The following is a 54,803-nucleotide window of genomic DNA, read 5'->3' as shown; positions in this document are numbered from 1 at the left end:
CCGCGCATTAATAACGTTTTTTTTGCAAATCGCAACCATCAACATGCAAAACGTGCACTACTGCTCGTTTCACGCGTCCCCTGACGGTGACTGAAATGCTCTCCCCGGGAACAACCCCAGCCGTTCCCTTGCGTAATCTATACTCTGCGGCCACGAAATTCGCAATCGGAATCTGTCACTGATGACTCGCCTTCGCCGCTGGCTGCGCTGGTTGCTGGTCGCCTTCCTGGTCCTGGCACTGATCGGCGCCGCGGTCGCCGGGGGCCTTTACTACGCCGTTTCCTCCCGTCTCCCGGACGTGCAGACCCTGCGCGACATCGAGATGCAGGAGCCCATGTACGTCTACGCCAGCGATGGCCGGCTCATGGCGGTCTTCGGCGAGTCCCGGCGCACCCCGATCACCATGAAGGAGGTTCCGGAGCGCCTCAAGCAGGCCTTCCTGGCCACCGAGGACGCCCGCTTCTACGAGCACGGGGGGGTCGACTACAAGGGCATCGCGCGCGCGGTCTGGCTGCTGGCCACCACCAATGACAAGCGGGTGCCGGGTGGCTCCACCATCACCCAGCAGGTCGCCCGCCAGTTCTTCCTGAGCTCGGAATACAGCTACACCCGCAAGCTGGCCGAGATCCTGCTGGCGCGCAAGATCGAGCAGGAACTGAGCAAGGACGAGATCTTCGAGCTGTACCTGAACAAGAGCTTCTTCGGCAACCGCGCCTACGGCGTGGCCGCGGCGGCCGAGTTCTACTACGGCAAGAAGCTGGGCGAACTGAACCTGGACGAGATGGCCTCGCTGGCCGGCGTCCCCAAGTTCCCCTCCAGTGGCAACCCCATCAGCAACCCCGAGCGCGCCCAGGAGCGCCGCGACTACTACGTGCTGCAGCGCATGGCCAACCTGGGCTTCATCAGCCAGGCCGAGGCCGACGCGGCCAAGGCCGTGCCGATGCACGCCAGCGCGCATGAGCCGCCGGTCCAGGTCGAGGCCCCGTACGTGGCCGAGCTGGTCCGCCAGGAGATGATCGCCCGCTTCGGCGGCGACGTGCTCAACAAGGGCTACCACGTCACCACCACGATCAACGCCGACATGCAGACCGCGGCCAACCTGGCCGTGCGTGACGGCCTGCTCGCCTACGACCACCGCCACGGCTGGCACGGGGTGGAGCAGCAGGTGGCTCTGGGCGCGGGCGACGATGCCGCGGCCCTGGCCACCCACCTGCGCGGCATCAGCGGCCAGACCGGGCTGCTGCCGGCCATCGTGGCCGGCACCGGTGCGGACGGCAGCGCCACGGTGGTGCTGGCCAACCGCAGCGAGATCGTGCTGCCGGCATCGGCAGCCAAGTGGACCGGCAAGAGCCCGGCCAAACTGGTGCAGCGCGGCGATATCGTGCGCGTGCGCGCCGGGGAGAAGGAAGGCGAATGGCTGCTGGACCAGATCCCGCGCGGCCAGTCCGCGCTGGTCTCGCTGGACGCCGAAAGCGGCGCGCTCAAGGCGCTGGTCGGCGGTTTCAGCTTCTCCGGCAACAAGTTCAACCGTGCCACCCAGGCACGCCGCCAGCCGGGCTCCAGCTTCAAGCCCTTCATCTACGCGGCTGCGTTCGACAAGGGCTTCAATCCCGCCTCGATCGTGCTGGACGCCCCGGTGGTGTTCCGCGACCGCCGCGGCAAGACCTGGCAGCCGCAGAACGACGGCGGCGGCTTCCGCGGCCCGATGCGCCTGCGCGAGGCGCTGGTGCAGTCGCGCAACCTGGTGTCGGTGCGCCTGCTCGATGGCATGGGCGTGGACTACGCGCGCAAGTACATCAGCGAATTCGGCTTCGCCGAGGCCGAGCTGCCGCCGAACCTGTCGATGTCGCTGGGCACCGCCTCGCTGACCCCGCTGTCGGTCGCCCGCGGCTATGCCGTGTTCGCCAACGGCGGCTCGCGTGTGGACACCTGGCTGATCGACCAGGTCACCGACCGTGATGGCAACCTGGTGTTCAAGGAAAACCCGGCGCTGGCCTGCCGCGATTGCGCCGGCACCAGCGGCGGCGCACCGGTGAGCCAGGTGGTGGACGGCTTCAACTTCGGCGCGGCTGCGGCGCCGGCGACTGCACCGGCCGCGGCCGTTGCGGCCAAGCCGGAACAGCCTGCGGAGCCCGCCCGCCCGGCCAACCCGGACGCCCGCGTGGCGCCGCGTGCGATCGATGCACGCACCGCCTACCAGCTGGTCTCGATGATGCGCGACGTGGTCCAGCGCGGCACCGGCACCGCCGCGAAAGTGCTGGGGCGCGAGGACGTCGGCGGCAAGACCGGCTCCACCAACGACCATCGCGATGCCTGGTTCTCCGGCTTCGGTGGCCCGTACGCCACCACCGTGTGGGTGGGCCGCGACGACTTCCGTTCGCTGGGCTACCGCGAATACGGTGGGCGCGCGGCACTGCCGATCTGGATCGACTACATGCGCGTGGCGTTGAAGGACACGCCGGTGGCGCAGAACGAACCGCCGTCGGGCATGGTCCAGGCCACCCTCAATGGCGCCACCGAATGGGTCAAGGTCGAGGATATGGAGAAGCTCGCCGAGTACGACTTCAACACGCAGACACCACAGGCGGATGACGCGGCGTTTGATATTTTTTGATGTAGAGTCGGGTCAGGTCGATTGGGGAGATTGCTCATGCATCGGGCCCGACAGCATGCGGACAGCCAGACCCGCGAGCGCCGCCACCGGCTCGCCCATGAAGCCGCCCGGCTGATGGCCGAGGGCGGCATCCGCGATTACCACCAGGCCAAGTTGAAGGCCGCCGGGCGGCTGGGCATCCATGACGATGCCTCGCTGCCGCGCAATACCGAAATCGAGGACGCGCTGCGCGAGTACCAGCGCCTGTTCGCCGGGGCGGGGCACGAGGTGCACCTGCGCCAGCGGCGTGAGGCCGCCCTGCGTGCCTTGGAATTCCTGCAGGGCTTCTCCCCGCGCCTGTGCGGGCCGGTGCTGGACGGCACCGCCGATGCCAACAGCCCCGTGCAGTTGCAGGTGCACTGCGACGACGAAGACGACGTGCAGCGCTTCCTGGAAGAACACCGCATCCCGGCCGAATCCCGCACGCGGCGGGTGCGGCTGGACCGTGAGCGCACGCTGGATGTGCCGGTGTGGGTGTTCAGCGCCGAGGAACTGACGTTCGACGTGGCGGTGCTTCCCTACGATGTGCTGCGCCAGCCGCCGCTGTCGGCCATCGACGAGAAACCCATGCGGCGCGCCTCGGCCGCACAGGTGCGCGCGTTGCTGGCCGGGTAGTTACCAGCCGATGCCCATGCCCAGGGCGACGGTGTGCTCGCCGCCCTGGCTGAAGGCGCCGCTGAGGCTGACGCTGGTGGTCGCGCGCCGGTCCAGTACGCGCTGGTAGCCCACCGCCAACGCCGCCTCGCCATCGGCATGGCCGATGCCGGCCCCCAGGCGGTTCCAGGTCGGCAGCCCGGCCGTGTTCATGGCCATCGCCGCCTGCGCGCTGCCCATCGCGACCAGGCGGTTCATGCGCCGATCGAGGCGATCCATGCGCCGATCCACGCCCGCCAACGCCTGGTCGGTATAGGCATTGGCACGCTGCACGGCGTCGTCCACCGCGCGCGCATCCACCGGTGGAAGGGGGGCTTCCACCCGAGGCGTGGCGCCCCGCGCCGATTCATCGCCGCGGGATGCTCCCTCCCCCGCAGGGTCACCACCTGCCGCGGCGAGCGGCGCATCTGCCGGTGTGCTGGCGCCGGCGGCTACCGGGTCGACGACGACCGCGCCCTGCCCGTTTTTCCCCTGCTGTGCTGCCAGCGCATCCACCCGCTCGCCCATGCTGCCCACCGCGTCGTGCGCGGCGCTCACCGCGTCATCGAGCGCATCCAGCGCGCCGGCCACCGTCCCATGCCATTTCCCCTGTACGGCAAAGCTGAGGCCGCGCACCGCTCCCTGCGCGTCGATGCCGGTGCCGAGCACGTCGGCAAGCGTGGACAACTGCCGCACCGAGACAACGTCATCGGCGGCAATGCCCGGCATGACGTTGGTGATCCGCCGGCGAATGCCCTGCCCGCCTACCGATACCTCGAACGGGTTCTGGACGATCGAGCCGAAGCCCAGCGCGACACTGTCATGGGCACCTTCCCACACCTGCGTGGAGGCGCCGATGGCCATCCCGTTTTCGGCCAGCACCCGCGAGCGCGAGCCCAGCGAGAAGCCGTCGTGCGCATCTTCCAGGACGATCGCCGCGCGCCCCAATGCCACCGAATTCCTGCCCAGCGCAGTGGCGAAACTGCCGATGGCAGTCGATCCCGCACCCTGGGCGCGGGCATCGCTGCCCATCGCCGTGCCCAGGTGGCCTGCTTCGGCCGGCAGGCTGAGCGCATCGGCCCCCACCCGCGCATAGCGCTGGGTGTACTCCAGTGCGGCGACCCGGGCGGTGGCGGCAAACAACTGCGCACCGTTGACCGCATGGCGGCTGTCCGCACTGACCTCCCCCGCCCCCAACGCCACCAACCGGGCGCCGCGCAGGTGCACGGTGGCGTCCTTGTCGAAGCGCACCACGTCGCCCAGGTCGGCGCTGACCCCCAGCACGCTGTCGCGCAGCAGCTCGATGTCGGTGCGGTTACGCGCGATCAGCTCGCCGTTGGTGTTGACCTGCCAGAGCGCGTCCGACCAGTCCGGCGGCGGCGGGGCCTGCGCTTCGCAACGTCCGGCGCGGTCGCGCGCGGTGTTGCGGCCGAATACCCCGGCCACGCCCACCCCGACGGCCAGGCCACCTGCGAAGGTCGAGCTGCGCTCACGCGCGGGGGCGGCCGCGTCCTGCGCAGAGCTGGCGCCCGGGACGTCGGCCGGCGCCGACGATGGCGCCGCGTCAGCCGACGTGACCAGCGCCAGCAGCAGCGCGACGGGCCCGGGAATCGCCGCCAGGCGCAGGCGGGAGTGAGCGTTGATCGGATGGCGAAGGCGGTACATGGTGGTCTCCTTTCAGGGCAGCAGGGTCTGCTGGTGTTCGCGGTAGCCGTCACGGCTGAGGCGGTAGTGCACGCGCAGCCGCGCACCGGCCACCGGTTGGAACGGCAACGCCAGCGCGGCGCCGGGATAGACGCTGCGTTCGATGTCATGGGTGCTGCAGACCGCAGCCACGCACTGCTCGATCCGGCGGATACCCAGCCGAAGCGTGCCGCGGTTGTGCAGGCGTCCCTGGGCAAGCTGCATTGCCACCTGTCCGTCGGCAGGCAACACATTGACCAGCACGCCCCAGACGAGGCTGACACCGATGGTGGCACTGGCCGTTTCGTTGGTTTCGGTGTGCGCGTCGGCGTCGGCAGCCCGCACCCCTTCGAAGTACACACGGAAGGCGGTTTCCTCGGTTACCGGTTCAAGTGCGATCAACCGCACCAACCGGCTGCCGCCGCCGGCCAGCGCGAACATACCCGGGGTCACCGCGATGGCGGAGGCGTCGCCGGGCGGCGCGTCCACTTCGTGTTCGTCCTCGGTGGCCGGCGCGACCACCTGCCTGACCGTGGCCCGGATGTACTGCGTGCGCGAGGATTGCGCGTGCACACGGATGCTGCTGGTGCGGCCGGCATCGACGTGGACGCGCATCGGATGCACGTCCAGGTTGGCCAGCACCGGCGAGGCAGGAAGCAGCAACAGCAGCAGGAAGGTGACGCGATGCGCGTGCATTGGAGTCTCCGGGGTCAGGGGCGGCGGGTGGGCAGGCGCATTTCGAGCGTGAGATCGCCCTGGTAGCGTCCATCGCGCTTGTCCGCTGCCGGCACGCGGGGCGTGATGAGGGTCAGCGGGGTCGGGACGCAGTGCACGGGCTGGTCCATGCCCGGCAGCAGCACAGGGCGCACCTCGGCGCTGTCGATGTCGGCGAGCACGGTGTGTGCATCGGGGTGCAGCGGGATGGTTCTGCCCGCATGCAGCAGCTGCAGGCGGTAATCGATGCGCTCGTACGCAGCGCGTCCACCGCCGTGGTGCCAGACGGAGAACAGGCCCGGCGGCCGCCCGGGAGCATCGGGCATGCCGTCGCGCGCGATCAGCACCAGTTGGCTGCTGTGCGACCCCAGGCCGTCGTACAGGCACATGTCCAGCACCGCCTCACCGCCCACGCTGGCCGGTGGCGGCTGGTTGCGCAGCTGCAGCTGCAGGTCCACGGCGGCGGCCGAGCCGCCGTATTCGGGCAGGTGGATGGCGGCGCGGCCCGGGTCGGTCACGGCGACGTCCAGCACGAACACATGCCGGCCAAGTACGGCGCCCCCTACACCACTGCGCACATCCAGGTGCAGCTCGGCCTGCCAGCGGCCGGCGACCAGCCCGGCGATGTCCATGGCCGTCACCTGCAGCGTCGCGGCGGTACCGGCCGGTGCGACATGGCACTCGCGGGTCGCCGAGGTCCACAGGGGGTACTCCGATTTGTCCCAGTAGTCGTCACTGCAGTTGCGCTCCCACTCGACCCGCTCCATCCAGCCGGTGATGCCGATCTCCCTGCGCTGACCACTGCGCTGTTCGTGGAACTCCAGCAGGATCGGCCGGCGCCCGGTCGGCCCTTCGCCGGTGTCGCTGCGCGGACAGCGGCCGCGTGCCGCCACCTCCGTGCAGGTCACATGCAGGCGGCCATGGCCCTGCGCCACTTCGTCGAAGCCCAGCACCGTGCGCGGTGCCCACAGCTGCAGGGACAGCGGCGCGGAACGGTCGAAGGCATGCGTCAGCGCGGTCACGGTGGTACCACCGACGGGAGGGGTTACCGGAGGCCGCTGCGCGGCGGCGGGCAATGCGACCAGCGGCGCCAGCAGCAGCACGACCACGCGGGCGCGAGCGATGGCCCGCGTCATGGCAGGCGCACGCTGAGCGGTGCGGCGGCGTCCAGCAGCCGCTGTACCCGCGCCTGCTGCGCGATGGTGGCCGGCAAGGCCGCGCGTGCCAGCGGTGCGCAGGCGACCTGCCCCACCAGCAGCACCACGCTGCGTTGTTCACGCACCTGCAGCGGACAGTGCAGCAGGCGTGCCTCCTGCAGCAGATACAGCACGGGTGCGCGGGACGGCAGCTCGGCAATGAAGGCGCCGTCGGACCCGAGCTGCGGCACGGCGGCGTTGAGAATGCGCGCACCGGCCAGCGCAACACCGGTGTCATCGCGTGCGCTGCCGATGTAGGTGAAGGTGGCCTCCACCCCCACCGGCAGCGCGATCACCCTGCCCGGCAACAGGAACGACTGGTGCGCCGTGCCCGGTTGCGCCACGCGCACGGCGGCGTCGTGGGCCGGCCCGGCAACATCGTGCACCTCTACCCGGTGGCGCTGGTAGCCGCTGAGCGGCAGCAGCCGGCGCTGCCCGAAACGCAGCACCTGGCGGCGCTGTGACCCGGCCTGCACCTCGGCGGCGGCGCCGTCCAGCGCGGCGGCGTCCAGCGCGGCGGCGTCGGCATGCGCCACGCTCACGGCCACGCCCGCGTCGGCGCCGGTGGCAGTGCCCCAGTAAATGCCGCGCGAGGACACCGCCAGCGCCGAACCGTGGCTCAGGCTGTACGCAGTTTCGCTGGCGTGCGCGTGCCGATGGTGGCTCAGCACGGCACCGGTGTGGCCCTGCGGTGTATACGCACGCGCCGCCAGCAGGGCATCGACACCGCCGCCGTCCTGCACGCTCAGCTCGGCAGCGGCGTCGCGCGCGGCGCCGTCCTGCTCCTGGCGCCAGGACTGGGCCAGCAGCAGGCGACGCTCCGCAGCACCGTCGCGCGGCTGGCGCGCCTCGACGCCGATCCGGCGCAGGCCGGTGCTGTCGCCGCCGTGATGCAGCCGTGACAGCGTGAGCGCCACCTGCAGCCCCCGGTCGGTGCCCTGGCCGTCCTGACGCCACGCACCCAGTCGGGTGCCGATGCTGACGCCGCGCCAGTGACGGGTCAGGCTGTAGCCGGCCTGCACGCTACGGGTATCGCGAGCCACAGCCGCGGGCGCCAGCGAACGCCGCAGGGTGTGACCCAGGTAGAGGCTGCCGCCGGCCAGCGGGACACTCAGCGACGCGCTGAGCACGTCGGCGCACCCCAGCCGGTCATCGCCCACCCGCAGGCCGCTGCGGCAGTCGCGGCCGCGCAGGCGTTGCCGGTACAGGTTCCAGGAGGCCGCGTTGCGCACGCTCAGCTGCTGCTGGCTGCCACGGCTGCCCTCGCTGCCCAGGATCGCACCCAGCTCGGCCTGCAGGTCGTGCCCGCCGATGCGGTAGCGCGTGCCGGTGCGCAGTTCGGCGTAGCGGCCGTCGACCACCTGCGACACGCCCAGGCTCATGCCGGACCGGCCTGCCAACGGCAGGCGAACGCCCGCCTGTACGCCACGATCGCCGGATCCGAAGGCGGCGGCATGCGAGCGCTCCCTGCCGCCCTGCACGAACCACTGCAGGCCCGGTTCGCCCCAGTCCTGGCCACGCGCGAACGGCAGCGTCTCGGTGCGCACCAAGCGGCCGTCCTCGTAGATGCGCAGGGTCACCGCGTAGCTGCCGCCCGGAAACTGGCGGGTGTCCAGGTCGCTGACGCCGGCGGGCAGGTAGAACGTCTGCAGGAGCCGCTCGCCGTCGAACGCATCCACCCGCGCCTGGCGGGCCAGCAGCACGGTGAGCGGGGCCGCACCGACGTCTGCGTCGGCGTCCACATAGGCCTGGGTGGTGCCCACGCGCACGCCGTCGAAGCGCTCGAGCGGCAGCAGCCCAAGGCCGAACTGGCCGCCCTGGGTGCTGGCCAGGTTGCGCCGGTCCATGCGCCCGACCTGCAGGTAATGGCGGCGGGCGAGGTCATGCCGGTAATACAGGTCATCGAATTCGAACCGCGCACGTGTGCGCCGGCCCGGCCATGCGCTGCGGGCGTAGTTCCAGCTTCCGCCAACATGGCCGGCGCGCAGGACGCCGAGCGCGGCGCTGCCATTCGCATTGAACGCGTACTCGCGGCCGTTGCCGCTGAGCGCGAGGCTCTGCTGGTGCAGCAGCGCGTTCTCGGCGTGCTCGCTGGGCACATGCAGGCCCGTGCTATCGCGCTCGGCACGCGGCAGCCACTGCGGCGCGGGAAACAGCAGCAGCGCGCCTTCGCCTTCGTCAAAGATGGCATGCACGTGTGCGGGGTCCTCGGACGGGGGGCGCCAGCCGCAACCCGGCTGCGGCTGGCCATGAACGCAGGCCAGGTGGCTGTCGCGCGGCAACGGCGCCCGCAACGCCGGCTGCAGCGCCTGCTGGGCGGTGACGGAGAGTCCCAGCGCGGCGAGTACCTGCGCGGGGTGTTCGAGCTGGACATGGTCCAGGCTCACCCATGCAGGCCACAGGCCGGCCGAACGCCCGAAGGCGCGCACCTCCACCCGCTCACGCTGGCCACTGACAAGATCTTCAAAACCGACCGGCACCGGGCTCGCCTGGGCGGCCACACAGGGCGGCAGGAGGGCGAGCGCCACCGCCAGCCGGACGAGGGCGGGAGCAGGAATGCGCATGGCAGGGCCGCACGGTTGCCGGCCTGCGAAGGCCGACACCGGCGTGGTCGGTCAGAGGCTGCTGGCCTTCTGCACCAGCACGAGGCTGACGGGGCCGTCGTAGAGGCCGGCGGCCGCGATCGGCCCCGGCGTTGCCTGGGCCACCGTCAGCGGCATTTCGATGGACGCGCCGGGGATGGCGCCCTGGAACAGCTGGTCGGACGTAAAGGCGATGGGAGCCAGGCCCAGCTCGCGACCATTGAGGCTGACGGCCAGCGGCACATCGACTGCGCCGGCGGCGGTCACTTTGGGCATCAGCACGGCCGGTTCGGCAAGGCGCACATCCACGTCCAGGCTGGTGTCATTGGAGAACACGCGCACGCGCTCGCTCCAGCTGCTCAATCCCTGCCCGGCGCGGTACGGCAGCTGCACGGCATCGGGAAGCGCACTGCCATCGGCCTTGAGCAGCGACAGGGTCGGGTCGACGTTCGCCCAGACGGTGATATGCGCTTCGGCGGCATGGACGGACAGTGCGGCGGTGCAGATCGCCAGGCCCAACGCGGCCTGCTTCAGAGTGCGGTACATGAGTCTCTCTCCCGTGATTGAAAAGCACCTCGTTCGAGGTGGTCGGCAGCACGGCCATATGCGGTGCCGGCGACACGATCACGTTAGGCAAACGCCGTGCGCGCCCCCACTCAACCATTCTTAAACCGATGGCGCGGTACACGGTTCTGCGACAGCGCGCGCGAACCTGCTGCAACGCAAGCATTCCGAGCGCTGCGGATACGCATGACGACCAACCTTGCCCTATGCTCGCCGCCGCATGGCGGAGTGACGTTCTGTCGCCAAACGCGTCATCGCAAAAAAAAAACGCCTCCTTGCGGAGGCGTTCTTTCATCGCGTTACAGCAGGGCCATCAGCCCTGGTAGTCGCGCACGTCGCTGCCGGTGTAGACCTGGCGCGGACGGCCGATCTTCATTTCCGGATCGACCTGCTGTTCCAGCCAATGTGCGACCCAGCCGGAGGTACGGCCGAGGGCGAACATGACGGTGAACATTTCGGTCGGGATCTGCAGCGCCTTGTAGATGATGCCGCTGTAGAAATCGACGTTCGGGTACAGCTTGCGGGCAACAAAGTACTCGTCCTGCAGCGCGGCCTGTTCCAGCTTCACGGCCACGTCCAGCAGCGGATCCTGCACGCCCAGCTGCTTGAGCACCTTGCCGGTCATCTCGCCGATGACCTTGGCGCGCGGGTCGAAGTTCTTGTACACGCGGTGACCGAAGCCCATCAGGCGGAAGCCCGAGGTCTTGTCCTTGGCCTTGACCACGGCCGACTCGACGTTGTCGGCCGAACCGATTTCTTCGAGCATCTTCAGCACGGCTTCGTTGGCACCGCCGTGGGCCGGACCCCACAGCGCGGTGACGCCAGCGGCGACCGACGCGTACGGGTTGGCACCGGTCGAACCGACCAGGCGCACCGTCGAGGTGGAGGCGTTCTGCTCGTGGTCGGCATGCAGGATGAACAGCAGGTCGAGTGCCTTGACCACGTCCTGGTTCAGCTCGTACTGGCCATCGGCCGACTCGAAGGTCTGCTTCAGGAAGCGGCTGACGTAGTCCAGCGAGGTATCCGGCTTGTTGGCCGGCAGGCCCTTGCCGTGGCGGTAGATCAGGGCCGACAGGGTCGGCACCTTGGCGATCAGGCGCACGGCGGCCTGGCGGCGCTGCTCGGCGTCGGACAGGTCCAGCGAGGCGTGGTAGATGCCCGACAGCTGCGCGATGGCGGCGGTCAGGATCGCCATCGGATGGGCGTCCTTGGCGAAGCTGCCGATCAGGGTGTTGATCGACGCATCGACGTTGGCTTCGGCCGCCAGCTCGTCGGTGAAGGCCTTCAGCTGCTCGGCGCTCGGACGCTCGCCGTTGATGAGCAGGTAGGCCACTTCGACGTAGCTGGACTTCTCCGACAGCTGTTCGATGGGGTAGCCGCGATACAGCAGCACACCCTTGTCACCGTCGATGTAGGTGATGGCGGACTTGCAGCTGGCGGTGGCGGTGAAGCCGGAGTCGTAGGTGAAGAGACCGGTTTCCTTGGTCAGCTTCGCGATATCGACGCAATCGTTGCCGAGCGTGGGTTTGATGACAGGCAGAACAACCGACTTGTCGCCGGCGTTGAGCGTGACCTGATCAAGATCGGACACTGTGTGCGCTCCTCAGGGGAAGGCGCCCACCCAAGCGCATGGGGCGGGCACGTGAATGAAGTCCACAACCTGTGCTGTGGATCACGCCATTATCGCACAGCAACATTTGCCACGCCCTAGGACGGAAGTCGTAGACGGACACGCGCCCAGCCCCACGCACGCAAGGCGCGCGGCGCCTCGGACAGGCTGCTTCGGACACTGCGTTGCACCCTGCCGGGTGAATTTATGAACCGCCGTTCATGCAGCAGCAGGGTTCGCGCCACGCGTGCGGCGCCACCGGATCGCAGACACAAAAAAACAACGGCCGCCTGGGCGACCGTTGTTTTCATGCAGCAGCGTCGACCGCTTATTCGGCAGCAGCAGCAGCCGGAGCCGGCTTGCCGAAACGCTTCTGGAACTTGTCGATACGGCCGCTGGTGTCGATCACCTTGTGCTTGCCCGTGTAGAACGGGTGCGAGGCGGACGAGATTTCGATCTTGATGAGCGGGTACTCATTGCCGTCTTCCCACGTGGTGGTTTCTTTCGAAGCCATGGTGGTACGGGTCAGGATCTTGAAATCGGAGGTGACGTCCTGAAACACGACGTCACGGTAGTTCGGATGGATATCGGCCTTCATGGACACACCGTAGAGAATATGAAAAACGTAAGCGCGGCATTATAGTCCCGGCACCCGTCAAGGGCAAGCCGGGACCCCCGCTACATGAACAGGCCCGCCGTGGCGGCCTTACTGGACCCCGAGCGCGGCCCGGACCTGGGCTTCGAAGCGCCCCTGGTCGTAGGCCATCAGCAGCTGCGTGTTGTCCGGCTGCCCGGTCTGGCGGTTCCAGTCCACAATGGTAGCACCCCGGCTGTGCACGCCGGCCAGCTCCACGTTCAGCGGGCGCGATTCGACCCGCAGCGCACCTTCGGGCTGCAGCGCCCAGGCCATGGCCAGGGCGTCGGCGGCAAACCAGCGGTCGCCGCGGCTGTCTTCCGACCAGAGCCGGGTCTGCCGCGAAATCAGCTCGTAGAAGCGCGCCTTGTCGCTGTCGAAGGCCAGCCACTGCTCGACATCCTTGTGCAGCAGGCCGTGGGCGACCGTGGCCTCCCAGTCGGCCACTTCGATCTGCGGGAAGCCGGTGAACACCACGTGGGCCGCTTCGGGATCGAAGGCGATGTTGAATTCGGCCGCCGGGGTGATGTTGCCGTGGCAGGTCACTGCCCCGCCCATCACCAGGAAGCGCTTCACGCGCTGCGGCAGGGTGGGATCGAGCTTGAGCGCCAGGGCCAGGTTGGTCAGCGGACCCAGTGCGACCAGGAACAGCTCGCCGGCGTACTGGTGCGAGAGGCGCAGGATGGCCAGCGCGGCATGCTCGGCCTCGGCCTGGCGCTTGGCGGCCGGCAGGTTGACGTCGCCAAAGCCATCGGCGCCATGCACGTGGGCGGCATCGACCGAGGGGTGCAGCAGCGGGTCCGGGGTGCCGGCATACACCGGCACGTCTTCACGGCCGGCCACTTCGCACAGCTTCAGTGCATTGCGGACCGTGTGGTCCAGGCCGACATTGCCGGCAGCGATGGTCAGGCCAACAACATCGTGGCGTTCATCGGCAAAGGCCATCAACAGGGCCAGAGCGTCATCGACACCCGGATCGGTGTCGATCAACAGCGGAATCTTCTTGGTCATGCGTGCCGTCTTTATCTAGCGGCAAGGGACTTTCGCACCCGAAGATGACAAATACAAGGGGAAGCGCCGCCGCATGCACGCTGACGCCCCACGCCTTGCTGCGCAACGCGCGGGCCCCTCTTACCATCACCCATACCCCCGCCGCTTCGCGGCCGCCCCCTGACTCAGGGGGCTTCATGCGCCAGCGTATCGGACAGCGCTGCCAATCCATCTATTGACGATTCTGTCCGCTGCTTCCGGCGCATCGGCCAACAGGCGCTCGGCCAGCGCATGCACCCCCGGCAACAGGTCGGCGTCGCGCGCCAGGTCGGCCATGCGGAAGCCGGCCAGGCCGGTCTGGCGGGTGCCCAGCAGTTCACCCGGACCGCGCAGCTCCAGGTCCTTTTCGGCAATCAGGAAGCCATCGTTGGTCTGCCGCATGGTCTCCAGCCGCTCGCGCGCCATGGCCGACAGCGGGGCCTGGTACAGCAGCACGCAACGCGACACCGCCGACCCGCGCCCCACCCGCCCGCGCAACTGGTGCAGCTGCGCCAGCCCGAGGCGCTCGGCATTCTCGATCACCATCAGCGAAGCGTTGGGCACGTCCACGCCCACTTCGATCACCGTGGTGGCCACCAGCAGGTCGATGGTGCCGGCCTTGAACGCGACCATGGTCGCCAGCTTCTCGCTCGCCTTCAGCCGCCCATGCACCAGCCCCACGCGCACGCCGGGCAGCAGCGCCTGCAGCGAGTCGAACGTGGCCTGGGCCGGGGTGGCGTCGAGCTCCTCGCTCTCCTCGATGAGGGTGCACACCCAGTACACCTGGCGGCCCTCGCGGCAGGCCAGCGCGATGCGCTCGATCAGTTCGGGTCGACGGTCGTTGTTGAGCGCCACGGTCTGCACCGGGGTGCGCCCGGGGGGCAGCTCATCGATGGCCGACACGTCCAGGTCGGCGTATTCGGACATCGCCAGCGTGCGCGGAATGGGCGTGGCGGTCATCACCAGCTGGTGCGGCACGCTGCGCCCACCCGCGCCCTTGTCGCGCAGCGCCAGCCGCTGGTGCACGCCGAAGCGGTGCTGCTCGTCCACGATCGCCAGTGCCAGGTCCTGGAACACCACCGCCTCCTGCATCAGCGCGTGGGTACCCACCACCACCTGCGCTTCGCCGTTGGCCACCTGTTCGAGCACCTTGGCGCGCGCCTTGCCGGTGACCTTGCCGGCCAGCCAGGCCACGCGCACGCCCAGCGGCTCCAGCCAGCCCCGCAGGTTGTTGAGGTGCTGCTCGGCCAGCAGTTCGGTCGGCGCGGCCAGCGCCACCTGCTTGCCCTGCTCCACCGCCAGCATCGCCGCCAGCGCGGCGACGACGGTCTTGCCCGAACCGACATCGCCCTGCACCAGCCGCAGCATCGGGCTGGGCCGGACCAGGTCGTCGCGGATCTGCTTGAACACCCGCTGCTGGGCACCGGTCAAGGCGAACGGCAGCTGCTTGAGCAACGCATTGGCCAAGCGCCCCGGGCCGGCCAGCGGCGGCGCGTGGTGCGCCTGCAATGCGATGCGCTGGCGGCGCAGGCTGAGGTGGTGGGCCAGCAGCTCTTCCAGCGCCAGGCGGCGCTGGGCCGGATGGATCCCTGCGGCCAGGGCGGCCAGGTTGGCGTCCGGCGGCGGCCGGTGCACGGTCAGCAGCGCGCTGCGCAACGACGGCAGCGACAGCCCGTCGAGCCAGCCGGCCGGCAACAATTCGAGTGCGTCGTCCTGCGGCAGGCGGTCCAGCGCCTGGCCGATCAGCTTGCGCAGGGTGGCCGGGCCCATGCCTTCCACGGTGGGGTACACCGGGTCCAGGCTGTCGCCCAGCGCCGGCGCCTCGCTGCTGCCGAGGACCTGGTAACTGGGGTGGACGATTTCCAGCCCCAGCTGGCCCGGCTTGGGCGTGCCGAAGCAACGCAGCCGGGTACCGACCGCAAACTGCGCCACCTGCTGCTGGCGGAAGTGGAAGAAGCGCAGCACCAGGGTGCCCTGCCCTTCATCCTCCACCGCCACCTTCAGCGTCGGCCGGTAACGCATGCCGCGTTCGACCTTCACCACCCGCACATCCACCTGGGCGGCCACGCCGTTGCGCAGGTCCTGGATGCGGGTCAGCGCGGTGCGGTCTTCATAGCGCAGCGGCAGGTGCAGCCACAGGTCCTGCAGGGTGACCAGGCCCCGCGCCTGCAGCTTGGCGGCCACGGCCGGGCCGACCCCGGCCAGCATCGCCAGGGTGGCTTCGCCGGCCGGCGCCAGCGCCGGGGTCGCAACCGACTTGCGCGCCACGTGGCGGGTCAGTCGATGACCATCACCGCGTCAACCTCGAAGTTCGCACCCTTCGGCAGACCGGAGACTTCGATGGTGGAACGGGCCGGGAACGGGGCCTGGAAGTAGTCCTGCATGACCGCATTGACCTTGGCGAACTCGGCCAGGTCGGTCAGGTACAGACCAAGACGCACGACCTTGTCCAGCGAACCGCCGGCAGCTTCGGCCACGGCTTTGAGGTTGTCGAACGCGCGGCGGGCCTGCGCCTCGATGTCACCCGCGCCGACGATGTCGCCGGTGGCCGGGTCCAGCGGAATCTGGCCGGAGAAGTACACGGTGTTGCCCGCGCGCACGGCCTGCGAATACGGACCAATCGCGGCGGGTGCCTTTTCGGTGTTGATGATCTGGCGGGACATGGGGCGTCCTTCAAAACGAGAGAGCCGCTATTGTATCGGTTCCGGCTGTTTGGGCGGGTCGGTGGGTGACGGACCGCGAGGACACGCATGGCGTGTCGCTCGCGTAGGGACACGCCATGCGTGTCCGCGCGGTGCCGGAACGCCGGTTATTGGCGGCGGACCGATTGCACGACCGACAGACGCCGCAACCGGCGCATGACCTCGGCCAGGTGGTTGCGGTCGCGGACCTGGATGTTGAACGCCAGCACCGCGGCGTTGAAGTCGCGGTCCAGGTAATCCACCCGTTCGATGTTCGAATGGCTCTGCGCGATCGCCGCCGCCAGCTGGGCCAGCACGCCGGTGCCATTTTCCACTTCGACCACCAGCGCGGTGTCGTAGTCGCCGGACACGGTGGTGTCCCAGCCGATCGGCACCCAGCGCTCCGGCGACTTGCGCAGCTCGGCCAGGTTCGGGCAATCCAGGCGGTGCACCACGATGCCCTTGCCGGCGGTGTGGTAGCCCATGATGTCGTCGCCGGGAATCGGCTGGCAGCAGTTGGCGAAGGTCACCACGCCGCGCTCGCTGCCGTTGATCAGGATCTTTTCCTGCGAATGCTTGGAATGCGCGCCGCCACGCAGTTCGGCGTAGGCCATCAGCGCCTGCGCCGCCTGGTTGGGCATCCAGTTGCCCAGCGCCACTTCGGCCAGCAGCGCCTCCAGGCGCGGGTAGCGGTGTTCGGCCAGGAACGCGTCCAGCCGGCCCTTGGGCAGGCGTTCGAGCGAACTGTCCATCGCCTCCAGCGCGCGGTCGAGCATGCGGTGGCCCAGCTGCACGGCGTCTTCGTGCTCCAGCTGCTTGAGCTGGTGGCGGATCGCGGTGCGGGCCTTGGAACTGACCACGAACTCCAGCCACTGCGGCTTGGGCGTGGCCGAGCGCGCGGTGATCACTTCCACGGTCTGGCCGCTGACCAGCTTGGTGCGCAGCGGCACCAGCTTTTTGTCCACGCGCGAGGCCACCGCCATGTTGCCCACGTCGGTATGCACCGCATAGGCGAAGTCCAGCGCGGTGGAGTTGCGCGGCAGCGCCAGGATCTTGCCCTTCGGGGTGAACAGGTAGACCTCGTCCGGGAACAGGTCGACCTTCACGTTGTCCAGGAATTCCAGCGACGAGCCGGCGGCGCGCTGCGAATCGATCAGCTCCACGATCCAGGCATGCGCGCGGCTCTGCGCGCTGTTGGGGCTGTCGCCGCCGAACTTGTAGGTCCAGTGCGCGGCCACGCCGCGTTCGGCGATGAGGTCCATTTCCTCGGTGCGGATCTGCACCTCGATCGGCGAACCGTACGGCCCGAACAGCACCGTGTGCAACGACTGGTAGCCGTTGGCCTTGGGAATGGCGATGAAATCGCGGAAACGCCCGTCCAGCGGTTTGAACGTGGCATGCACCGCGCCGAGTGCGTGGTAGGCGTTGGGTACGCTGCGCACCACCAGCCGGAAGCCGAACACATCCATGACCTGGTCAAAGGATTTGTTCTCGTCGCACATCTTGTTGTAGATGCTCCACGGCGTCTTGATCCGGCTCACCAGCCGGTGTTCAAGCCCTTCCTTGGCCAAGCGCTGCGAGAGCTGCACTTCCACCTGCGCCATCGCCTCGCGGCGCACCACCGGCTGGCTGCGGATGTGCTTTTCCAGGATCGCGTGGCGCCACGGATACAGCGCCTTGAAGCCCAGGTTCTGCAGCTCGCTCTTGACCAGGCTCATGCCCAGCCGCTGCGCGATGGGGGCGTAGATTTCCAGGGTCTCGCGGGCAATGCGGCCGCGCGCCTCACGGCTCTGCGCGCCCAGCGTGCGCATGTTGTGCAGGCGGTCGGCGAGCTTGATCATGATCACGCGCAGGTCGCGCGACATCGCCAGCAGCATCTTGCGGAAGCTCTCTGCGGCCGCTTCCTGGCGGTCGCGGAACTTCAGCTTGTCCAGCTTGGTGACGCCGTCGACCAGCTCGGCCACCGCCTCGCCGAACTCGGCGGCCAGCGCCTCGCGGGTCAGCGGCGTGTCTTCGATGGTGTCGTGCAGGATCGCCGCGATCAACGCTTCCACGTCCAGCCCAAGCTCGGCCAACACCTGCGCCACCGCAACCGGATGGGTGATATAGGGCTCGCCGGACTTGCGCGTCTGGCCGGCATGCGCCGACGCACCCACTTCCCAGGCACGGCGAAGCAGCGGCAGCTGATCGGGCGGCAGGTAGTGCGCCGCGCGTTCGAGCTGGAGGACGTAGTCGGGTACGGCCGCGCCGGGTGACGCGGCGACCTTGGCAGAGGGGCCTGGGTTCATGGCTGGAAGACTATTCCAGCCACGTGATAACGGCAAACTATTGCGACATGACCGAGCGTCAGATGCGTCACGACCAACGGTCGTGACCTGCCGCGTCATGGACAACGGTGCATTCCGGCCCCCGAAATGCAGACAGCCCGCACATGGCGGGCTGTCTGCAGCAACAACGAACGATCGTGGGCGATCAGTCGTCGTTCTTGGACATGTCTTCGTCGGCAACAACTTCCGCCGCGGCCCACTCCAGCGCTTCACGCTCGGCACGCTCGCGCTCGGCCTTCTCGACTTCGTCGATCAGGGCGTTGTCGATCTTGCGGGCGGCAATTTCGCGCAGCGCCAGCACGGTCGGCTTGTCTTCGGTTTCGCTGTTGTCCAGAGTGGCCTGGACGCCATTGGCCAGCTGACGGGCGCGCTTGGACGCCATCATGACCAGTTCGAAACGGTTGTTCACGACTTCCAGACAATCTTCTACGGTGATGCGGGCCATGCGGGCTCCCGGCAGCCGGTAAGGGCTGCTCAATCGAATGAGGGAAAGGGGACGGATTGTACCGGCGGGGGCTGGACAAAATCAAGCCAACCCGCTACCCGCCCCTTGTGAATCAGTCAGTTGCCACTGAATCCTGGGTCAGCAGGGCCTGGATAAGCCCCGCGTGGCGGACCTTCTGGGCCTCCCGGCGCAGCCGGCTGGCCGTGAAGATGGCGCACAGCTCGTCCACGGCCGTCTCGAACACCTCGTTGACGATGACGTAGTCGAAGTCATTGAAGTGCAGCATTTCCTCGCGCGCGGCCGACAGCCGCTGGGCGATCACCGCCTCGCTGTCCTGCCCGCGCTTGCGCATGCGGTCCTGCAGCGCCTGCTTCGAGGGCGGCAGGATGAACACCGTCACCGTGCCGGGCACCAGCTGGCGCACCTGCTGGGCGCCCTGCCAGTCGATCTCCAGCAGCACGTCCTGGCCGGCCGACAGCTGCGGCTCGACCGACTGGCGGGCGGTGCCCTTCCAGTCGCCATGCACCCAGGCATGTTCGAAGAAGTCGCCTGCGGCGATCATCCGCTCGAACTCGGGGGCGCTGACGAAGTGGTAGTGCTCGCCGTTCACTTCACCCGGGCGCATGGCGCGCGAGGTGAACGAGATCGACAGCGCGATCTGCGAGTCGCGTGCCAGGGTCGCGTTGACGATGCTGCTTTTGCCGGCGCCGGAGGGTGCGGCCACGATGTAGAGGGTGCCGCGGGCCGTTTCCGCGTTCTGGACGGGCTGGCTGCTCATTCGATGTTCTGCACCTGTTCGCGGATCTGGTCGATCAACACCTTCAGCTCGACCGCGGCATTGGAGGTGCGGCTGTCCACCGACTTGGAGCCCAGGGTGTTCGCCTCGCGGTTGAACTCCTGCAGCAGGAAGTCCAGGCGGCGGCCCACCGGCTCGCGCTGGGTGAACACCCGGCGGATCTCGACAATGTGGCTGCGCAGGCGGTCCAGCTCTTCATCCACGTCCAGCTTCTGCAGCCACATCACCAGTTCCTGCTCGGCGCGGCCGGGGTCGACCGGGTGCGGCAGGTCGGCCAGACGGGCGGCCAGCTTGGTGCGCTGCCCTTCGCGGATGAGCGGAATCAGGGTGGTGACCTCGGCGGCGATGCGCTCCACGCCATCAACCCGCTCCTGGATCGCGGCGGCCAGCTTGTCGCCCTCGCGCTCGCGGGCGGCCACGAAGCCGTCCAGGGTGGTTTCCAGCAGCGCCAGCGCCTCGGCGTGCAGTGCGGCGGCATCCACCGCCTCGCCCTGCATCACGCCCGGCACCTGCAGCAGCTCGGTGAAGCTCACCTGCAGGCTGGGGAAGCCTGCCGCCAGGCGCGTGGCCAGCTCACCGAGCTGGCCCAGCAGCGCGTCGTTGACCACCAGCGCGCCGGTGACCTCCGGCGCACGCAGGCGCATGACCAGATCGATCTTGCCGCGGCTGCAGCGGTTCGCGACACGCTCGCGCAGCTGCGGCTCCAGCGCACGCAGTTCCTCGGGCAGGCGCACGCCCACCTCCAGGAACCGGTGGTTGACCGAGCGCAGCTCACAGGCAAGCGTGCCCCAGGGGGTGGCGCGCTCGCCGCCGGCATAGGCGGTCATGCTTCGAATCATGGGGGTTTCCGGTGCTCTCAAAGTGCAAATGGTACCCTAGCGGTCTCTTTGCAGCCTCCTCGCCTGCCGGTCCCCGGTCCGGGCGCGGTTCCGCATCCCCCGTCTTACCGGAAGCCATCCATGTCCGATCCCCGTCCCAGCGGCCGCCAGGCCGACCAGTTGCGCGAAGTGCGCATCGAACGCGCCTTCACCCGTCATGCCGAAGGCTCGGTGCTGGTCAGCTTCGGCGAAACCCGCGTGCTGTGCACCGCCAGCGTGGAGAACCGCGTGCCGGGCTTCCTGCGCAGCAAGGGCGAAGGCTGGGTCACGGCCGAGTACGGCATGCTGCCGCGCTCCACCCACACCCGCAACGACCGCGAGGCGGCCCGTGGCAAGCAGGGCGGCCGCACCCTGGAAATCCAGCGCCTGATCGGCCGCACGCTGCGCGCCTGCGTGGACCGCGGCGCGCTCGGCGAGCGCACCATCACGCTGGACTGCGATGTGCTGCAGGCCGATGGCGGCACCCGTACCGCCGCCATCACCGGCGCCTACGTGGCGCTGGTGGATGCGGTGAACTTCCTGATCAAGCGCGGCGACATCAAGCGCAACCCGATCTTCGGTGCCGTTGCTGCCGTGTCGGTCGGGATCTACCGCGGCACCCCGGTGCTGGACCTGGATTACGCCGAAGACAGCGACTGCGACACCGACATGAACGTGGTGATGAACGACGGCGGCGGCTTCATCGAACTGCAGGGCACCGCGGAAGGCCACGCGTTCCGTCGCGACGAGCTGGACGCGCTACTGGCACTGGCCGAAAAGGGCATCACCGACCTGTTCGCAGCCCAACAGGCTGCACTGGCGCAGCCGTGAACCGGCGCATCGCCCTGACCACCCTGGTGGTGGCCGAGTACGACGAGGCGATTGCCTGGTACACGGGCAAACTCGGCTTCAGCCTGCTCGAAGACATCGACCAGGGCAGCAAGCGCTGGGTGGTGGTCGGCCCGACCGATGGCAGCGCCGCGGCGCTGCTGCTGGCCCGGGCCAGCAACGATGAACAGCGCAGCCGGATCGGCAACCAGACCGGTGGGCGGGTCGGCTTCTTCCTGCACACCGACGACTTCCACCGCGACCATGCCGCGATGACGGCACGCGGCGTGAACTTCCTCGAAACCCCACGCGAGGAAGCGTATGCCACGGTCGCGGTGTTCGCCGACCTCTACGGCAATACGTGGGACCTGCTGGAGCCCAAGCAATGAAACTGGTACTGGCCAGCGGCAACGCCGGCAAGCTGAAGGAACTGCAGGCCATGCTCGGCGGCCTGCCGTTGGAGATCGTGGCGCAGGGCGAGCTGGGCGTCAGCGATGTGCCGGAGACCGGCCTGACCTTCGTCGAGAACGCACTGATCAAGGCACGCCACGCCAGCGCCAGCACCGGCCTGCCCGCGCTGGCCGACGACTCGGGCCTGATCGTGGACGCACTCGATGGCGCACCGGGCCTGTACAGCGCGCGCTACGCCGGCAGCCCGACCAACGATGCCGCCAACAACGCCAAGCTGCTCGAGGCACTGCGCGATGTTCCGCCCGAGCGCCGCAGCGCGCGCTTCTACGCGGTGATCGTGCTGCTGCGCCATGCCGACGACCCGCAGCCGCTGATCTGCGAAGGCAGCTGGGAAGGCGAAATCCTGGACGAGCTGCGCGGCAGCCACGGCTTCGGCTACAACCCGCTGTTCCTGGACCCGGTGCTGCAGCAGACCGCGGCGGAGATGGCGCCGGACCTGAAGAACGCCATGAGCCACCGCGCCAAGGCGTTGCAGCTGCTCAAGCAGAAATTGCCGGCGCTGATCTGAATCGTTTGTTGATACTTCCCTGGGGGCCGGCCAACGGCCGGCGCTACCGATGAGCACCATGTCAGACCACCATTGCCACCCTGGCGAACACTGCGACCACGACCACGGCGTCATCCTGGTGCCGCCGCCGCTGTCGCTGTACGTGCACCTGCCCTGGTGCGTGCGCAAGTGTCCGTACTGCGACTTCAACTCGCATGCGGCCAAGGGCGAGCTGCCGTTCGAGGCCTACATCGACGCGCTGATCCGCGATCTGGACCAGGATCTGCCGCTGGTCTGGGGCCGGGTGGTGAGCAGCGTGTTCTTCGGTGGCGGTACGCCCAGCCTGTTCCCGCCCGAGGCGATCGACCGCTTCCTGCAGGCGGCCTCGGCACGCCTGCGCTTCGCGCCGAACCTGGAAGTGACCCTGGAAACCAACCCGGGCACCGCCGAGCACGGCCGTTTCGACCGCTACCGTGCGGCCGGGGTGAACCGGATCAGCTTCGGCATCCAGACCTTCAACGATGAAGCCCTGCAGCGGCTGGGCCGCATCCATGACAGCGGTGAAGCCGAGCGTGCGGTGAAGCTGGCCCAGGACGCGGGCTACGACAACTTCAACATCGACCTGATGTACGCGTTGCCGCAGCAGACGCTGGCGCAGGCCGAGCACGACCTGGAACGCGCCTTCGCCCTGCAGCCCACCCACCTGTCGCACTACCAGCTGACGCTGGAACCGAACACGGTGTTCTTCGCCCGGCCGCCGCAGGGCATCCCCGACGACGACTCGGCGTGGGACATGCAGGAACACTGCCAGCGGCTGCTCGCCGAGGCGGGGTATGCGCAGTACGAAGTCAGCGCCTACGCACGCCCCGGGCGGCAGAGCCAGCACAACCTCAACTACTGGCGCTTCGGCGACTACCTCGGCATCGGCGCCGGCGCGCACGGCAAGATCAGCTCCGGGGCCGAACAGAACGTGCTGCGCCGCTGGAAGCACAAGCACCCGCAGACGTTCATGGACACCGCCGGCACTGCCGCGGCGATCGGCGGCGATGACGTGATCAGTGCCGACCGCCTGCCGTTCGAGTACATGCTCAACCTGCTGCGCCTGCACGAGGGCTTTGCGCTGAACGACTTCGAGTCGCGCACCGGGCTGGACCGGGCGCAGATCGCCGCACCGCTGCAGGCCGCCATCGCGCGCGGCTGGATGACGCTGGACGGCGAGCATGCGCAGCCGACCGAGCTGGGCCGGCGGTTTACCAATGATGTGGTGGAGTTGTTCCTGCCCTGATGGCGTGGCAGGTTGCCGGGTAGAGTCCCGGCGCTGCTTGCCGGGCAGAGCCCGGCACTACCCGTAATCGCGTGAAAACGGTAGATTCTGTGGTCTCAGGGGAGCCGGAACCTACAACGGATGTCTGCGTCCGCACCTTCATCCCAGCCCGACATGGCCCGGTTTGCCGGGGTCAATGCACCGCCACGCGTGCGCCGCCTGTTGGCCACGCTGCATGCGCTGGCCGCGCAGACCCTCGGCAATCCGCTCAAGCTGACCATCGTCGAGCTCGAACGCGAGCTGTTCCGCGACGCCGAGCGCGCGCCCAACAGCCAGATCCAGGCCGACATCTTCGCCCAGACCCGGCGCCTGCATGAGGTCAACGCGCAGTTTGCCCCGCGCTTCCTCGACGCACTGGGCACCGCGCTGGCCGGGCTGCGCGAACCGCGCGTGCGCCACCTGCCCGCCGCCACCGCGCCGGTGCTGGCCACCACCCTGACCCTGGTCACCGATACCGATATCGACCGCGACATCGTGCTGGCCGACATCACCCGCCGCGAGGCACAGCGCTCGGCCAGCGCGTTGCAACTGCTGGGCCAGCGCTTCGCGGTGCTGGCCGCCGGCCCCGAATTCGACGTCGAGGACCTGCCGTTCGGCCCGTACGTGATGTGCCGCATCACCCGCGACCTCGGTGAGCAGTTCGCGCTCGGCCTGGAAACCCAGCTGGCCCTGTTCCGGGTGTTCGACCGGCAGTTGATCGAACGCCTGGGCGAGCTGCTGGAACGCGCCAACATCCTGCTGGCGCATGAAGGCATCCTGCCCGGCCTGGTTTACACCCCGTACCTGGCACGCTCGGCCACCACCCGCCGGATCGTGACCGGCCCCGGCGCCGACCGCGCCAGCACCACCGCGCCGCCCCGCGAGCCGGGCAGCATCGGTCGCCCGCTGACCGGCTGGAGCGGTTCGGCCAGCGCCAGCAGCTGGGCGCAGATGACCAGCGAGGCCATCGGCGCGCTGCCGGCCGCAGCCGAACCCGCCGGCCCGGTTGCCACTGCGCCGGCCACGGCGCCCGAACCCGCCGCCGCCGCGGACATGAACGCACCGGCGCTCTCGGCACTGCACCACCTGCTGGATGCCGCACGCCATGCCCAGTCCGGCGCGGCCGGGGCAAGCGCAGGTCCGGGTGCAGTTGCAGGTGCCAATGCAGCGCCGGGTGCCGGCCATCCCGGCGGGCCGGGCGGCGTAACACCGGCTCATGCAGGGGCGGCGGGTGCTGTTCCGGCTACAGGCGCGCCGGGCACGGCGCCGGCCGCATCCGGCACCGCACCTGCCACCGCTGCCGCACCCGAGAGCAGCGGGGCCGATCCCGCGCCGTCCAGTTCCCCGACGGCGGGCGAACACGCGGCGCCCGTGGCGGTTTCCAGCAGCACCCTGCACGCCACCCTGGCCAAGCTTCAGGCGCAGACGGCCAGCATCGGCACCATCCGCCGCAGCATGGCCGACCTGCACAACGCCCTGCTTGCGCAGATGCGGGCCGACCACGGCCCGCAGGCGGCACTGACCGTCAAGGACAACGACACCTTCGACCTGCTCAACATGCTGTACGGGCAGATCCAGCGCGAGGTCCGCCCCGATGCGGCGGCGGTCGACCTGCTCACCCGCCTGCAGGTGCCGGTGGCCCGCGCGGCGCTGTCGGACCCGGCATTCTTCGTCCGTGACCAGCACCCGGCGCGCGAGCTGCTCAATGCGGTGGCCGAGGCCGGCGCCAACTGGCTGGGCGAAGACGACGTCGACCCGCAGCTGGTGCAGAAGCTGGACCGGGCCGTGGACAAGGTAGTCGCCGACTACGAGGGCGACGCCGCGGTCTTTGAAGCGGCCAACGAGGATATCCAGCAGCACTTCCGCGCGCTGGCGCACAAGGCCGAACTGGCCGAACGCCGCCACGTGGAAGCCGCGCGCGGCAAGGAGCGCCTGGAGTCGGCCAAGCAGCAGGCCGGTGCCAGCATCGAACAGCTGTGCGTGCAGACCGACCCGCCGCGTTTCGTGCAGTCGCTGTTGAAGCAGGCCTGGTCGGACGTGCTGACCCTGACCCTGCTGCGCAACGGCGAAGGCTCCGAGCAGTGGCAGCTGCGCGAACAGGAAACCGCGCGCATCGCGGAGGTCACCTGCCAGCCGCCCGGCAGCGCGGAGAGCGATGTCGAGCTCGGCCAGCAGGTCGAGGCCGCGCTGCTGCAGGTGGGCTACCACCAGGATGAAGCCGCGGCGATCTCGCGCCGGCTGTCCACCCCGGGGGGCGAGGACGACAGCAGTTCGCGTACCGAGCTGACCGCGCGCATCCGCGCCCGGACCCGGCTGGGCGACCAGAGCGAGGGCGGCGAGACCCGCCGCGCCGCGCCGCTGGCGCGCACGCCGACTGAAGAAGACTGGTACCGGCAGCTACGCACGTTGCCGTTCGGGACCTGGTTCGAGTTCACCACCAACCAGCAGGGCGACCTGCGTCGCCAGCGCCTGTCCTGGTACAGCCTGATCACCGACAACGCGTTGTTCGTCAATCCACGCGGCCAGAAGGTCGGCGAGCATTCGCTGGACGCGCTGGCGCGGCTCATGGCCCACGGGCAGGCGCGCCTGGTCACGGAGGACAAGAGCCGCCTGATCGACCGGGCCTGGCAGGCGACGCTGCGCACGCTGCGCTCGCTGGCCGGCAACAGCACCCCTGCGGAGGCCGCACCGTGAGTACCGATACCCGTCGCGCCCCGCGCCGCCAGGTGGCCGAGCTGGTCCCGGTCACCGACATGATGGCCGAGGCGGTGATCGGCCGGCTGGGCAATGTGTCCGAGACCGGCATGCTGATGCTGGCGTCGGTGCCGATGCACGAGGACGCGCTGTACCAGTTGCGCTTCGCGATCCCCGGCCCGCAGGGGCAGCCGCTGCTGCTGGACGTGGGCGCACACCTGCTGTGGTGCGAGCAGACCCACGCCCCCGGCCAGGCCTGGGTCGGCTTCCGCTTCCTGACGCTGGCGCGCGAACACCGCGAACAGCTGCGGAACTGGATCGCGCAGGAAGCTTCGGCAGTCTGAGTGCCGGTTCCGGCACAGCACGCGCGGGGCGATTGCGGCAGAATCAGGGGCTGCATTCCGCACTGTTGAACGAGCCTCCCGCGATGAACCAGCCAGACCTCGCCGCCCTGTATTCCCACCATGTCCGGGTGCTCTGCCAGCGCGCCGACGAGGCGCTGGCGCGCGGCGGGTTCGACCATCTGGTGATTCCCAGCGGCACGCTGCATTACCAGGCGTTCGACGACCGCGACTATCCCTATGCGGTCAATCCGAATTTCAAGGCGTGGCTGCCGCTGACGAAGGTGCCCAACAGCTGGGTGGTCTACACGCCCGGCCAGCGCCCGAAGGTAATCTTCCACCAGCCGTTCGATTACTGGCACGTGGTGCCCGACGCCCCCAATGGCTGGTGGGTGGAGCACTTCGATATCGAGATCATCCGCACGCCGGAGCAGGCGCTGGCACTTCTGCCGGGCGACGCGGCGCGCTGCGCGATCCTGGGCGAACCGCAGAGCGCGCTGGGCGCGTTCACGCCCAACAACCCCGAGCCGGTGCTGCACTACCTGGACTGGCACCGCGCGTACAAGACGCCGTACGAGATCGCGCTGATGCGCCAGGCCCAGCGCCTGGGCGTACGCGGCCATCGCGCGGCCGAGGCGGCATTCCGCGCCGGTGCCAGCGAGTTCGAGATCCACATGGCGTACTGCAGCGCGGTCGGCCAGGACGCCAACGAGCTGCCGTACGGCAACATCATCGGCCTCAACGAACACGCGGCGGTGCTGCATTACACCGATCTGGGCCGCACGGCGCCGCAGCCGCTGCGCAGTTTCCTGATCGATGCCGGCGCGAGCGCATTCGGCTATGCCAGCGACATCACGCGCACGTATGCGGCCGCCGGGCATGCCGAGTTCCAGGCGATGATCGAGGCGGTGGACGTGGCGCAGCAGCAGATGGGCGCAGGCGTACGCGCCGGCGTGGATTACAAGCAGTTGCACGTGGACGCGCATCTGTCGCTGATGGGCATCCTGAAGGACTTCGGGGTGCTCAAGGTCTCTCCCGAAGCCGCACTGGCCACGGGCGTCAGCGCGGCGTTCTTCCCGCACGGCCTGGGCCATCTGATCGGGCTGCAGGTGCACGATGTGGCCGGCTTCGCGGCCAGCGACCGTGGCGGCCGCGTGGAGCGCCCGCAGGGGCACCCGTACCTGCGCCTGACCCGCACGCTGGAACCGGGCATGGTGGTCACGATCGAACCGGGTCTGTACTTCATCGACATGCTGCTGGACGAGGTGAAGCAGCGCGGCCAGGCCGACAGCATCGACTGGGCCCGCGTGGACTACTTCCGCCCCTACGGCGGCATCCGCATCGAAGATGAGGTGCTGTGCACCGAAGGCGACGCGGACAACCTCACGCGCCCGGAATTCGCGCAGTAAATCCTGTTCTGTGGAGCGGGGCTCTGCCCCGCTGCTTCATGCATTTGGGCGAACAGCCGGTAGCCCTCGCATGGCCTGAGCTGGGCCGGCGGGTGCGGGTTTGCGGGACACGCCGTAAACCCATCCATGGGGGCTTGTAGAAAACATCCATGTTTTCTACAGTCCCGCAAACCCGCCCCCGCCGACCCTCGACGGTGTGTTGTTGGCCTGCAGAAGATCAAAAGCGGCGCCGATCATTTCCATGCGTTAACGGACGCGGTGGTGTTCCGTGCCGTCGTTTGGGAACCGACGCTACCGGCCCAGGCCCGTGCGGCGTAACCGCGGCGTAGGGACACGCCGCGCCCTATGAGCGGCGTGCGCCATTACGATGAACGCGTCGCCACGCGCCCGGGGGTATCCGCATCAACGGGGCATGGTTCTGTTGCGTGTCTGCTCTATCCGTCCGCACGCGCCCATCTATCGGGGGCGGCCGGCGGGTAGCCCCCGGAGGGACGCTAGAAAACATGGATGTTTTCTAGCAGCCCCCATGGATGGGTTCACGGCGTGTCCCGGAGCGGGGCTGCCCGACGGCCGCCCCAGCTCGCGGAAACTGAAACGCTGCTCTCCGCGAACAATCAGCAGTCAGCGAGCCGCGCCCATCTCCGCTTCAATCTCGTCAGCACTTCGCGCCAAACCAGCCGTGAGCACGTGGTGGCCGGTATCGGTGATCACCACGTCGTCCTCGGTGCGGATGCCGATGCCGCGCCAGCGCGCGTCCACGCTGCGGTCGTCTGCGCCGATGTACAGGCCCGGCTCGATGGTGAACGCCATGCCCACTTCGAGCAGGCGCGAGTCGCCCGCCAGGCGGTAGTCGCCTACGTCGTGCACGTCCAGGCCCAGCCAATGGCCGGTCTTGTGCCGGTAGAAGCGCTGGTAATGGCCCTCGGCGATGTTCTCTTCCAGGTTGCCCTTGAGCAGGCCCAGCTGCAGCAGCCCTTCGGTGAGGGTGTGGACCGCCGCCAGGTGGCCGGCCTCGTACGGCACGCCCGGGCGCGCCTGGGCGAGCGCGGCTGCCTGCGCGGCCCCCACCAGGTCGTGCAGGATGCGCTGCTCGGCCGTGAAACGGCCGTTGACCGGGAAGGTGCGGGTGATGTCGCTTGCGTAGCCACGGTATTCGGCGCCGGCGTCGATCAGGACCAGGTCACCGTCGCGGCTGCGCGCATTGTTGTCGCGGTAATGCAGGATGCAGCCATTGGCACCGGCGCCGACAATGCTGCCGTAGGCGGCCCAGGCATCGTTCGCGCGGAATTCGCGTTCCAGGTCGGCCTGCAGTTCGTATTCGTGGATGCCCGGGCGCGCCACGCGCATCGCCACGCGATGGGCCTGCACGGTGATGTCCGCCGCGCGCTGCATGAGCGCGATTTCCGCGGTGGACTTGAACAGCCGCTGCTCGTGCAGCAGGTGGCCCAGTTCGAGGAATTCATGCGGCGGCTGCGCGCCATGGCGGACCTGCGCGCGCACCTGGTTCACCCAGCCGATCAGCTTGAGATCGAAGTCCGCGTCACGGCCGAAGTGGTAGTACACCCGCGAACGCCCCTCCAGCAGGCCGGGCAGGATGTCGTCCAGGTCGTCGATCGGATAGGCATCGTCCATGCCGTAGCGCGCCACCGCGCCCTCCTGGCCCGCGCGCGCACCGTCCCAGGCCTCGCGGTCGGCATCGCGCTCGCGGCAGAACAGGATGACCTCGCCGTGGCGACGGCCCGGAATGAGCACGAGCACCGCGTCGGGCTCCGGGAAGCCGCTCAGGTACCAGAAATCCGAGTCCTGGCGGAACGGATAGTGGGTGTCCAGGCTGCGCACCCGCTCGGAAGCGGCCGGCAACACCAGAATGGCGTCATCGCCGGCCATCTCCATCAACTGCTGGCGACGACGGGTGTACTCGGCGGCGGAGATACCGGTCAGCTGATGGATATCCATCTCAGTTCAGACGCTGCCGGTGGCGCGCGGCCATCACGCAGTCGCCATGCAGGATCAGCACGGCCACGCGGATGAACTCCTCGATCTCGGCCAGCGCATCTTCGTCGTCGTCGTTGCCGCTTTCGAAATCCTCGCTCGACGCCTGCGCCAGCTTGGCCAGGTCATTGAGCGCTTCGTCGCCCTCTTCGGACAGGGTCGGGCGCTGCTGGCCCGCGCCCAGGCCGAAACCGCCCAGGAACGCGCGCGCCCAGGTGAAAAGCGCGTCGGCCTGCGCGGCGGTGTCGCCTGCATCGCTCAGCAGCAGTTCGAAGGCGAAGTCGCGGTCTTCCAGCTGCGCAACGCTGGCGCCCAGCAGGCGGTCCAGGGCATCGCCCTCGACGGGCGTGGGCAGGTTGTCGTCGGCCAGCACCCGTGCCGGCCATTCACGCACGGGCGCGCCGCCGGCGGACAGCCAGCCGCACAGGCCGCCGTGCAGCTCGGCGGCATTGGCGCCAAGGCCCGCCGCCTGGCTGGCCTGGTTTACGTCGTTGACACTGGGAAGTTCGGTCATCTTGGGGCTCGATCAGGTGGGGTGCCGGCGTGGCCGGCAACCACGGGTTGGCAGTATCCCAGTGTATCAATCCGTCCTCCTTCATTATTCGCTTGACCGCCTCTACGTCCCTTGCCTATCGTGCCGGACATGGAACCCGCCGATGCCATCGCCCAATTGCAGGCCTTCGCCTCCCGGGTGGAGGCATTGCTGGAGCGCAACCAGCGCCTGGCCGAGGAAAACCGCAGCCTGCGCCACCAGCAGGAGCAACTGGTCGCCGAACGCTCGCAGCTGTTGGCCAAGAACGAGCAGGCCCGCTCCCGGGTGGAAGCGATGATTACCCGGCTCAAATCCCTGGAGCAGCACACATGAGCCAGACCGAACCGGTCAGCGTCCGCATCCTGGATCGTGAGTACACGGTGGGCGTGGGCGCGGAAGAGCGCGAAAGCCTGACCGCCGCGGCCCGCCTGCTCGACGCCAAGATGCGCGAGATCCGCGGCAGCAACCGCATGGCCGCCGTGGACCGCGTGGCCGTGCTGGCCGCACTGAACCTGGCCCATGAGCTGCAGCAGCTGCGCGACGACCATGCGCGCCAGGCGGTGGCCCTGCAGCAGACCCTGGCAGATCTGAACAGGCGCCTGGACCGGGCGATTGATGGCGCGTGATCCACACGCGCATTTCATTGATCTGAATTGGCACCCAATCCGACCGACGAACGGGGTATCCGAACCGGTGCGGATGGCTATAATGGCCGTGCGTTCTCTGCTGTGAACGACGGCGTGTGCAAACATTCGCCTTGTCCCTTAATTACGACCACGGGTGCGCGACGTCGCCGGGAGTGCAAGTCCGCCTTGTAGCGGGAAGCCCAATGGAGGCCCAGCGTACCCACTTGAACCCCGGGTTCAAGGTCGTTTCGCACGCATCGTCACCGCGGAGAATGCAGTATTCCTGCAAGAGCGACGTTCCATCGGGACGTCGCTCTTGTTTTATCCGCTGACCGGAACCCGGCATGACCGACCCGCGCTCCGCACTGCGCCAGCAGTTGCGCCAACGCCGCCGCGACATCCTCCCCGCGCAGCGCATCGCCGCCGCCGAGCAGCTGGCCGACGCCCTGCTTGCACTGCCGTTCGCACCCACGCACGGACACGTGGCCGGCTACTGGGCGCTGGATGGCGAGATCGCCCTGCACCGCTGGCAGATGCGCCTGCCCGACACCGCCATCTACTGCCTGCCCGTGCTTGCCGGCCAGACGTTGCGCTTCGCGCCGTGGCGTCCGGGCCAGGCGCTGACCGCCAACCGCTTCGGCATTCCCGAACCTGACATCGCGCTGGACGACACCCTCGCCCCCGAGCAGATGACGCTGGTGGTGGCGCCGCTGGTGGGCTTCGACGCGCAGTGCCGGCGGCTGGGCATGGGAGGCGGCTGGTATGATCGCAGCTTCGCATTCCGCCAGCAGCGCCCGGCCCCGCCGTGGCTGGCCGGCGTCGGTTTCGCGGCCCAGCAGGTCGATGACCTGCCGGTGCAGCCGTGGGATGTCGGCGTGGATGCGATCTGTACCGAAGCCTCCACCCTTTTCCCCGCGATAGAACCCGCATGACCGCACGCAAGCGTTACTGGCTGATGAAGTCCGAACCGGACGCCTTTTCCATCGATGACCTGCAGCGCGTGGGCCAGGAACCCTGGAACGGCGTGCGCAACTACCAGGCGCGCAACTTCATGCGCGACGGCATGAAGGTTGGCGACGGCATTCTGTTCTACCACTCCAATACCAAGGTGCCCGGCATCGTGGGCACCGCCACGGTCGCCACCGAGGCGTACCCGGACGAGACCCAGTTCGATCCGAAATCAGACTATTACGATCCCAAGGCCACCCGTGAAACGCCACGCTGGCTGCTGGTGGACGTGGCCTTCGAGCGCAAGCTGCGCGGCACCATTTCGCTGGACGAGATCAAGCTGCATGCCGACGCGCTGGGCGAAGGCTTCCCCTTGATCGCGCGCGGCAACCGGCTGTCGATCCTGCCGGTGACCGCGGCGCAGTGGAAGCTGCTGCTGTCGCTGGAAAAGCACTGACCCCCTTCTTTCCCCATTGCCCTCAAAGAGTGTCCCGCCATGTCCGAAGCCAAGCGCCTGGCCGCAGAAAAAGCCCTCGAATACGTTGAAGACGGCATGATCGTCGGCGTCGGCACCGGTTCCACCGTTGCCTACTTCATCGACGGCCTGGCCCGCATCAAGCACCGCATCAAGGGCGCCGTGTCCAGCTCGGACCAGAGCACCGCGCGGCTGAAGGAGCACGGTATCGAGGTGCTCGAACTGAACCACACCGGCGACCTGTCGCTGTATGTGGACGGGGCCGACGAATGCGACGACAACAAGTGCCTGATCAAGGGCGGTGGCGCCGCACTCACCCGCGAGAAGATCATCGCCGAGGCCAGCAGGCGCTTCATCTGCATCATCGACCCGAGCAAGCAGGTGCCGGTGCTGGGCCGCTTCCCGTTGCCGGTGGAAGTCATTCCGATGGCCCGCAGCCTGGTGGCCCGCAAGATCATGGACATGACCGGCGGCCAGCCGGCCTGGCGCGAGGGCGTGGTGACCGACAACGGCAACCAGATCCTGGACATCCACCACCTGCAGATCACCAACCCGGTCGCGCTGGAGCGCGAGCTCAACCAGCTGCCCGGCGTGGTCGCGGTGGGCCTGTTCGCGCGCCGCCCGGCCGACGTGGTGATCGTGGGCGGCGAACCGCCCAAGGTGTTCTGATTCCCCTGGCCGGCACGCCCGTGCCGGCCCTACTGCGAGGATTGCGTATGCCCTTCATGCGTCTGCTGCTGCCGCTGCTGTTGCTGCTCACCCTGTCCGGCTGCGCCAGCGCCGGCTCCAACCACTGGGTGGAACTGGGCGGGGCCCGCTACCAGGTGGAACTGGCCACCAACGACGAGACCCGCGCGCGCGGGCTGATGTTCCGCGACGAAATGGCCCCAGACCACGGCATGCTGTTCCTGCACGACCGCCAGGAACTGCAGGCGTACTGGATGAAGAACACCAAGATCGCGCTCGACATCCTGTACTTCGACGAGCAGCGCCGGCTGGTCAGCCAGCAGCGCGACGTGCCGCCGTGCTCGGCCGGCGACCGCTGCCCGCCCTACCCCAGCAGTGGCCCGGCCCGGTATGTGCTGGAGCTCAATGCCGGGCAGGCCGAGAAGCTGGGCCTGCAGGACGGCGCGGTCCTCACCTTCGGCCCGGGCATCGCCGACCGGCCCTGAGCCGGCTTCACACGGCGCAGCTTGAATCGCGACGCATTTGTCGCCAGTCTGTGTGCATGCAGGCGCGAATGACATTGCCGGCGTGGGACTCCCTGGCCGAACTGGACGACGAGGCGCTGCCGCTGTTGCCGACCGCGCTGCTGATCGCGCAGGACGAATACCCCGATCTGGACCCGCAGGTATACGACGCGCTGGTCCAGAGCCATGCCGACCACCTCCGCACGGAGGTGGACACGATCGAGCACTGGCCGCTGAAGATTGCCGCCGTCAACCGCCACCTGTTCGACGAACTGGGCTATGGCGGCGACCACGGCGAGTACTACGACCCGCGCAACAGCTACCTCAACCAGGTGTTCGAGCGCCGGCTGGGCAACCCGATCTCACTGGCGATGGTGCAGATGGAAGTCGCCCGGCGGCTGGGCATTCCCCTGGACGGGGTCTCCTTCCCCGGCCATTTCCTGGTGCGGCTGCCGGTCGACGACGGCATGCTGGTGATGGACCCGTTCAATGGCGGGCGCCCGCTGGACGTGGAGGAACTGCGTGAACGCGCGCGCTCGCATCTGGGTGGCGAAGTGCCTGACGACCAGGTGTTGGCGCAGATCCTGGACGCCGCCCCGGCCCGCGCGATCCTGATGCGGATGCTGCGCAACCTGCACGGCGTGTACGTGGAACGCAGCGAATGGGACCGCGCGGCCCGCAGCGCCGACCGCCTGCTCAAGCTTGCCCCCGAACAGGACGACGCCCTGCGCGACCGTGGCCTGGCCTACCTGCAGCTGGACTATCAGGCCGGTGCGCATCGCGATCTGGCGCTGTACCTACAGCGCAACGGGCAGGCCAGCGATGCGCAGTGGGTGCGCGAGAAGCTGGTGGAGATGGGCGGGCGTCGGCCGCGATTGCATTGAACGGGGCGGCCGTTCACATCTCGACCATCTCGAAATCGTCCTTGCTCACGCCGCAATCCGGGCAGGTCCAGGTGTCGGGCACGTCTTCCCAGGCGGTGCCCGGCGCGATGCCCTCTTCGGGCAATCCGTCCACTTCGTGGTAGATGAAGCCGCAGACAACGCACATCCAGGTGCGGAAGGTGGTGGCAGTGGCGTCGGTCATCGGATAATCAGCGGCTGGACAGTACGGTCAATGGCCATTGTCCCACTCCCGCCGCCCTACCGGTAGCCATCGATGAACACCCCTCTTTCCCCCACCGCGCGCCCGCGCGGCCTGTACCTGCTCACCCCCGACGACGCCGACACCGCCCGCCTGCTGGCGCGCGTGGCGCCGCTGCTGGCCGGCACGACCTGGCTGCAGTACCGCAACAAAACCGCCAATGACGCCCTGCGCCGCGAACAGGCCCACGCCCTGCAGGCGCTGTGCGCCGGCCATGGCGTGCCGTTGATCGTCAACGACGACGCGGCACTGGCCAGGGATGTCGGCGCGGCCGGCGTGCACCTGGGCGGCACCGATGGCGACATCGGCGCCGCGCGCGCCCTGCTCGGCCCGGCCGCCATCATCGGCGCGTCCTGCTACGACCAGCTGGCCAATGCCGAGCGCGCCGTCGCCGCCGGGGCCAGCTACGTGGCCTTCGGTGCCTTCTTCCCGACCACCACCAAGATCACCAGCAGCCGCGCCGAGCCGACGCTGCTGCGGCAAAGCGCCGCACTGGGTGTACCGCGGGTGGCGATCGGCGGCCTGACGCCGGACAATGCAGGCCCGCTCATCGCCGCCGGCGCCGATCTGGTGGCCGTGGTCAGCAGCATCTTCGCCGCCGCCGACCCGGTGGCCGCCCAGCGCGCCTATCTCGCTTGTTTCCAGGATCCTTCCGCATGAACCACGACCAGTCCCACGCCCTGTTCACCCGCGCCCAGGCCCTGCTGCCCGGCGGCGTCAATTCGCCGGTGCGCGCGTTCAAGTCGGTCGGCGGCGAGCCCTTCTTCGTCGAGCGCGCCGACGGCGCCTACCTGTACGACGTCGACGGCAACCGCTACATCGACTACGTGGGTTCCTGGGGCCCGATGATCGTTGGCCACAACCACCCCTCGGTGCGCCAGGCAGTGAAGCAGGCGATCGACAAGGGGCTGTCGTTCGGCGCGCCGTGCGCCGCCGAAGTGACCATGGCCGAGACCCTCACCCGGCTGATCCCGTCGTGCGAGATGGTGCGCATGGTCAATTCCGGCACCGAAGCCACCCTGTCGGCGATCCGGCTGGCCCGCGGCGCCACCGGCCGCAATCGCATCGTCAAGTTCGAGGGCTGCTACCACGGCCACGGCGACTCGTTCCTGGTCAAGGCCGGCAGCGGCATGCTGACGCTGGGCGTACCCACCTCGCCGGGCGTGCCGGCGGGGCTGAGCGAGCTCACCCTCACCCTGCCCTACAACGATTTCGAGGCCGCCACCGCGCTGTTCGCCGAACAGGGCGCGGACATCGCCGGCCTGATCATCGAACCGGTGGTGGGCAACGCCAACTGCATTCCGCCGCGCGAGGGCTACCTGCAGCACCTGCGCGCGCTATGCACGCAATACGGCACGCTGCTGATCTTCGACGAGGTGATGACCGGCTTCCGCGTCGCCCTCGGCGGTGCGCAGGCCCACTACGGCATCACTCCGGACCTGACCACCTTCGGCAAGATCATCGGCGGCGGCATGCCGGTGGGCGCCTACGGCGGCCGCCGCGAGCTGATGTCGCAGATCGCGCCCGCCGGGCCGATCTACCAGGCGGGCACGCTCAGCGGCAATCCGGTGGCGATGGCTGCCGGCCTGGCCATGCTGGAACTGGTGCAGGCGCCGGGCTTCCATGAGCGCCTGTCCGCCGCCGCCGCGCGCCTGTGCGCGGGGTTGGAAGCGGCCGCGGCCGAGGCCGGCGTGGCGGTGACCACCAACCAGGTCGGTGCGATGTTCGGCCTGTTCTTCACCGACCAGAAGGTGGACACCTACGCGCAGGCCACCGCCTGCGACACCGCCGCGTTCAACCGTTTCTTCCACGCGATGCTGGAACGCGGCGTGTTCCTGGCGCCGTCGGCGTACGAGGCCGGCTTCATGTCGAGCGCGCACGACGACAGCGTGATCGACGCGACGATCGCCGCCGCGCGCGAGGCGTTCAAGGTGGTCAAGGGATAAGCGGCCGGCAGATTGGTGTTCGGGTTTCACCCGAACACCAATCTGCCTTTCATCATGGCGAAATGGCCGGGGAACGAGCAGAAGAACGTGTAGTCGCCGCCCTTGCGCAGCGCGGCAGTAGAGAACGTCACGCTGGTGCTTTGCCCCCCGCCGATCACCGTCGTATGCGCCAGCACGCGCGGGTCTTTTTTCGGCAGGTAACTGTCGGCCAGGGTCATGCGCATGCCGGCCATCGCCACCGGCTGGTAGTCCGCCGTCTTCGTCAGCACCCAGTTGTGCCCCATCGCGGTGGCCGCCAGCTTGCCGGTGTGGCGCAGCGTCAGCTTCACCTGGCTGCAGTCGGCGGCTACCTTGATTTCTTTCTGGCTGAAGCTCATCTGGTCGGTGCTGTCCAGGCCCACCACACACATGCGGGCCTGTGCGGCCGGGGCCAGTGCCAGACCGGCAAGCATCACGGGAACAAGCAGTTTCACGGGGTTCTCCATCACTCGATGACGAAGATTCTAGAGAGCGACACTGCACGCGTGGTGCGACGGGATGTCGCAGCGCACCCCGGCAGTGCGGTAACGTCAGCCCTCGCCTCGCAGACGAATGGTTCCATGCCGCCCCCTCTGGACTGCCTGTTGCTGGATTTCGATGGCGTGCTGGTCAACTACGCGCGGCATCTGCGCGTGCGCCATCTGGCCGACGCCTGCGGGCGCACGCCGGCGCAGGTACACGCGGCGTTGTTCGACAGCGGCCTGGAGCAGCGGTTCGACAGCGGGCTGGGCAGCACCGCCTACCTGCAGCAACTGGGTGGCGCGCTCGGCGTCCCGATCAGCGTGGCGCAGTGGCAGGCCGCCCGCATCGCCGCGTCACCGCCGCAGGCCGGCGTGGTGGAGCGCGTGCAGAGCATCGCGCGCGCCCTGCCGATTGCGATCCTCACCAACAATGGTGCCCTGATGGCGCAGACCATTCCACGCATCCTGCCGAGCCTGGCCCCGATGTTGAATGGGCGGATTCTGTGCAGCGGTGCGCTGGGTGGACGGAAGCCCGACCCGATGGTGTTCCTGCACGCGGTGGAGCTGCTCGGCGTACGCGCCTCGCGCACCCTGTTTGTCGATGATCTGTTCGTCAACGTACGCGGCGCACGGGAAGCCGGCCTGCATGCCGACACGGCGAGCGACAGCCGCAGCTTCGGCAAGGTGATGCGCCGCTACGGGCTGGCGTGATGCGGGGCTTGTGGGGGGTGCCGGCCGGGGTTGCGACTGCTGGTACCGACGGGGTGTTGCCGACTGGGTCGCGCCGACGGGTCTCACCGACTGGGTAGAGCCGACTGTTAGTCGGCTGTTCGGAATGCAGCGGACTAACAGTCCGCTCTACACAGTCCGCTCTACACAGTCCGCTCTACCCCGTCGGCTTTTCTAGACCTCAGCGCGACGCGATGAACGACTGAACGGCCGCGCGCAAACGCTTCAGCCCTTCCGCAACCTCTTCATCGGTAATATTCAACGCAGGCACGAACCGCAGCACGTCCGGGCCGGCCTGCAGCGTCAGCAACCCGTGTTCCGCAGCGTGATCCAGGATCGCACCGGCCTGGCCGGCAAAATCCTTGTCCAGCACCGCGCCCAGCATCAGCCCGCGGCCACGGACCTGGCTGAACACCTTGAACTCGTCGTTGATCTTCCCCAACCCATCGCGCAGCGCCTGCGACTGACGGCTCACGTTATGCGCGATCTCCGGCGAAGAGAGCTTGCGCAGCGCCACACGCGCCACCGCCGCCGCCAGCGGGTTGCCGCCAAACGTGGTGCCGTGCGCGCCGAACTGCATGGTCTCGGCCACCTTCGGGCCCGCCAGCATCGCGCCGATCGGGAAGCCGCCGCCCAGCGCCTTGGCCAGGGTGACGATGTCCGGCTTGATCCCGTCCTGCCAGTGCGCGAACAGGGTGCCGGTGCGGCCCATGCCCACCTGGATTTCGTCCAGCACCATCAGCGCGCCGTGCTGGTCGCACAGCTCGCGGATGCGCTGCATGAAGCCCGGCTTGGCCGGCATCACCCCGCCCTCGCCCTGGATCGGCTCCAGCATCACCGCCGCCACGTCGCCGGCGGCCATCGCCGTTTCCAGCTGCACCTCGTCATTGAAGTCCACGTAGCGGAAGCCACCGGGCAGCGGCTCGTAGCCTTCCTGGTACTTGGGCTGGGCGGTGGCGGTCACCGCCGCCAGGGTGCGGCCGTGGAAGCTGCCGCGGAAGGTCACGATCACCCGCTGGTGCGCCGGGCGGCCCTGCGAAGAGGCCCACTTGCGCACCAGCTTGATCGCCACTTCATTGGCTTCGGCGCCGGAATTGCACAGGAACACGCGCTCGGCGAAGCGTGAGGCGGTCACCAGCTCCTCGGCCAGGCGCAGCGGCGGCTCGCTGTAGAACACATTGCTGGTGTGCCACAATTTGCCGGCCTGCTCGATCAGTGCGGCCTTCAGGTCCGGATCGTTGTGGCCCAGGCCGCACACGGCGATGCCGGCGGCCAGGTCGATGAACTCGCGGCCCTGGTTGTCCCAGACGCGGGCGCCCTGGCCACGTTCGAGCACCACCTGGCGCGGCTTGTACACCGGCAGGTAGTAATGCGACAGGGACAGAAGCGGGTCGGAGGCAGCGGCGGTCATGGCGGTCAGGGGTCCGGGAAAGGCCCCATTCTCGCGCTTCCACCGGGTGGGGCACAATGCAGGCCATGCGACCGTTCAGTGCCCCCCAGCTCAACCCCGCCACCCAGACCGGCTGGCGCCGGACCTGGTTCGACATCATCTACCGCCACGACACCCGGCCGTCGCGCAACTTCGACCTGCTGCTGGTCTACGCCATCATCGCCAGCGTGCTGGTGGTGATGTTCGACAGCGTGCAGCGCTTCCACATCGAACACGCCCGCTGGCTGTACGTGGTCGAATGGGGCTTCACGCTGCTGTTCACCGCCGAATACCTGCTGCGCCTGGTCGTGGTCAAACGCCCCCTGCGCTACGCGTTCAGCATCTGGGGCATCATCGACGTGGCCTCGATCCTGCCCACTTACCTGTCGCTGTTCATCCCCGGCGCGCAGAGCCTGCTGGTGGTGCGCGCGCTGCGCATCCTGCGCGTGTTCCGCATCCTCAAGCTGACCCGCTACATCGAGGAAAGCGGCGTGTTGATGGAATCGCTGTGGCGCAGCCGGCGCAAGATCCTGCTGTTCCTGTTCACGGTGATCACCATCACGATCATTGCTGGCACCCTCATGTATGTGATCGAGGGACCGAACCATGGCTTCACCAGCATTCCCAGCAGCATGTACTGGGCGGTGGTGACCATGGCCACGGTGGGCTTCGGCGACATCGTGCCGCAGACGGTGCTGGGGCGGTTCGTCACCTCGGTGCTGATCCTGATCGGTTACAGCATCATCGCCGTGCCCACGGGCATCTACACCGCCGAACTGGCCAACACCATGCGTGACGCCGAGCGTGCCGCGAAACGCGATGCACGCGGGTGCCCGCACTGCGGGCTGGAGGGGCATGAGCCGGATGCGAAGCATTGCCGGCGGTGTGGCAGCCCGTTGCCGGAGACGTTCAATACGTAGGGACACGCCGCGCGTGTCCGCTCTCCGTTCCGGGCTCATGAACGCCTAACGGGTGGCTTCGGATGGTCTCAACGTCGGTCGCCAATCCGCGACCGATGTTTTTCCGCTTCGGATGCTTGTGCCGCGCTGCGCGCGGTGGACACGCGCGGCGTGTCTCTACGAATTTTTACGTGCGCAGGACGTTTTCGTTTGGCGCTTACAACAGGTTGCTGCGTTGAACCAGGTCGTTGTATCTGTTCAACAGCCTCAGCGGCGAGCCGCTGGGGGCCAGGGTGGGATGCTCCATCCACTGGGTTTCCAGCTTGCTGTACGGCGTCTTGTCGCGCACGCGTGCCAACCGCTCCTTGCTCTCGCGGCGGAACTGCTCGGCCGACATCTCGAACGTGGACCACTTGGTGTCGTTCTGCGCCGGCTTGACCTTGGCATGCGCTTCGTCGGAAATCGCGTTGAACGCCGCCACCCGCTCGGCACCCGCCGCCACGTCGAAGCCGTCTTCGCCCATCACCTCAACCAGAGTCTTGGCTTCGAGCATCATCGACAGCCGATAGAACTCCATCGTGCGTCCTTCCGCCTTCTCCAGCGCCGCCAGCTGCTCGCGTTGGGCCTGGTCGTTCTGCTTCTCCAGCTCACCGCTGAACGTCTCGCTCGCGGTGACGAACGCCGTCAGCGCGGCCATCAGCGGCGCGTGGATCTGCTTGCCCTTGGCGAAGGCATCATCCTGGAAGTCTTCGCGGTCGTAGTAGTCATGCGCCTCTTTGGCCAGCGGGGCCATCGCATGCAGCTGCGCGAGATAGTCCTTCGCGGCGCCGTCCAATGCGGGCAGCTTCGGCTCGGCGGCCAGCGCGCGGGCGATGCTTTCGTCGCACTTCTTCAAACGGAAGTCGTCCACCACGGTCGGGCCGTAGCCACGCGATTCGCGCCCGGTCGGGCCGGCCTTCACGTCCTTGATCCAGTCCGTGTACAGCCCGATGCCGCGATGCAGGTTGGCGTCCATGCTGTTGTAGCAGTCGATGTAGTCATTGAGCTTGACCGTCAACGACTGCTGGGCATCCAGCTGCTCGGTGGCGGCCTCGGCTGCGGGGTCGGCCTTGGCCGGGGATTTGTCGCCGCAGGCCGACAGGGCCAGCGCGATCGAAACGGCCAGGGCGGCCGCAGATACCACGTGCTTCATCAACATCTCCGTGTTGAAACCGTTTCCAGAGATGGGATTCTACCAGCCCACGGCGATGCAGGTCGCTACATCGCGGTGGCTGCGCTGACGTAGAGACACGCCATGCGTGCCTGCTCTTCGTGCCGGCGCCATGAACGCCTGAGCGGCAACTTCATTGGAGTTGAAGGGACGCGTAGCAGGTCTTCGGAGGATTGAATCGTGGAAGCAACGGTTCGTGGGTCCCCCCAGACTCACGCGTCTCCATCTCAACCATCCAGCCAGAACCAACATCCCATGATTCCAGCCAATGTTTCGCCAGCAAGCCCCTCGTCTACGGTCATGCGCGCGCCGGCCACGCCTGCCCAGATCAATGACAGCCGCGGCCCGAGCGTCGTCAGCAATCCATGCGTCACGTGCGCACTGCCCCACCACGGAGCCTCCAGAATTGCTTCGCAGGCGTACACAGACCACGTCGCGCAGCTCGACCGACAGGGCTTGCAGGACAGCCTGAAAACGATGGCCAACGTCATCAAGCTGGACGCCAACATGGAGGCAGTACGGACGTCGATCGCACAGATGGAGGCTGAGCGCCCGAAAGCCTTTGTCCAAGACCTGTAAGCGGTGCCGGATCAATCCAGGAACAGGTCGGGCAACAACGGTCGCGACGGATCCACCGCGTAACCGCTGAGGTCGGTGATGCCTGCCTGCGCCAGCACCTCGTCATCCAGCAGGAACTGGCCGCTGAAGCCCGCCGCCTCGCGGGTCAACACCGCATGTGCGGCGTCGGCCAGGATCTCCGGCGTACGGCAACCGCCCACGTCCACGCCGGGAATCATGTTGATGGCGTCAGTGGCGATGACCGTACGCGGCCACAGTGCATTGACGGCCACGCCCTGCGGTCCGAATTCGGCGGCCAGGCCGAGCGTGACAAAGCTCATGCCCATCTTGGCCAGCGTGTACCCGGTGTGCGGGCCCCACCACTTCGGGTCCAGGCTCGGCGGCGGCGCCAGGGTGAGGATATGCGGATTGGGCGCCTGCAGCAGGTGCGGCAGGCAGGCCTGCGCGCACAGGAAGCTGCCGCGCGAATTGACCTGCTGCATCAGGTCGAAGCGCTTCATCGGCGTATCCAGCGTGCCGCGCAACCAGATCGCGCTGGCGTTGTTGACCAGGATATCGATGCCGCCGAAGGTATCCACGGCGGCGGCCACGGCGGCGCGCACCTGGTCTTCCTCGCGGATGTCGCACTTCAGCGCCAGTCCCTGGCCGCCAGCGGCGGTGACCGCCTCGGCCGCGCTGTGGATGGTGCCCGGCAGCTTCGGGTTGGGTACGGACGACTTCGCCGCGATCGCCACGTTGGCGCCATCGCGTGCCGCGCGCAGTGCGATGGCCAGGCCGATGCCGCGCGAGGCGCCGGTAATGAACAGGGTCTTGCCTTGCAGACTGGCCATGCGGATTTCTCGGGGTGATCAGATGGACGCCATTATGCCGCGCCCATCAGGCGTTCATGGCTTCGGCCCCTGCCCCTCATTGTCTTCCCAATGCAGGATCCTCCGGGTCACGAACCGGTACACCGGCTTGCCGGTGCGGAACCACAGGTCGCGCACCCACGAATGACGCTTGAGCACGCGCTTCTCGACCGGCGTCAACGACTCGCGGCAGTACATGCGTTTGTGCTTGAGCAGGTGGCGCAGGTCTTCCCGTGCCAGCAGGCGCATCCAGCGCGAGCGCGGGTTGCCGATCACCGCCAGCTGGAAATCGATCAGCGCCGGTGAGCCATCCTCGCGCACCAGCCAGTTGGCCTCCTTGGCCAGGTCGTTGTGCGCGATGCCGTGGCGATGCACCCGCTGCAGCAGGCGGCGCGCGGCGCGGAAGTAGGCCAGGTCGCCGCGCGGCGGGCGCTGGTACATGGCGTCGCCGGCCATGAAGCTGCGGTCCAGCCAGTGCCCGTTCCAGGCCAGCAGCGTCGGGGTGTCGGCCATGCCATTCAGATGCGCCAGCGCGCGCGCTTCGCGCCGCGCCAGCCACCACGCCGGCAGGCGCAGCCACCACGGGGTGGCACCCAGATCGCGGCGAACGAAACGCTGTCCGTCCTGTTCCATCAGCAGGATGCGGCCGAAGCTGTCAGCCTTCAGGGCACGGGAGGCGGGTGGAAGCGGGCGATTCATGGTCGCCATTCTAGGCGGCAGATCACGCTCATTGCCGACAGATGTCGCACATTGACGTCTTCTGGCCGGCAGTCAGTCACTTTGCTCCCCCTATAATCGAGCCATGGACTCGTCATGGATCGATGCCACGCTCGCGTGGATCTCAGCTCACCCGGTGCTCGCCGGTGCCGTCATCTTCCTCATCGCCTTCTGCGATGCAGTGATCGTGCTCGGCGCCATCGTGCCTGCCCTGCCCCTATTGTTTGCGGTGGGCGTATTCATCGGCCTGGGCCAGATCTCCGGGCCGTATGCGGTGGCGTGCGCGGCGCTGGGCGCCTTCGCCGGCGACGGCATCAGTTACTGGATCGGCCGCCGCTGGGGCGACCGCTTGCGCGGGGTATGGCCCTTCAGCCGCTACCCGCAGTTGCTCGACCGTGGCGAAACCATGTTCCGCCGCAATGCCTTCAAGAGCATTCTGGTCGCCCGCTACGTCGGCGCGATCCGCCCGTTCGTGCCCGCCATTGCCGGCATGATGAACATGCCGGCGATGCGGTATGTACAGGCCAGCGGCCTGGCCAGCATTTCCTGGGCGGTGCTGTTCCTGGCCCCGGGCTGGGTGCTGGGCGAGGCCTACGACGCGGTGGCCGCGGTGGCCGGGCGGCTGGTGATGGTGCTGGCGCTGGTCGGCGTGGTGATGGGCGTGGCCTGGGCGATCGTGCTGTATGGCTACCGCTGGTCCGCCGCGCGCATGGATACCTGGCTGGCCAGCCTGCTGCGCTGGTCGCAGCGGCACCCCACCCTCGGCCGCTATTCGGTCTCCGTCTTTGACCCGCAACGCCGCGAATCGGTACCGCTGGCAATGCTGGCACTCATGCTGTTGCTGCTGGGCTGGTGCTGGTTCGCCCTGCTGATGGCGGTGGTCGCCCATGGCGAACCGCTGACCCTGGACCTGGCCGTGCATGACGCCATGCTGGCGCTGCGCAACCCGCTGGCCGACTACCCGATGGCCGCGCTGGCCTCGCTGGGCGCCTGGCAGGTGCTGATGCCCGCAACGGCGGTGACCATGGGCTACCTGATCTGGCGCCGGCGCTGGATGGCAGCGGCGCATTGGCTGGCCGCGCTGGCCTTCGGGCTGGCGCTGACCAAGCTGCTGGGCGCCACGGTGCACGTGGTGCGCCCGCCGGATGCCAGCAGCGGCTTCGGCTTCCCGTCGGTGTCGGTGACCATGGCCACCATCACCTTCGGCTTCTTCGCAGTGCTCATCGCGCGCGAGCTGCCCGGCCGCACGCGGGTATGGCCGTATCTGCTGTCGGGCATCATCGTCAGCCTGATCGGCTTCGCCCGCATCTATCTGGGCGCGCACTGGCTGAGCGACGTGGTGGGCGGCATGTTGTTCGGCATCTTCTGGCTGCTGGTGCTGGGCATCGCCTACCGCCGCCGCTTCAACCGCTCGTTCTGGGTCAAGCCGGTGGCGTGGCTGTTCTACGGCACGTTTGCCGTGGCGGCGCTGTGGTACGCGCCGCGCAACATCGCAGTGAAGCTGCAGCGTTTCGAGCCGGCCCAGCCGGTGCCGGCCAAGGTGGCCGCGAACGCGTGGTGGGACAGCCAGTGGCGCGACCTGCCGTCGCGCCGCAATGAATTCGACGATGACCAGCGCTGGCCGCTGGACGTGCAGGTGGCCGGGCCGTTGGCGCCGCTGCAGCAGCGCCTGGAAAGCCAGGGCTGGCGCGTGCAGCCGCAGGCCGGCTGGGAACAGGCGCTGGTGATGCTGGACAAGTCCGCCACGCCGGACGAAGTGCCTGTGCTGCCGGCCACGCTGGACACCCAGGTCGAGTCGCTGCTGTTGCTGCGTGCGGGCAATGCGCCCAACGAGATCTTCGCGCTGCGCCTGTGGCCGGCCTCTGCGGAGCTGCAGCCGGGCGAACAGCCGCTGTGGCTGGGCAGTGCCCAGACCCTGCACTACCAGCAGCACTTCCACCTGTTCGGCATGTGGCGGCCGATGCGCGGCATCGACCCGTCTCTGAAGGCGGTGCGCGATGCGTTGGAAGGGCTGCCGCAGCAGGTGGAGACGCATCCGGACACCGGCATGCCGGTGTTGCGGGTCCGGACGTATTGATTACCAGTTTTCGTCGATCGGCGTGGAGTTCGCCGGCATCCAGCGCAGCAGGTCGTCCAGGCGTTGGTGCGGGTCGTCGTGCTGCAGCAGCTGCAACCGCTGCGATTCCTCGAGTGGCAGCAGCTCGGCCAACCGCCAGCCCACCCACGCGGCCTCGTCCAGCTGCGCCGGATGGGTCGGCGCGAACGCACTGCCCGCCTGTTCGATGATGTGGCCCAGCACGGTCGCCAGCAGCGCATGCTGCGGGCGAAGTTCGTCGTCATGGTCCGGCGCGGCCCACTCGACCTCGGCCATGATCAGGCCGTTGTCGCGCACCCGCACCTGGCGCACATGGAAACGCCGGTGGCCGCGCAGACGCAGCACCAGCACGCCGTCGTCGCCCATGTCGAAATCATCGATGCGTGCTTCGACGCCGTGCGCCGCCGGGGTGGCCGGCGCACCGACCTCCTCGCCGTCCAGGATCAGGCACACCCCGAACGGGATGTCGTTGCGGCTGCACTCGCGCAGCATGTCCAGGTAGCGGCGCTCGAACACCCGCAGCCCCAGTGCGGCGCCGGGCAGCAGCACCGCGTGCAGCGGGAACAAGGGCAGGGAGGCGGTGGACTCGGTCATGGCCTCAGGCCTGCTGCAGCTGGGCCAGGAAGCGGCGCGGCGCGCCGTCGAAGCCACCGTTGGACATGAACACCACGTGGTCGCCCGGCTGGGCGATCTGCCCCAGCTGCGCCAGCAGCGCGTCGGTGTCGGGCACCGCATGCGCCTGCCCGCGCACCGCGGCGATCACGCCGGCCGCATCCCACGCCAGCTCGGGGCGGTGCAGGAACACCACCGCGTCGGCCAGCGCCAGCGACGGTGCAAGCGCGTCGGCATGCGCGCCGAGCCGCATCGAATTGCTGCGCGGTTCCATCGCCACCACGATGCGGCGCTGCCCCACCTTGGCGCGCAGGCCTTCCAGCGTGGTGCGGATCGCGGTGGGGTGATGCGCGAAGTCGTCGTAGACGGTGATGTCGCCTGCAGTGCCGATCACTTCCAGCCGGCGCTTGACGCTGCGGAAGCTGGCCAGCGCGGGAATGACCGCCGCCGGGTCCACGCCCACCGCGTGCGCGGCGGCCAGGGCGGCCAGGCCGTTGAGCACGTTGTGGCGGCCCAGCAGCGACCAGCGCACTTCGCCCAGCGCCACGCCGCGGTGATGCACGACGAAGGCGCTGCCGTCGGCGTTGACCAGCTCGGCATGCCATTCCAGCGACGGATCGAAGCCGAAGCGCTCCACCGGCGTCCAGCAGCCCATGGCCAGCACCTCGGCCAGGTAGGCGTCTTCGCCGTTGACGATCAGGCGGCCGCGCGCCGGCACGGTACGTACCAGGTGGTGGAACTGGCGCTGGATCGCGGCGACGTCCGGGAAGATGTCGGCGTGGTCGTATTCCAGGTTGTTGAGGATCGCCACCAGCGGGCGGTAGTGCACGAACTTGCTGCGCTTGTCGAAGAAGGCGGTGTCGTACTCGTCGGCCTCGACCACGAATTCGCGGCCCTGCCCCACGCGGGCGGACACGCCGAAGTCTTCGGCCACCCCGCCAATGAGGAAGCCGGGCTCACGGCCGGCGGCCTGCAGCAGCCAGGTCAGGATGGTGGTGGTGGTGGTCTTGCCGTGGGTGCCGGCCACGGCCAGCGTGTCGCGGCCGGGCAACACCTGCTCGGACAACCACTGCGCACCGGAGATGTAGCGCTGGCCGGCGTCCAGCACCGCCTCGACGGCCGGGTTGCCGCGCGACAGCGCATTGCCGACCACCACGTCGTCGCAGTCGGCGCCGACGCTGTCGGCCCGGTAGCCGGGGTCCAGCGCGATGCCCAGCTGTTCGAGCTGGGTGGACATCGGCGGATAGATCGCCTGGTCGCTGCCTCGGACCGTATGGCCCAGTTCCCGCGCCAACGCGGCCACGCCGCCCATGAAGGTGCCGGCAATACCAAGAATGTGGATCGTGCTCATCCCCCGATTGTCGCCCAAAGCCCACTATGAAGGGGAGCGGGTAGAGCCACGCCATGCGTGGCTGCACACAAACGATCGAAAAGGAGGTCGGGGTGTAAGGGAATCCCCGATAGCCATGTACTGTGAAGACGGACACAATTGATGGCGCCCGCCGCAGTACCCCATTGGTCCTACTCCCCAAGAGGCCATCCCCAGGGGGGCTCATATTGTGGGGCTCTGAGCAAGCCCGATCGCTGGCGTCTTACACCGCACGCCCGGCTCCAACAGGACCGGGCGTGCGCGTGTAGGTTGAAGGCGCCGCCAGGCGGCGCCCGCAGGGTTCAGCCCTTGATCGCCGCGTGGATGCGCGCTTCCACTTCTTCCAGCCCGCCCACGCCATCGACGCGCGCCAGGGTGCCGCGACCCGCATAGAAATCCACCACCGGCGCGGTCTGGTCGGTATAGACCTTCAGGCGCTGGCGAACGGATTCGGGGCTGTCATCGGCGCGACCCTGTTCGGCGGCGCGGCCGGCGATGCGCTCGACCAGCAGCTCGCTCGGCACGTCCAGCTGCACCACCGCATCCAGCGGCTGGCCGATCTTGGCCAGCACGCTGTCCAGCGCATTGGCCTGGGCCACGTTGCGCGGGTAGCCGTCGAGGATGAAGCCGTTGGCCACATCGTCCTGGCCCAGGCGCGACTCGAGCATGCCCAGCAGGATGTCGTCGGACACCAGGTTGCCGGCATCCATCACGGCCTTGGCCTGCTTGCCCAGCTCGGTGCCGGCGGCCACTTCGGCTCGCAGCAGGTCACCGGTGGAAATGTGCGCAATGCTGAGGTGTTCCTTCAGGCGCGTCGCCTGTGTCCCCTTGCCCGAACCGGGCGGTCCCAACAGAACCAATCGCATCAACCTGACTCCAACTTGGTAAAAAATGGAAGGGCGCGCGCCCCGGGATTGTCCACAATCACGCTGCACCGCAATACACGCACTTTACCTCATACCGGTAATGTCGCTGCAATGTCCTTCCCCCAGACCAAGGCCACACCATGTCCAAAGGTACCCTGCTCTACGCCCAGTCAGGTGGCGTCACCGCCGTCATCAACGCCACCGCCTCGGCGGTGATCAGTACCGCCAGGGCCAAGGGAATCAAGGTCTTGGCCGCGCGCAACGGCATCCTGGGCGCGCTGCGCGAGGAGCTGATCGATACCTCGAAGGAGGCGGCGGCGGCCATCGCCGCCCTGGCCCACACCCCCGGCGGGGCCTTTGGGTCGTGCCGCTACAAGCTGAAGTCGCTGGAGGCCGACCGCGCCCGTTACGAGCGCCTGCTCGCGGTGCTGCGCGCCCACGACGTGCGCTGGTTCCTCTACAACGGCGGCAACGACTCGGCCGACACGGCGTGGAAGGTGTCGCAGCTGGCCAAGGCCTTCGATTACGACCTGACCTGCATCGGCGTGCCCAAGACCATCGACAACGACCTGGCGGTGACCGACACCTGCCCCGGCTTCGGCTCGGCCGCCAAGTACACGGCGGTGTCGGTGCGCGAGGCGGCGCTGGACGTGGCCGCCATGGCCGAGACCTCCACCAAGGTGTTCGTGTACGAGGCCATGGGCCGCCACGCCGGCTGGCTGGCCGCTGCGGCCGGGCTGGCCGGGAACGGTCCCGACGAAGCACCGCACATCATCCTGCTGCCCGAGCGCGCCTATGACGAGGCCGCGTTCCTGGCCAAGGTGAAGCAGGTGGTGGAACGCGTGGGGCATTGCGTGGTGGTGGCCTCCGAGGGCATCCAGACCGCCGATGGCCGCTTCGTGGCCGATGCCGGCGGCGGCAAGGATTCGTTCGGGCATACCCAGCTCGGCGGCGTGGCTTCGCAGCTGGCCGCGCGGGTGAAGGACGCGCTGGGCTACAAGGTGCACTGGACCCTGCCCGACTACCTGCAGCGCTCGGCACGCCATATCGCGTCGAAGACCGACTGGGAACAGGCCCAGGCCGTCGGCAAGGCCGCGGTGCAGTACGCCCTGAAGGGCCAGAATGCGGTGATGCCGGTGATCGTGCGCACCAGCGACGCGCCGTACCGCTGGAAGATCGAGCCGGCGCCGCTGCACAAGGTGGCCAACCACGAGAAGAAGATGCCGGCCGGCTTCATCCGCCGCGATGGTTTCGGCATCACCGACAAGGCCCGCGCGTACCTGTCGCCGCTGATCAGGGGCGAGGCGCCGTTGCCGTATGGCAGCGACGGGCTGCCGAAATACGTGACCCTGAAGAACGTGGCGGTGAAGAAGAAATTGCCGGCGTTCGAGGCATAAGGGCGACGGAGGGGCCGCGCAGCCACGCATGGCGTGACTCTACGGCGGGGTGCTTTCGCATGCCATTCAACCGCACGCCCTCCCTTCCACCGTCAGCTTCGCCGCGAACATCGGCACCTGCGCGATCTTGCCGGCGGCGGCCTGCTTCTTGGCGTCTTCCAAGTAGATGCGCGACTGGCCCTGGCCGTCCAGCTCGGTCTTCTGCGCCACCGGCATGCGCCATACCCGCACCACCGCCTGCTGCGCGGGGCAGGCGGCACTCGGCACGCGGATCACGTCGTTGAGCTTCCAGCCCTTGGCTTCGCTGGGCTGCGCCTTGTCGTAGTCGACAAACCGCGCGCGCGGCTGGCATTGCTCGCTGGTGCGCACCACGGCGAACTTGTAGGGCTGCGCGGCGTCGCCGGTGAACACGCCCTCCAGGCGTGCGCAGGCCTCGGGGATCTGGCGGAGGGTGTGGGCCGCGTTCACGGCCTGGGCCGCGCCGACCGGGCGCTGCAGCTCGGGGGTTTCGGCGGCGGTGGCGGTGAGGGCGGGCAGCAGCGCAAGCAGGATCAGATGGCGGGGGGACATGGGGAGGGCCTCCTTGGGGATGCAGGGAGGCTGGCATTGGGTGGATGAATGGTGTGGCAAGGCCAGGCTGCGGTGGGCTTTGCGTGTTGCCAGCCATGGGCTGGCACTACCTCGTGCGTCAGGCATTCGGGTTGCCGTGGGTGCCTTGGCGTCCCGGTGTGGTGGTTTCGCCAGGTTTCACTGCATACTCGGGTCACCAGGGATTGCTGAACAAAGCCACACGCTTGATGACCGGGTACGGTCTGAACGGGTTGGTCCATCGTTGCAGCCCGTTGTGCCCCGCGTGGTGAGGTTCGTCCGTCGACTGGATGCCATCCATCACCCGGGAGGGGACATGCTGGAACGTTATGGGCTTTCTCTGGCGCTGTTCTGCGCCATTCTCGCGATTCTCTACGGCATCGTGTCGGCACGCTGGATCCTCCGGCAACCGGCTGGCAATGCCCGCATGCAGGAAATCGCCGCCGCCATCCAGGAAGGCGCGCGCGCCTACCTCAACCGCCAATACCTGACCATCGGCATCGCCGGCGCCGTGCTGTTCGTGCTCGTCGGCGTCTTCCTCAGCTGGTACACCGCGATCGGCTTCGCGATCGGTGCGGTGCTGTCCGGTGCGGCCGGCTACATCGGCATGAACGTGTCGGTCCGCGCCAACGTGCGTACCGCCGAAGCGGCCCGCAACGGCCTCAGTGCCGCCATGGATGTCGCGTTCCGTGGCGGCGCGATCACCGGCATGCTGGTGGTCGGGCTGGGCCTGCTCGGCGTGGCCGGTTATTACGCGCTGCTGCTGCGGATGGGGCTGGACACTGCTGCAGCGCTGCACGCGTTGGTCGGGCTGGCGTTCGGTTCTTCGTTGATCTCGATCTTCGCGCGGTTGGGCGGCGGCATCTTCACCAAGGGCGCCGATGTGGGCGCGGACCTGGTGGGCAAGGTGGAGGCCGGCATTCCCGAGGACGACCCGCGCAACCCGGCGGTGATCGCCGACAACGTGGGCGACAACGTCGGCGACTGCGCCGGCATGGCCGCCGACCTGTTCGAGACCTATGCGGTGACGGTGATCGCCACCATGCTGCTGGGCAGCCTGATGATCGCCGAGGCCGGTCGCAACGCGATCCTCTACCCGCTGGTGCTGGGTGGCGTGTCGATCATTGCCTCGATCATCGGCGCGCTGTTCGTCAAGGTGAAACCGGGCGGCTCGATCATGGGGGCGCTCTACAAGGGCGTCATCGTGTCGGGCGTACTCGCCGCCATCGCGTTCTACCCGATCACCCTGCAGCTGATGCCGGACAACGCGCATGGCGCCTTGAACCTGTACATCTGCGCGCTGATCGGGCTGGTCCTGACCGGGCTGATCGTGTGGATCACCGAGTACTACACCGGCACCCAGTACAAACCAGTGCAGCACGTGGCGCAGGCGTCCACCACCGGCCATGGCACCAACATCATTGCCGGCCTGGGCGTGTCGATGAAGTCGACCGCACTGCCAGTGATCGCGGTCTGCGCGGCGATCTGGCTGGCGCACTTCCACGGCGGGCTGTACGGGATCGCCATCGCGGCGACCGCGATGCTGTCGATGGCCGGCATGATCGTGGCGCTGGACGCCTACGGGCCGATCACCGACAACGCAGGTGGCATCGCCGAGATGGCCGAGTTGCCGCCTGAAATCCGCAACATCACCGACCCGCTGGATGCCGTCGGCAACACCACCAAGGCGGTGACCAAGGGCTACGCGATCGGCTCGGCGGCACTGGCCGCGCTGGTGCTGTTCGCCGATTACACCCACAACCTGCAGGCGGCGCATCCGGGCGAGGTGTTCGCGTTCGATCTGTCCGACCACACGGTGATCATCGGCCTGCTGATCGGCGGCCTGATCCCCTACCTGTTCGGTGCGATGGCGATGGAGGCGGTGGGGCGTGCGGCCGGCGCAGTGGTGGAGGAAGTGCGCCGCCAGTTCCGCGAGATTCCCGGGATCATGGAAGGCACCGGCAAGCCGCAGTACGACCGCGCGGTGGACATGCTGACCCGCTCGGCGATCCGCGAAATGATCGTGCCGTCCCTGTTGCCGGTGGCCGTTCCGGTGGTGGTCGGCCTGCTGCTGGGGCCGCGCGCGCTGGGCGGGCTGCTGATCGGCACCATCGTCACCGGGTTGTTCGTGGCGATCTCGATGACGACCGGCGGCGGTGCCTGGGACAACGCCAAGAAGTACATCGAAGATGGCCACTTCGGCGGCAAGGGCAGCGAGGCGCACAAGGCGGCGGTGACCGGCGATACGGTCGGCGATCCCTACAAGGACACCGCAGGCCCGGCGATCAACCCGTTGATCAAGATCATCAACATCGTGGCGCTGTTGCTGGTGCCGTTGTTGTAGAAGGTATTGGGTCCCCCGACCAACGGTCGGGGGCTACCCCGTCTGCGCCCGGCCAACGATTTGGCGCGATCACGTATGCGCCGGGCCAACGATTTGGCGCGATCACGCATGCGCTTGGCCAACGATGTTGCGCGATCACGTAGAGCCACCCCATGGGTGGCTTCGCGGTGCCAAACGGAGAGCAGCCACCCATGGGGTGGCTCTACGGCAATGGCGAGCAGCCACGATTTACGGCAACGGCGTCGGCCGCGACAACACGTATGCCGCGCTCGCCGCGAAGAACACTCCTACGCCCAGCAGCAACGGCCACGATGGCCGTGCGCCCCAGCAGAACATGGCGAACCCGAACGCCATGCCGCCGGCAGCGAACGCCTTGCCCTTGCGGCTGACGGCGCCCTGCTCGCGCCACGCGCGCAGCGCCGGGCCATAACGCGGGTGCTCCAGCAGCTTGCGCTCGAAGCGCGGCGAACTGCGGGCGAAACACCCCACCGCCAGGATCAGGAAGATGGTGGTGGGCATCACCGGCAACAGCGCGCCGATGACCCCCAGCGCCACCATCAGCCAGCCCAGGCAGAACCAGAGCCACCGCATCAGCGCGTTCCGGTGCCGGCGTCAGTGCTCACGCGAACTCCAGCTCCACGTGGTCGTGCACGCTGCGGAATGCCGCGTCGGCCGCGTCGATCACCTGCTGCTCCTCGGCCTCGCTGAGCACCACACCGTCCAGCGCGGCGGTGAAGGCCCGCCAATGGCGTGCGGCACCGTCGGGGTGCGCGGCCAGGTGGCGTGCGCCGAAATCGGCATCCAGGCCGAGCTGGCCGGCCATCTTGTACAGGATGGTGCCGCCGAGGTTGGAGCCCTCCGCCACGTACAACCAGCCCAGCGCCGCCGCCAGTGGCAGGTCCGGGTGCAGCCGCATGGGCACCGGTGCGGGCAGGGTCTGTTCCAGGTCGCGCAGGTCGCGGGTGACCTGCGGCAGCCGCCGGCGTTCGGCGAGGTCCGGCAGCAGGGCGTCCAGCGCGGCGTTGGCATACAACGCGTCGATATCGCGGTGGAAGCGGTATTGCACCCGCAGGAAACGGGCGAAGCGCGCGCGGTCGGCGAAGATCTCGCCGGCCATGATGCGCTTGTCCAACGCGCCGTGGCTGTCGCGGGTGGCAGCCTTCAGGCGTTGGCTGCGGGTGGCTTCAAGGGTATCGATGGCATTCATGGCGTTATGGCAGGAAGAGATGGCCGCACCACGCAGCGCGCGGTACAGGGATAAGACGCCTGCCACGCAGACTACCCCAACCCGGATTGCCGGGTCGCGTGCCCTCCCCCATTCCGGCGATGCCATCCTCACCCGGGCGTGGCGATAATGCGGGCTTCGTATCGCCCCACAAGGATTGCCATGATGGACACCACCGAAACGCGCATGACCACCCTGTTCCAGCAGTTGGGGCTGGAGGCCAGCAATGAGGCCATTGCAGCGTTCATCCTCCAGCACCAGCTGCCGGCCGAGGTCAAGGTGACCGAGGCGCCGTTCTGGAACGACGGCCAGCGCCAGTTCCTGGGCGAGCAGCTCAAGTCGGACGCGGAGTGGGCCATCGTTGTCGATGAGCTCAATGAAGCGCTGCATGCGGACTCTGTTGCGGGTTGAGATCCGGGGTTCCGTGGGACACCCATGGGGTGTCGCTACGAGGTGAGATCCGGGGTTCCGTGGGACACCCATGGGGTGTCGCTACGGTGAGGGGGGGGGGGGGGGGAGGCCCCCCCCGGGGGGGGGGAAAAAACCCCCGGGGCGCGGGGGGGGGGGGTGGGGGCCCGGGCGGGGGGGCGCCCCCCGCCGCGGGGGGG

The 54,803-nt window shown here is 68.3% G+C and carries 53 protein-coding genes and 1 other RNA gene; 26 read left to right on the top strand and 28 right to left on the bottom strand.

Annotated elements, in window-relative coordinates; genetic code table 11:
* Nucleotides 1–181 precede the first annotated feature (181 nt).
* Nucleotides 182–2,614 carry a penicillin-binding protein 1A gene (locus ACOZHM_RS11510; protein WP_421569381.1) on the top strand — a complete coding sequence of 811 codons (2,433 nt, stop codon included), beginning with the start codon at nt 182–184 and terminating at the stop codon, nt 2,612–2,614.
* Between the two features lie 36 nt (nt 2,615–2,650).
* Nucleotides 2,651–3,268, top strand: coding sequence for a hypothetical protein (locus tag ACOZHM_RS11505; protein WP_421569380.1), 618 nt, complete (start codon nt 2,651–2,653; stop codon nt 3,266–3,268).
* On the opposite strand, the gene ACOZHM_RS11500 is transcribed toward ACOZHM_RS11505, so the two are convergent.
* From ACOZHM_RS11500 to ACOZHM_RS11435, 14 genes are all read right to left on the bottom strand, one after another.
* The gene (locus ACOZHM_RS11500; protein ID WP_421569379.1) at nt 3,269–4,951 is read right to left on the bottom strand and encodes a YadA-like family protein; all 1,683 of its coding nucleotides are present in this window, start codon (nt 4,949–4,951) and stop codon (nt 3,269–3,271) included. It lies immediately after the preceding gene.
* A gap of 12 nt (nt 4,952–4,963) precedes the next feature.
* Nucleotides 4,964–5,665, bottom strand: a complete 702-nt coding sequence (locus tag ACOZHM_RS11495; RefSeq protein WP_421569378.1) for a pilus assembly protein — start codon at nt 5,663–5,665, stop codon at nt 4,964–4,966.
* A gap of 14 nt (nt 5,666–5,679) precedes the next feature.
* Nucleotides 5,680–6,819, bottom strand: coding sequence for a CfaE/CblD family pilus tip adhesin (locus ACOZHM_RS11490; protein WP_421569377.1), 1,140 nt, complete (start codon nt 6,817–6,819; stop codon nt 5,680–5,682).
* Nucleotides 6,816–9,443, bottom strand: a complete 2,628-nt coding sequence (locus ACOZHM_RS11485) for a CS1-pili formation C-terminal domain-containing protein (protein ID WP_421569376.1) — start codon at nt 9,441–9,443, stop codon at nt 6,816–6,818. The genes ACOZHM_RS11490 and ACOZHM_RS11485 overlap by 4 nt, the downstream gene beginning before the upstream one ends.
* 51 nt (nt 9,444–9,494) lie before the next feature.
* Complete coding sequence (locus ACOZHM_RS11480; RefSeq protein ID WP_421569375.1) at nt 9,495–10,007, bottom strand: CS1 type fimbrial major subunit; 513 nt, start codon at nt 10,005–10,007, stop codon at nt 9,495–9,497.
* A gap of 331 nt (nt 10,008–10,338) precedes the next feature.
* Nucleotides 10,339–11,616 carry a citrate synthase gene (locus ACOZHM_RS11475; protein ID WP_421569374.1) on the bottom strand — a complete coding sequence of 426 codons (1,278 nt, stop codon included), beginning with the start codon at nt 11,614–11,616 and terminating at the stop codon, nt 10,339–10,341.
* A 346-nt stretch (nt 11,617–11,962) separates the two neighbouring features.
* Nucleotides 11,963–12,232, bottom strand: coding sequence for a type B 50S ribosomal protein L31 (locus tag ACOZHM_RS11470; protein ID WP_421569373.1), 270 nt, complete (start codon nt 12,230–12,232; stop codon nt 11,963–11,965).
* Between the two features lie 108 nt (nt 12,233–12,340).
* A complete protein-coding gene (locus ACOZHM_RS11465; protein ID WP_421569372.1) occupies nt 12,341–13,279 on the bottom strand; it encodes a nucleoside hydrolase in 939 nt (312 codons plus the stop codon).
* 174 nt (nt 13,280–13,453) lie between these two features.
* Nucleotides 13,454–15,565 carry an ATP-dependent DNA helicase RecG gene (recG, locus tag ACOZHM_RS11460; protein WP_421569371.1) on the bottom strand — a complete coding sequence of 704 codons (2,112 nt, stop codon included), beginning with the start codon at nt 15,563–15,565 and terminating at the stop codon, nt 13,454–13,456.
* Between the two features lie 8 nt (nt 15,566–15,573).
* Nucleotides 15,574–15,960, bottom strand: coding sequence for a RidA family protein (locus ACOZHM_RS11455; protein ID WP_421569370.1), 387 nt, complete (start codon nt 15,958–15,960; stop codon nt 15,574–15,576).
* 146 nt (nt 15,961–16,106) lie between these two features.
* A complete protein-coding gene (locus tag ACOZHM_RS11450) occupies nt 16,107–18,266 on the bottom strand; it encodes a RelA/SpoT family protein (protein WP_421569369.1) in 2,160 nt (719 codons plus the stop codon).
* A gap of 184 nt (nt 18,267–18,450) precedes the next feature.
* On the bottom strand, nt 18,451–18,750 hold the full coding sequence (gene rpoZ / locus ACOZHM_RS11445) for a DNA-directed RNA polymerase subunit omega (RefSeq protein WP_005410877.1): 300 nt from the start codon (nt 18,748–18,750) through the stop codon (nt 18,451–18,453).
* A 112-nt stretch (nt 18,751–18,862) separates the two neighbouring features.
* The gene (gene gmk, locus ACOZHM_RS11440; RefSeq protein ID WP_421569368.1) at nt 18,863–19,528 is read right to left on the bottom strand and encodes a guanylate kinase; all 666 of its coding nucleotides are present in this window, start codon (nt 19,526–19,528) and stop codon (nt 18,863–18,865) included.
* The gene (locus ACOZHM_RS11435; RefSeq protein ID WP_421569367.1) at nt 19,525–20,385 is read right to left on the bottom strand and encodes a YicC/YloC family endoribonuclease; all 861 of its coding nucleotides are present in this window, start codon (nt 20,383–20,385) and stop codon (nt 19,525–19,527) included. The genes gmk and ACOZHM_RS11435 overlap by 4 nt, the downstream gene beginning before the upstream one ends.
* A 120-nt stretch (nt 20,386–20,505) precedes the next feature.
* Here ACOZHM_RS11435 and rph point away from each other — a divergent pair, with 120 nt between their 5' ends.
* From rph to pepQ, 7 genes are all read left to right on the top strand, one after another.
* The gene (gene rph, locus ACOZHM_RS11430) at nt 20,506–21,234 is read left to right on the top strand and encodes a ribonuclease PH (protein WP_421569366.1); all 729 of its coding nucleotides are present in this window, start codon (nt 20,506–20,508) and stop codon (nt 21,232–21,234) included.
* On the top strand, nt 21,231–21,620 hold the full coding sequence (locus ACOZHM_RS11425) for a VOC family protein (protein ID WP_421569365.1): 390 nt from the start codon (nt 21,231–21,233) through the stop codon (nt 21,618–21,620). Before rph ends, ACOZHM_RS11425 begins: the two co-directional genes overlap by 4 nt.
* Entirely contained in the window at nt 21,617–22,210 is a 594-nt protein-coding gene (gene rdgB, locus ACOZHM_RS11420; RefSeq protein ID WP_421569364.1) for an RdgB/HAM1 family non-canonical purine NTP pyrophosphatase, read from the top strand. The genes ACOZHM_RS11425 and rdgB overlap by 4 nt, the downstream gene beginning before the upstream one ends.
* Before the next feature lie 58 nt (nt 22,211–22,268).
* Nucleotides 22,269–23,474 (top strand): radical SAM family heme chaperone HemW, encoded by a 1,206-nt coding sequence (gene hemW, locus ACOZHM_RS11415; RefSeq protein WP_421569403.1) that lies wholly within the window; start codon nt 22,269–22,271, stop codon nt 23,472–23,474.
* A gap of 120 nt (nt 23,475–23,594) precedes the next feature.
* Nucleotides 23,595–26,186, top strand: coding sequence for a DUF1631 domain-containing protein (locus ACOZHM_RS11410; RefSeq protein WP_421569363.1), 2,592 nt, complete (start codon nt 23,595–23,597; stop codon nt 26,184–26,186).
* Nucleotides 26,183–26,530, top strand: a complete 348-nt coding sequence (locus ACOZHM_RS11405; protein WP_421569362.1) for a PilZ domain-containing protein — start codon at nt 26,183–26,185, stop codon at nt 26,528–26,530. Before ACOZHM_RS11410 ends, ACOZHM_RS11405 begins: the two co-directional genes overlap by 4 nt.
* 83 nt (nt 26,531–26,613) lie before the next feature.
* Complete coding sequence (pepQ, locus tag ACOZHM_RS11400; RefSeq protein ID WP_421569361.1) at nt 26,614–27,936, top strand: Xaa-Pro dipeptidase; 1,323 nt, start codon at nt 26,614–26,616, stop codon at nt 27,934–27,936.
* A 621-nt stretch (nt 27,937–28,557) separates the two neighbouring features.
* Here the strand turns inward: pepQ and ACOZHM_RS11395 are convergent.
* Nucleotides 28,558–29,886 (bottom strand): aminopeptidase P N-terminal domain-containing protein, encoded by a 1,329-nt coding sequence (locus tag ACOZHM_RS11395; RefSeq protein WP_421569402.1) that lies wholly within the window; start codon nt 29,884–29,886, stop codon nt 28,558–28,560.
* Nucleotides 29,887–29,893: 7 nt separating this feature from the next.
* Complete coding sequence (locus ACOZHM_RS11390; protein ID WP_421569360.1) at nt 29,894–30,442, bottom strand: UPF0149 family protein; 549 nt, start codon at nt 30,440–30,442, stop codon at nt 29,894–29,896.
* Between the two features lie 129 nt (nt 30,443–30,571).
* Here ACOZHM_RS11390 and ACOZHM_RS11385 point away from each other — a divergent pair, with 129 nt between their 5' ends.
* From ACOZHM_RS11385 to ACOZHM_RS11350, 8 genes are all read left to right on the top strand, one after another.
* Nucleotides 30,572–30,793 (top strand): TIGR02449 family protein, encoded by a 222-nt coding sequence (locus ACOZHM_RS11385; protein WP_421569359.1) that lies wholly within the window; start codon nt 30,572–30,574, stop codon nt 30,791–30,793.
* A complete protein-coding gene (locus ACOZHM_RS11380; protein WP_017355838.1) occupies nt 30,790–31,086 on the top strand; it encodes a cell division protein ZapA in 297 nt (98 codons plus the stop codon). Before ACOZHM_RS11385 ends, ACOZHM_RS11380 begins: the two co-directional genes overlap by 4 nt.
* Before the next feature lie 91 nt (nt 31,087–31,177).
* Nucleotides 31,178–31,362, top strand: a non-coding RNA gene (gene ssrS, locus ACOZHM_RS11375) — 6S RNA.
* A gap of 68 nt (nt 31,363–31,430) precedes the next feature.
* Entirely contained in the window at nt 31,431–32,018 is a 588-nt protein-coding gene (locus ACOZHM_RS11370; protein ID WP_421569358.1) for a 5-formyltetrahydrofolate cyclo-ligase, read from the top strand.
* Nucleotides 32,015–32,491: an EVE domain-containing protein gene (locus tag ACOZHM_RS11365; RefSeq protein WP_421569357.1), complete on the top strand. Its 477-nt coding sequence runs from the start codon at nt 32,015–32,017 to the stop codon at nt 32,489–32,491. The genes ACOZHM_RS11370 and ACOZHM_RS11365 overlap by 4 nt, the downstream gene beginning before the upstream one ends.
* A gap of 39 nt (nt 32,492–32,530) precedes the next feature.
* Nucleotides 32,531–33,178, top strand: a complete 648-nt coding sequence (gene rpiA / locus ACOZHM_RS11360; protein ID WP_421569356.1) for a ribose-5-phosphate isomerase RpiA — start codon at nt 32,531–32,533, stop codon at nt 33,176–33,178.
* Nucleotides 33,179–33,225: 47 nt separating this feature from the next.
* Nucleotides 33,226–33,681: a DUF192 domain-containing protein gene (locus tag ACOZHM_RS11355; RefSeq protein ID WP_421569355.1), complete on the top strand. Its 456-nt coding sequence runs from the start codon at nt 33,226–33,228 to the stop codon at nt 33,679–33,681.
* A 56-nt stretch (nt 33,682–33,737) separates the two neighbouring features.
* On the top strand, nt 33,738–34,583 hold the full coding sequence (locus ACOZHM_RS11350) for a SirB1 family protein (protein WP_421569354.1): 846 nt from the start codon (nt 33,738–33,740) through the stop codon (nt 34,581–34,583).
* Nucleotides 34,584–34,596: 13 nt separating this feature from the next.
* On the opposite strand, the gene ACOZHM_RS11345 is transcribed toward ACOZHM_RS11350, so the two are convergent.
* The gene (locus ACOZHM_RS11345; RefSeq protein WP_421569353.1) at nt 34,597–34,785 is read right to left on the bottom strand and encodes a rubredoxin; all 189 of its coding nucleotides are present in this window, start codon (nt 34,783–34,785) and stop codon (nt 34,597–34,599) included.
* Nucleotides 34,786–34,857: 72 nt separating this feature from the next.
* Between ACOZHM_RS11345 and thiE the strand changes: the two genes are divergently transcribed.
* Nucleotides 34,858–35,502: a thiamine phosphate synthase gene (gene thiE / locus ACOZHM_RS11340; RefSeq protein WP_421569352.1), complete on the top strand. Its 645-nt coding sequence runs from the start codon at nt 34,858–34,860 to the stop codon at nt 35,500–35,502.
* Nucleotides 35,499–36,788: a glutamate-1-semialdehyde 2,1-aminomutase gene (hemL, locus tag ACOZHM_RS11335; protein WP_421569351.1), complete on the top strand. Its 1,290-nt coding sequence runs from the start codon at nt 35,499–35,501 to the stop codon at nt 36,786–36,788. Before thiE ends, hemL begins: the two co-directional genes overlap by 4 nt.
* 26 nt (nt 36,789–36,814) lie before the next feature.
* On the opposite strand, the gene azu is transcribed toward hemL, so the two are convergent.
* A complete protein-coding gene (gene azu, locus ACOZHM_RS11330) occupies nt 36,815–37,273 on the bottom strand; it encodes an azurin (RefSeq protein WP_421569350.1) in 459 nt (152 codons plus the stop codon).
* Between the two features lie 114 nt (nt 37,274–37,387).
* Here azu and ACOZHM_RS11325 point away from each other — a divergent pair, with 114 nt between their 5' ends.
* Nucleotides 37,388–37,999: an HAD-IA family hydrolase gene (locus ACOZHM_RS11325; protein ID WP_421569349.1), complete on the top strand. Its 612-nt coding sequence runs from the start codon at nt 37,388–37,390 to the stop codon at nt 37,997–37,999.
* Nucleotides 38,000–38,198: 199 nt separating this feature from the next.
* On the opposite strand, the gene ACOZHM_RS11320 is transcribed toward ACOZHM_RS11325, so the two are convergent.
* The gene (locus ACOZHM_RS11320; RefSeq protein ID WP_421569348.1) at nt 38,199–39,428 is read right to left on the bottom strand and encodes an acetylornithine transaminase; all 1,230 of its coding nucleotides are present in this window, start codon (nt 39,426–39,428) and stop codon (nt 38,199–38,201) included.
* Between the two features lie 65 nt (nt 39,429–39,493).
* Here ACOZHM_RS11320 and ACOZHM_RS11315 point away from each other — a divergent pair, with 65 nt between their 5' ends.
* Nucleotides 39,494–40,366 carry an ion transporter gene (locus tag ACOZHM_RS11315; RefSeq protein ID WP_421569347.1) on the top strand — a complete coding sequence of 291 codons (873 nt, stop codon included), beginning with the start codon at nt 39,494–39,496 and terminating at the stop codon, nt 40,364–40,366.
* 196 nt (nt 40,367–40,562) lie between these two features.
* On the opposite strand, the gene ACOZHM_RS11310 is transcribed toward ACOZHM_RS11315, so the two are convergent.
* Nucleotides 40,563–41,537, bottom strand: coding sequence for a YiiG family protein (locus tag ACOZHM_RS11310; protein ID WP_421569346.1), 975 nt, complete (start codon nt 41,535–41,537; stop codon nt 40,563–40,565).
* 273 nt (nt 41,538–41,810) lie between these two features.
* Between ACOZHM_RS11310 and ACOZHM_RS11305 the strand changes: the two genes are divergently transcribed.
* Complete coding sequence (locus ACOZHM_RS11305; RefSeq protein ID WP_421569345.1) at nt 41,811–42,134, top strand: hypothetical protein; 324 nt, start codon at nt 41,811–41,813, stop codon at nt 42,132–42,134.
* A gap of 11 nt (nt 42,135–42,145) precedes the next feature.
* Here ACOZHM_RS11305 and ACOZHM_RS11300 read toward each other — a convergent pair whose 3' ends face one another.
* Both ACOZHM_RS11300 and ACOZHM_RS11295 read right to left on the bottom strand, forming a co-directional pair.
* The gene (locus ACOZHM_RS11300) at nt 42,146–42,964 is read right to left on the bottom strand and encodes an SDR family oxidoreductase (protein ID WP_421569344.1); all 819 of its coding nucleotides are present in this window, start codon (nt 42,962–42,964) and stop codon (nt 42,146–42,148) included.
* A 54-nt stretch (nt 42,965–43,018) separates the two neighbouring features.
* Entirely contained in the window at nt 43,019–43,681 is a 663-nt protein-coding gene (locus ACOZHM_RS11295) for a serine/threonine protein kinase (RefSeq protein ID WP_421569343.1), read from the bottom strand.
* A 103-nt stretch (nt 43,682–43,784) separates the two neighbouring features.
* On the opposite strand from ACOZHM_RS11295, the gene ACOZHM_RS11290 reads away from it, so the two are divergent.
* Entirely contained in the window at nt 43,785–45,776 is a 1,992-nt protein-coding gene (locus tag ACOZHM_RS11290) for a VTT domain-containing protein (RefSeq protein ID WP_421569342.1), read from the top strand.
* Here the strand turns inward: ACOZHM_RS11290 and ACOZHM_RS11285 are convergent, their stop codons facing one another.
* The 3 genes from ACOZHM_RS11285 to ACOZHM_RS11275 all read right to left on the bottom strand — a co-directional run bounded on the left by ACOZHM_RS11285 (nt 45,777) and on the right by ACOZHM_RS11275 (nt 48,641).
* The gene (locus ACOZHM_RS11285; RefSeq protein WP_421569341.1) at nt 45,777–46,388 is read right to left on the bottom strand and encodes an LON peptidase substrate-binding domain-containing protein; all 612 of its coding nucleotides are present in this window, start codon (nt 46,386–46,388) and stop codon (nt 45,777–45,779) included.
* Nucleotides 46,389–46,392: 4 nt separating this feature from the next.
* Nucleotides 46,393–47,757: a UDP-N-acetylmuramate:L-alanyl-gamma-D-glutamyl-meso-diaminopimelate ligase gene (gene mpl / locus ACOZHM_RS11280; protein WP_421569340.1), complete on the bottom strand. Its 1,365-nt coding sequence runs from the start codon at nt 47,755–47,757 to the stop codon at nt 46,393–46,395.
* 320 nt (nt 47,758–48,077) lie between these two features.
* Nucleotides 48,078–48,641, bottom strand: a complete 564-nt coding sequence (locus tag ACOZHM_RS11275; protein ID WP_421569339.1) for an adenylate kinase — start codon at nt 48,639–48,641, stop codon at nt 48,078–48,080.
* Nucleotides 48,642–48,781: 140 nt separating this feature from the next.
* Between ACOZHM_RS11275 and ACOZHM_RS11270 the strand changes: the two genes are divergently transcribed.
* Nucleotides 48,782–50,038 (top strand): 6-phosphofructokinase, encoded by a 1,257-nt coding sequence (locus ACOZHM_RS11270; RefSeq protein WP_421569338.1) that lies wholly within the window; start codon nt 48,782–48,784, stop codon nt 50,036–50,038.
* Between the two features lie 66 nt (nt 50,039–50,104).
* Here the strand turns inward: ACOZHM_RS11270 and ACOZHM_RS11265 are convergent, their stop codons facing one another.
* Nucleotides 50,105–50,608: a hypothetical protein gene (locus ACOZHM_RS11265; RefSeq protein ID WP_421569337.1), complete on the bottom strand. Its 504-nt coding sequence runs from the start codon at nt 50,606–50,608 to the stop codon at nt 50,105–50,107.
* A 334-nt stretch (nt 50,609–50,942) separates the two neighbouring features.
* Between ACOZHM_RS11265 and ACOZHM_RS11260 the strand changes: the two genes are divergently transcribed.
* On the top strand, nt 50,943–52,970 hold the full coding sequence (locus tag ACOZHM_RS11260) for a sodium-translocating pyrophosphatase (RefSeq protein WP_421569336.1): 2,028 nt from the start codon (nt 50,943–50,945) through the stop codon (nt 52,968–52,970).
* 228 nt (nt 52,971–53,198) lie between these two features.
* Here ACOZHM_RS11260 and ACOZHM_RS11255 read toward each other — a convergent pair whose 3' ends face one another.
* Complete coding sequence (locus tag ACOZHM_RS11255) at nt 53,199–53,561, bottom strand: YbaN family protein (RefSeq protein WP_421569335.1); 363 nt, start codon at nt 53,559–53,561, stop codon at nt 53,199–53,201.
* A 28-nt stretch (nt 53,562–53,589) separates the two neighbouring features.
* Complete coding sequence (locus tag ACOZHM_RS11250; protein WP_421569334.1) at nt 53,590–54,177, bottom strand: biliverdin-producing heme oxygenase; 588 nt, start codon at nt 54,175–54,177, stop codon at nt 53,590–53,592.
* A gap of 183 nt (nt 54,178–54,360) precedes the next feature.
* Here ACOZHM_RS11250 and ACOZHM_RS11245 point away from each other — a divergent pair, with 183 nt between their 5' ends.
* A complete protein-coding gene (locus tag ACOZHM_RS11245) occupies nt 54,361–54,606 on the top strand; it encodes a DUF2789 domain-containing protein (RefSeq protein WP_421569333.1) in 246 nt (81 codons plus the stop codon).
* Nucleotides 54,607–54,803: the final 197 nt, after the last annotated feature.

The organism is Stenotrophomonas sp. PD6, assembly GCF_049199305.1.
GTDB lineage: Bacteria > Pseudomonadota > Gammaproteobacteria > Xanthomonadales > Xanthomonadaceae > Stenotrophomonas.
Note: the sequence above shows the minus strand (reverse complement) of the source record. Positions and strands in the feature narration are given on the sequence as shown.

What these genes read in the sequence shown, in the direction of transcription:
- ACOZHM_RS11305 (WP_421569345.1), top strand. Translation starts at nt 41,811, where the DNA reads ATGATTCCAGCCAATGTTTCGCCAGCAAGCCCCTCGTCTACGGTCATG.
- mpl (WP_421569340.1), bottom strand. Translation starts at nt 47,757, where the DNA reads ATGAGCACGATCCACATTCTTGGTATTGCCGGCACCTTCATGGGCGGC.
- ACOZHM_RS11250 (WP_421569334.1), bottom strand. Translation starts at nt 54,177, where the DNA reads ATGAATGCCATCGATACCCTTGAAGCCACCCGCAGCCAACGCCTGAAG.
- ACOZHM_RS11485 (WP_421569376.1), bottom strand. Translation starts at nt 9,443, where the DNA reads ATGCGCATTCCTGCTCCCGCCCTCGTCCGGCTGGCGGTGGCGCTCGCC.
- ACOZHM_RS11470 (WP_421569373.1), bottom strand. Translation starts at nt 12,232, where the DNA reads ATGAAGGCCGATATCCATCCGAACTACCGTGACGTCGTGTTTCAGGAC.
- ACOZHM_RS11465 (WP_421569372.1), bottom strand. Translation starts at nt 13,279, where the DNA reads ATGACCAAGAAGATTCCGCTGTTGATCGACACCGATCCGGGTGTCGAT.
- pepQ (WP_421569361.1), top strand. Translation starts at nt 26,614, where the DNA reads ATGAACCAGCCAGACCTCGCCGCCCTGTATTCCCACCATGTCCGGGTG.
- ACOZHM_RS11315 (WP_421569347.1), top strand. Translation starts at nt 39,494, where the DNA reads ATGCGACCGTTCAGTGCCCCCCAGCTCAACCCCGCCACCCAGACCGGC.
- ACOZHM_RS11265 (WP_421569337.1), bottom strand. Translation starts at nt 50,608, where the DNA reads ATGTCCCCCCGCCATCTGATCCTGCTTGCGCTGCTGCCCGCCCTCACC.
- gmk (WP_421569368.1), bottom strand. Translation starts at nt 19,528, where the DNA reads ATGAGCAGCCAGCCCGTCCAGAACGCGGAAACGGCCCGCGGCACCCTC.
- ACOZHM_RS11390 (WP_421569360.1), bottom strand. Translation starts at nt 30,442, where the DNA reads ATGACCGAACTTCCCAGTGTCAACGACGTAAACCAGGCCAGCCAGGCG.
- ACOZHM_RS11450 (WP_421569369.1), bottom strand. Translation starts at nt 18,266, where the DNA reads ATGAACCCAGGCCCCTCTGCCAAGGTCGCCGCGTCACCCGGCGCGGCC.
- ACOZHM_RS11510 (WP_421569381.1), top strand. Translation starts at nt 182, where the DNA reads ATGACTCGCCTTCGCCGCTGGCTGCGCTGGTTGCTGGTCGCCTTCCTG.
- ACOZHM_RS11260 (WP_421569336.1), top strand. Translation starts at nt 50,943, where the DNA reads ATGCTGGAACGTTATGGGCTTTCTCTGGCGCTGTTCTGCGCCATTCTC.
- ACOZHM_RS11500 (WP_421569379.1), bottom strand. Translation starts at nt 4,951, where the DNA reads ATGTACCGCCTTCGCCATCCGATCAACGCTCACTCCCGCCTGCGCCTG.
- ACOZHM_RS11505 (WP_421569380.1), top strand. Translation starts at nt 2,651, where the DNA reads ATGCATCGGGCCCGACAGCATGCGGACAGCCAGACCCGCGAGCGCCGC.
- ACOZHM_RS11385 (WP_421569359.1), top strand. Translation starts at nt 30,572, where the DNA reads ATGGAACCCGCCGATGCCATCGCCCAATTGCAGGCCTTCGCCTCCCGG.
- ACOZHM_RS11245 (WP_421569333.1), top strand. Translation starts at nt 54,361, where the DNA reads ATGGACACCACCGAAACGCGCATGACCACCCTGTTCCAGCAGTTGGGG.
- ACOZHM_RS11370 (WP_421569358.1), top strand. Translation starts at nt 31,431, where the DNA reads ATGACCGACCCGCGCTCCGCACTGCGCCAGCAGTTGCGCCAACGCCGC.
- rph (WP_421569366.1), top strand. Translation starts at nt 20,506, where the DNA reads ATGTCCGATCCCCGTCCCAGCGGCCGCCAGGCCGACCAGTTGCGCGAA.
- ACOZHM_RS11345 (WP_421569353.1), bottom strand. Translation starts at nt 34,785, where the DNA reads ATGACCGACGCCACTGCCACCACCTTCCGCACCTGGATGTGCGTTGTC.
- ACOZHM_RS11410 (WP_421569363.1), top strand. Translation starts at nt 23,595, where the DNA reads ATGTCTGCGTCCGCACCTTCATCCCAGCCCGACATGGCCCGGTTTGCC.
- hemL (WP_421569351.1), top strand. Translation starts at nt 35,499, where the DNA reads ATGAACCACGACCAGTCCCACGCCCTGTTCACCCGCGCCCAGGCCCTG.
- ACOZHM_RS11435 (WP_421569367.1), bottom strand. Translation starts at nt 20,385, where the DNA reads ATGATTCGAAGCATGACCGCCTATGCCGGCGGCGAGCGCGCCACCCCC.
- ACOZHM_RS11480 (WP_421569375.1), bottom strand. Translation starts at nt 10,007, where the DNA reads ATGTACCGCACTCTGAAGCAGGCCGCGTTGGGCCTGGCGATCTGCACC.
- ACOZHM_RS11495 (WP_421569378.1), bottom strand. Translation starts at nt 5,665, where the DNA reads ATGCACGCGCATCGCGTCACCTTCCTGCTGCTGTTGCTGCTTCCTGCC.
- ACOZHM_RS11310 (WP_421569346.1), bottom strand. Translation starts at nt 41,537, where the DNA reads ATGAAGCACGTGGTATCTGCGGCCGCCCTGGCCGTTTCGATCGCGCTG.
- ACOZHM_RS11325 (WP_421569349.1), top strand. Translation starts at nt 37,388, where the DNA reads ATGCCGCCCCCTCTGGACTGCCTGTTGCTGGATTTCGATGGCGTGCTG.
- hemW (WP_421569403.1), top strand. Translation starts at nt 22,269, where the DNA reads ATGTCAGACCACCATTGCCACCCTGGCGAACACTGCGACCACGACCAC.
- rdgB (WP_421569364.1), top strand. Translation starts at nt 21,617, where the DNA reads ATGAAACTGGTACTGGCCAGCGGCAACGCCGGCAAGCTGAAGGAACTG.
- ACOZHM_RS11365 (WP_421569357.1), top strand. Translation starts at nt 32,015, where the DNA reads ATGACCGCACGCAAGCGTTACTGGCTGATGAAGTCCGAACCGGACGCC.
- ACOZHM_RS11490 (WP_421569377.1), bottom strand. Translation starts at nt 6,819, where the DNA reads ATGACGCGGGCCATCGCTCGCGCCCGCGTGGTCGTGCTGCTGCTGGCG.
- ACOZHM_RS11380 (WP_017355838.1), top strand. Translation starts at nt 30,790, where the DNA reads ATGAGCCAGACCGAACCGGTCAGCGTCCGCATCCTGGATCGTGAGTAC.
- ACOZHM_RS11320 (WP_421569348.1), bottom strand. Translation starts at nt 39,428, where the DNA reads ATGACCGCCGCTGCCTCCGACCCGCTTCTGTCCCTGTCGCATTACTAC.
- ACOZHM_RS11290 (WP_421569342.1), top strand. Translation starts at nt 43,785, where the DNA reads ATGGACTCGTCATGGATCGATGCCACGCTCGCGTGGATCTCAGCTCAC.
- ACOZHM_RS11350 (WP_421569354.1), top strand. Translation starts at nt 33,738, where the DNA reads ATGCAGGCGCGAATGACATTGCCGGCGTGGGACTCCCTGGCCGAACTG.
- ACOZHM_RS11275 (WP_421569339.1), bottom strand. Translation starts at nt 48,641, where the DNA reads ATGCGATTGGTTCTGTTGGGACCGCCCGGTTCGGGCAAGGGGACACAG.
- ACOZHM_RS11300 (WP_421569344.1), bottom strand. Translation starts at nt 42,964, where the DNA reads ATGGCCAGTCTGCAAGGCAAGACCCTGTTCATTACCGGCGCCTCGCGC.
- azu (WP_421569350.1), bottom strand. Translation starts at nt 37,273, where the DNA reads ATGGAGAACCCCGTGAAACTGCTTGTTCCCGTGATGCTTGCCGGTCTG.
- ACOZHM_RS11355 (WP_421569355.1), top strand. Translation starts at nt 33,226, where the DNA reads ATGCCCTTCATGCGTCTGCTGCTGCCGCTGCTGTTGCTGCTCACCCTG.
- rpoZ (WP_005410877.1), bottom strand. Translation starts at nt 18,750, where the DNA reads ATGGCCCGCATCACCGTAGAAGATTGTCTGGAAGTCGTGAACAACCGT.
- ACOZHM_RS11455 (WP_421569370.1), bottom strand. Translation starts at nt 15,960, where the DNA reads ATGTCCCGCCAGATCATCAACACCGAAAAGGCACCCGCCGCGATTGGT.
- thiE (WP_421569352.1), top strand. Translation starts at nt 34,858, where the DNA reads ATGAACACCCCTCTTTCCCCCACCGCGCGCCCGCGCGGCCTGTACCTG.
- ACOZHM_RS11295 (WP_421569343.1), bottom strand. Translation starts at nt 43,681, where the DNA reads ATGAATCGCCCGCTTCCACCCGCCTCCCGTGCCCTGAAGGCTGACAGC.
- ACOZHM_RS11285 (WP_421569341.1), bottom strand. Translation starts at nt 46,388, where the DNA reads ATGACCGAGTCCACCGCCTCCCTGCCCTTGTTCCCGCTGCACGCGGTG.
- ACOZHM_RS11255 (WP_421569335.1), bottom strand. Translation starts at nt 53,561, where the DNA reads ATGCGGTGGCTCTGGTTCTGCCTGGGCTGGCTGATGGTGGCGCTGGGG.
- rpiA (WP_421569356.1), top strand. Translation starts at nt 32,531, where the DNA reads ATGTCCGAAGCCAAGCGCCTGGCCGCAGAAAAAGCCCTCGAATACGTT.
- ACOZHM_RS11270 (WP_421569338.1), top strand. Translation starts at nt 48,782, where the DNA reads ATGTCCAAAGGTACCCTGCTCTACGCCCAGTCAGGTGGCGTCACCGCC.